The 57,671-nt window shown below is 44.8% G+C and carries 54 protein-coding genes and 4 tRNA genes; 48 read left to right on the forward strand and 10 right to left on the reverse strand.

Features of this window, described 5'->3' with window-relative positions; all coding sequences use genetic code 11:
• Nucleotides 1–43: 43 nt before the first annotated feature.
• The 3 genes from G9F75_RS00315 to G9F75_RS00325 all read right to left on the reverse strand — a co-directional run bounded on the left by G9F75_RS00315 (nucleotide 44) and on the right by G9F75_RS00325 (nucleotide 3,842).
• Entirely contained in the window at nucleotides 44–1,465 is a 1,422-nt protein-coding gene (locus tag G9F75_RS00315) for a glycoside hydrolase family 68 protein (protein WP_014419358.1), read from the reverse strand.
• A 346-nt stretch (nucleotides 1,466–1,811) separates the two neighbouring features.
• Nucleotides 1,812–2,729: a DMT family transporter gene (locus G9F75_RS00320; protein WP_311689431.1), complete on the reverse strand. Its 918-nt coding sequence runs from the start codon at nucleotides 2,727–2,729 to the stop codon at nucleotides 1,812–1,814.
• A 183-nt stretch (nucleotides 2,730–2,912) separates the two neighbouring features.
• Nucleotides 2,913–3,842, reverse strand: coding sequence for a manganese-dependent inorganic pyrophosphatase (locus G9F75_RS00325; RefSeq protein ID WP_095060445.1), 930 nt, complete (start codon nucleotides 3,840–3,842; stop codon nucleotides 2,913–2,915).
• Nucleotides 3,843–4,048: 206 nt separating this feature from the next.
• On the opposite strand from G9F75_RS00325, the gene G9F75_RS00330 reads away from it, so the two are divergent.
• Nucleotides 4,049–4,420, forward strand: coding sequence for a winged helix-turn-helix transcriptional regulator (locus tag G9F75_RS00330; protein ID WP_007615010.1), 372 nt, complete (start codon nucleotides 4,049–4,051; stop codon nucleotides 4,418–4,420).
• Nucleotides 4,421–4,457: 37 nt separating this feature from the next.
• Here the strand turns inward: G9F75_RS00330 and G9F75_RS00335 are convergent, their stop codons facing one another.
• A complete protein-coding gene (locus G9F75_RS00335; RefSeq protein ID WP_029973031.1) occupies nucleotides 4,458–4,943 on the reverse strand; it encodes a spore coat protein in 486 nt (161 codons plus the stop codon).
• 133 nt (nucleotides 4,944–5,076) lie between these two features.
• Here G9F75_RS00335 and G9F75_RS00340 point away from each other — a divergent pair, with 133 nt between their 5' ends.
• The 10 genes from G9F75_RS00340 to G9F75_RS00385 all read left to right on the forward strand — a co-directional run bounded on the left by G9F75_RS00340 (nucleotide 5,077) and on the right by G9F75_RS00385 (nucleotide 15,183).
• The gene (locus G9F75_RS00340; RefSeq protein WP_004393059.1) at nucleotides 5,077–5,229 is read left to right on the forward strand and encodes a hypothetical protein; all 153 of its coding nucleotides are present in this window, start codon (nucleotides 5,077–5,079) and stop codon (nucleotides 5,227–5,229) included.
• 243 nt (nucleotides 5,230–5,472) lie between these two features.
• Nucleotides 5,473–6,408 carry a YybS family protein gene (locus G9F75_RS00345; protein WP_053285276.1) on the forward strand — a complete coding sequence of 312 codons (936 nt, stop codon included), beginning with the start codon at nucleotides 5,473–5,475 and terminating at the stop codon, nucleotides 6,406–6,408.
• Nucleotides 6,409–6,438: 30 nt separating this feature from the next.
• Nucleotides 6,439–8,418 (forward strand): DHH family phosphoesterase, encoded by a 1,980-nt coding sequence (locus tag G9F75_RS00350; protein ID WP_007407911.1) that lies wholly within the window; start codon nucleotides 6,439–6,441, stop codon nucleotides 8,416–8,418.
• Nucleotides 8,415–8,864, forward strand: coding sequence for a 50S ribosomal protein L9 (gene rplI, locus G9F75_RS00355; RefSeq protein WP_004393063.1), 450 nt, complete (start codon nucleotides 8,415–8,417; stop codon nucleotides 8,862–8,864). Before G9F75_RS00350 ends, rplI begins: the two co-directional genes overlap by 4 nt.
• Before the next feature lie 140 nt (nucleotides 8,865–9,004).
• On the forward strand, nucleotides 9,005–9,568 hold the full coding sequence (locus tag G9F75_RS00360) for an RIO2 family protein (RefSeq protein WP_109567347.1): 564 nt from the start codon (nucleotides 9,005–9,007) through the stop codon (nucleotides 9,566–9,568).
• A gap of 87 nt (nucleotides 9,569–9,655) precedes the next feature.
• Nucleotides 9,656–10,312, forward strand: coding sequence for a PIG-L deacetylase family protein (locus G9F75_RS00365; RefSeq protein WP_017418490.1), 657 nt, complete (start codon nucleotides 9,656–9,658; stop codon nucleotides 10,310–10,312).
• On the forward strand, nucleotides 10,309–11,643 hold the full coding sequence (locus G9F75_RS00370; protein WP_110124465.1) for a glycosyltransferase family 4 protein: 1,335 nt from the start codon (nucleotides 10,309–10,311) through the stop codon (nucleotides 11,641–11,643). Before G9F75_RS00365 ends, G9F75_RS00370 begins: the two co-directional genes overlap by 4 nt.
• Nucleotides 11,633–12,820, forward strand: coding sequence for a carboxylate--amine ligase (locus G9F75_RS00375; protein WP_032863864.1), 1,188 nt, complete (start codon nucleotides 11,633–11,635; stop codon nucleotides 12,818–12,820). Before G9F75_RS00370 ends, G9F75_RS00375 begins: the two co-directional genes overlap by 11 nt.
• Nucleotides 12,813–13,868 (forward strand): phosphotransferase, encoded by a 1,056-nt coding sequence (locus tag G9F75_RS00380; protein ID WP_014419349.1) that lies wholly within the window; start codon nucleotides 12,813–12,815, stop codon nucleotides 13,866–13,868. Before G9F75_RS00375 ends, G9F75_RS00380 begins: the two co-directional genes overlap by 8 nt.
• A gap of 22 nt (nucleotides 13,869–13,890) precedes the next feature.
• A complete protein-coding gene (locus G9F75_RS00385) occupies nucleotides 13,891–15,183 on the forward strand; it encodes a glycosyltransferase family 4 protein (RefSeq protein WP_128497031.1) in 1,293 nt (430 codons plus the stop codon).
• A 79-nt stretch (nucleotides 15,184–15,262) separates the two neighbouring features.
• On the opposite strand, the gene G9F75_RS00390 is transcribed toward G9F75_RS00385, so the two are convergent.
• Nucleotides 15,263–17,305 carry an ArnT family glycosyltransferase gene (locus G9F75_RS00390; RefSeq protein ID WP_167408862.1) on the reverse strand — a complete coding sequence of 681 codons (2,043 nt, stop codon included), beginning with the start codon at nucleotides 17,303–17,305 and terminating at the stop codon, nucleotides 15,263–15,265.
• A 162-nt stretch (nucleotides 17,306–17,467) separates the two neighbouring features.
• Nucleotides 17,468–17,611 carry a YycC family protein gene (locus G9F75_RS00395; RefSeq protein ID WP_014306172.1) on the reverse strand — a complete coding sequence of 48 codons (144 nt, stop codon included), beginning with the start codon at nucleotides 17,609–17,611 and terminating at the stop codon, nucleotides 17,468–17,470.
• Between the two features lie 118 nt (nucleotides 17,612–17,729).
• Between G9F75_RS00395 and G9F75_RS00400 the strand changes: the two genes are divergently transcribed.
• Entirely contained in the window at nucleotides 17,730–17,939 is a 210-nt protein-coding gene (locus G9F75_RS00400; protein WP_021494627.1) for a hypothetical protein, read from the forward strand.
• 30 nt (nucleotides 17,940–17,969) lie between these two features.
• Here G9F75_RS00400 and G9F75_RS00405 read toward each other — a convergent pair whose 3' ends face one another.
• Nucleotides 17,970–18,167 (reverse strand): DUF2188 domain-containing protein, encoded by a 198-nt coding sequence (locus G9F75_RS00405; protein WP_007407900.1) that lies wholly within the window; start codon nucleotides 18,165–18,167, stop codon nucleotides 17,970–17,972.
• 170 nt (nucleotides 18,168–18,337) lie between these two features.
• On the opposite strand from G9F75_RS00405, the gene dnaB reads away from it, so the two are divergent.
• The 13 genes from dnaB (at nucleotide 18,338) to G9F75_RS00470 (ending at nucleotide 29,545) form a co-directional block, all read left to right on the forward strand.
• Entirely contained in the window at nucleotides 18,338–19,702 is a 1,365-nt protein-coding gene (gene dnaB / locus G9F75_RS00410) for a replicative DNA helicase (protein ID WP_004393100.1), read from the forward strand.
• A 117-nt stretch (nucleotides 19,703–19,819) separates the two neighbouring features.
• On the forward strand, nucleotides 19,820–20,233 hold the full coding sequence (locus tag G9F75_RS00415) for a VOC family protein (protein ID WP_029973022.1): 414 nt from the start codon (nucleotides 19,820–19,822) through the stop codon (nucleotides 20,231–20,233).
• A gap of 238 nt (nucleotides 20,234–20,471) precedes the next feature.
• Nucleotides 20,472–21,764 carry an adenylosuccinate synthase gene (gene purA, locus G9F75_RS00420; RefSeq protein ID WP_022554035.1) on the forward strand — a complete coding sequence of 431 codons (1,293 nt, stop codon included), beginning with the start codon at nucleotides 20,472–20,474 and terminating at the stop codon, nucleotides 21,762–21,764.
• A gap of 202 nt (nucleotides 21,765–21,966) precedes the next feature.
• A tRNA-Lys gene (locus G9F75_RS00425) sits at nucleotides 21,967–22,042 on the forward strand.
• Nucleotides 22,043–22,050: 8 nt separating this feature from the next.
• Nucleotides 22,051–22,122 (forward strand) — tRNA-Glu (locus G9F75_RS00430).
• A gap of 84 nt (nucleotides 22,123–22,206) precedes the next feature.
• Nucleotides 22,207–22,283 (forward strand) — tRNA-Asp (locus G9F75_RS00435).
• A gap of 36 nt (nucleotides 22,284–22,319) precedes the next feature.
• Nucleotides 22,320–22,392 (forward strand) — tRNA-Phe (locus G9F75_RS00440).
• Between the two features lie 337 nt (nucleotides 22,393–22,729).
• Nucleotides 22,730–23,437: a cell wall metabolism DNA-binding response regulator WalR gene (gene walR, locus G9F75_RS00445; RefSeq protein ID WP_004393104.1), complete on the forward strand. Its 708-nt coding sequence runs from the start codon at nucleotides 22,730–22,732 to the stop codon at nucleotides 23,435–23,437.
• 6 nt (nucleotides 23,438–23,443) lie between these two features.
• Nucleotides 23,444–25,279 carry a cell wall metabolism sensor histidine kinase WalK gene (gene walK, locus G9F75_RS00450; protein WP_004393106.1) on the forward strand — a complete coding sequence of 612 codons (1,836 nt, stop codon included), beginning with the start codon at nucleotides 23,444–23,446 and terminating at the stop codon, nucleotides 25,277–25,279.
• A complete protein-coding gene (yycH, locus tag G9F75_RS00455; RefSeq protein ID WP_014419341.1) occupies nucleotides 25,269–26,627 on the forward strand; it encodes a two-component system activity regulator YycH in 1,359 nt (452 codons plus the stop codon). The genes walK and yycH overlap by 11 nt, the downstream gene beginning before the upstream one ends.
• Complete coding sequence (locus G9F75_RS00460) at nucleotides 26,614–27,453, forward strand: two-component system regulatory protein YycI (protein WP_014419340.1); 840 nt, start codon at nucleotides 26,614–26,616, stop codon at nucleotides 27,451–27,453. Before yycH ends, G9F75_RS00460 begins: the two co-directional genes overlap by 14 nt.
• Before the next feature lie 14 nt (nucleotides 27,454–27,467).
• On the forward strand, nucleotides 27,468–28,262 hold the full coding sequence (locus tag G9F75_RS00465) for an MBL fold metallo-hydrolase (RefSeq protein WP_004393110.1): 795 nt from the start codon (nucleotides 27,468–27,470) through the stop codon (nucleotides 28,260–28,262).
• Nucleotides 28,263–28,348: 86 nt separating this feature from the next.
• Entirely contained in the window at nucleotides 28,349–29,545 is a 1,197-nt protein-coding gene (locus tag G9F75_RS00470) for a S1C family serine protease (RefSeq protein WP_103526422.1), read from the forward strand.
• Nucleotides 29,546–29,932: 387 nt separating this feature from the next.
• On the opposite strand, the gene G9F75_RS00475 is transcribed toward G9F75_RS00470, so the two are convergent.
• The gene (locus G9F75_RS00475; protein ID WP_021494633.1) at nucleotides 29,933–30,844 is read right to left on the reverse strand and encodes a PepSY domain-containing protein; all 912 of its coding nucleotides are present in this window, start codon (nucleotides 30,842–30,844) and stop codon (nucleotides 29,933–29,935) included.
• A gap of 213 nt (nucleotides 30,845–31,057) precedes the next feature.
• On the opposite strand from G9F75_RS00475, the gene G9F75_RS00480 reads away from it, so the two are divergent.
• The 7 genes from G9F75_RS00480 (at nucleotide 31,058) to G9F75_RS00510 (ending at nucleotide 39,309) form a co-directional block, all read left to right on the forward strand.
• Nucleotides 31,058–31,741, forward strand: coding sequence for a response regulator transcription factor (locus G9F75_RS00480; protein WP_095060437.1), 684 nt, complete (start codon nucleotides 31,058–31,060; stop codon nucleotides 31,739–31,741).
• Nucleotides 31,738–33,156, forward strand: coding sequence for a sensor histidine kinase (locus tag G9F75_RS00485; protein WP_021494634.1), 1,419 nt, complete (start codon nucleotides 31,738–31,740; stop codon nucleotides 33,154–33,156). Before G9F75_RS00480 ends, G9F75_RS00485 begins: the two co-directional genes overlap by 4 nt.
• A 231-nt stretch (nucleotides 33,157–33,387) precedes the next feature.
• The gene (locus tag G9F75_RS00490) at nucleotides 33,388–34,395 is read left to right on the forward strand and encodes a ThiF family adenylyltransferase (protein ID WP_021494635.1); all 1,008 of its coding nucleotides are present in this window, start codon (nucleotides 33,388–33,390) and stop codon (nucleotides 34,393–34,395) included.
• Nucleotides 34,392–35,714, forward strand: a complete 1,323-nt coding sequence (locus G9F75_RS00495; RefSeq protein ID WP_031379193.1) for a periplasmic substrate-binding domain-containing protein — start codon at nucleotides 34,392–34,394, stop codon at nucleotides 35,712–35,714. The genes G9F75_RS00490 and G9F75_RS00495 overlap by 4 nt, the downstream gene beginning before the upstream one ends.
• A gap of 18 nt (nucleotides 35,715–35,732) precedes the next feature.
• On the forward strand, nucleotides 35,733–36,923 hold the full coding sequence (locus G9F75_RS00500) for an MFS transporter (protein WP_012118887.1): 1,191 nt from the start codon (nucleotides 35,733–35,735) through the stop codon (nucleotides 36,921–36,923).
• Nucleotides 36,924–36,950: 27 nt separating this feature from the next.
• Complete coding sequence (locus G9F75_RS00505; RefSeq protein ID WP_007614956.1) at nucleotides 36,951–38,576, forward strand: ABC-F family ATP-binding cassette domain-containing protein; 1,626 nt, start codon at nucleotides 36,951–36,953, stop codon at nucleotides 38,574–38,576.
• Between the two features lie 13 nt (nucleotides 38,577–38,589).
• Nucleotides 38,590–39,309: a cupin-like domain-containing protein gene (locus tag G9F75_RS00510; protein WP_007407887.1), complete on the forward strand. Its 720-nt coding sequence runs from the start codon at nucleotides 38,590–38,592 to the stop codon at nucleotides 39,307–39,309.
• A 41-nt stretch (nucleotides 39,310–39,350) separates the two neighbouring features.
• Here G9F75_RS00510 and G9F75_RS00515 read toward each other — a convergent pair whose 3' ends face one another.
• Nucleotides 39,351–40,766: a sigma-54 interaction domain-containing protein gene (locus tag G9F75_RS00515; RefSeq protein WP_374978595.1), complete on the reverse strand. Its 1,416-nt coding sequence runs from the start codon at nucleotides 40,764–40,766 to the stop codon at nucleotides 39,351–39,353.
• A gap of 174 nt (nucleotides 40,767–40,940) precedes the next feature.
• On the opposite strand from G9F75_RS00515, the gene G9F75_RS00520 reads away from it, so the two are divergent.
• The 8 genes from G9F75_RS00520 (at nucleotide 40,941) to G9F75_RS00550 (ending at nucleotide 47,761) form a co-directional block, all read left to right on the forward strand.
• Nucleotides 40,941–41,228 (forward strand): autorepressor SdpR family transcription factor, encoded by a 288-nt coding sequence (locus G9F75_RS00520; protein ID WP_167408863.1) that lies wholly within the window; start codon nucleotides 40,941–40,943, stop codon nucleotides 41,226–41,228.
• Nucleotides 41,225–41,860 carry an SdpI family protein gene (locus tag G9F75_RS00525; RefSeq protein WP_053285282.1) on the forward strand — a complete coding sequence of 212 codons (636 nt, stop codon included), beginning with the start codon at nucleotides 41,225–41,227 and terminating at the stop codon, nucleotides 41,858–41,860. Before G9F75_RS00520 ends, G9F75_RS00525 begins: the two co-directional genes overlap by 4 nt.
• A gap of 229 nt (nucleotides 41,861–42,089) precedes the next feature.
• Nucleotides 42,090–43,295: an ornithine--oxo-acid transaminase gene (locus G9F75_RS00530; RefSeq protein ID WP_004393130.1), complete on the forward strand. Its 1,206-nt coding sequence runs from the start codon at nucleotides 42,090–42,092 to the stop codon at nucleotides 43,293–43,295.
• 223 nt (nucleotides 43,296–43,518) lie between these two features.
• On the forward strand, nucleotides 43,519–44,919 hold the full coding sequence (locus G9F75_RS00535) for an amino acid permease (RefSeq protein WP_021494640.1): 1,401 nt from the start codon (nucleotides 43,519–43,521) through the stop codon (nucleotides 44,917–44,919).
• Between the two features lie 73 nt (nucleotides 44,920–44,992).
• Entirely contained in the window at nucleotides 44,993–45,883 is an 891-nt protein-coding gene (gene rocF, locus G9F75_RS00540; RefSeq protein ID WP_007407883.1) for an arginase, read from the forward strand.
• Between the two features lie 130 nt (nucleotides 45,884–46,013).
• The gene (locus tag G9F75_RS00545; protein WP_137987945.1) at nucleotides 46,014–47,129 is read left to right on the forward strand and encodes a response regulator aspartate phosphatase; all 1,116 of its coding nucleotides are present in this window, start codon (nucleotides 46,014–46,016) and stop codon (nucleotides 47,127–47,129) included.
• Complete coding sequence (locus tag G9F75_RS19990) at nucleotides 47,116–47,250, forward strand: hypothetical protein (RefSeq protein WP_004393139.1); 135 nt, start codon at nucleotides 47,116–47,118, stop codon at nucleotides 47,248–47,250. Before G9F75_RS00545 ends, G9F75_RS19990 begins: the two co-directional genes overlap by 14 nt.
• 37 nt (nucleotides 47,251–47,287) lie before the next feature.
• Complete coding sequence (locus G9F75_RS00550; RefSeq protein WP_167408864.1) at nucleotides 47,288–47,761, forward strand: GNAT family N-acetyltransferase; 474 nt, start codon at nucleotides 47,288–47,290, stop codon at nucleotides 47,759–47,761.
• Nucleotides 47,762–47,790: 29 nt separating this feature from the next.
• Here G9F75_RS00550 and G9F75_RS00555 read toward each other — a convergent pair whose 3' ends face one another.
• On the reverse strand, nucleotides 47,791–48,771 hold the full coding sequence (locus G9F75_RS00555; protein ID WP_088056358.1) for an aldo/keto reductase: 981 nt from the start codon (nucleotides 48,769–48,771) through the stop codon (nucleotides 47,791–47,793).
• 183 nt (nucleotides 48,772–48,954) lie between these two features.
• Between G9F75_RS00555 and G9F75_RS00560 the strand changes: the two genes are divergently transcribed.
• The 8 genes from G9F75_RS00560 (at nucleotide 48,955) to G9F75_RS19995 (ending at nucleotide 57,644) form a co-directional block, all read left to right on the forward strand.
• Nucleotides 48,955–49,704, forward strand: coding sequence for a YiiX/YebB-like N1pC/P60 family cysteine hydrolase (locus tag G9F75_RS00560; RefSeq protein ID WP_072176818.1), 750 nt, complete (start codon nucleotides 48,955–48,957; stop codon nucleotides 49,702–49,704).
• A gap of 10 nt (nucleotides 49,705–49,714) precedes the next feature.
• Entirely contained in the window at nucleotides 49,715–50,878 is a 1,164-nt protein-coding gene (locus tag G9F75_RS00565) for a hypothetical protein (protein WP_128497027.1), read from the forward strand.
• Nucleotides 50,879–51,167: 289 nt separating this feature from the next.
• Nucleotides 51,168–51,338, forward strand: coding sequence for a hypothetical protein (locus G9F75_RS00570; protein ID WP_021494648.1), 171 nt, complete (start codon nucleotides 51,168–51,170; stop codon nucleotides 51,336–51,338).
• A gap of 153 nt (nucleotides 51,339–51,491) precedes the next feature.
• A complete protein-coding gene (locus G9F75_RS00575; RefSeq protein ID WP_004393147.1) occupies nucleotides 51,492–51,662 on the forward strand; it encodes a CxxH/CxxC protein in 171 nt (56 codons plus the stop codon).
• A gap of 80 nt (nucleotides 51,663–51,742) precedes the next feature.
• Nucleotides 51,743–52,222, forward strand: coding sequence for a 23S rRNA (pseudouridine(1915)-N(3))-methyltransferase RlmH (rlmH, locus tag G9F75_RS00580; RefSeq protein ID WP_014419326.1), 480 nt, complete (start codon nucleotides 51,743–51,745; stop codon nucleotides 52,220–52,222).
• Nucleotides 52,223–52,318: 96 nt separating this feature from the next.
• On the forward strand, nucleotides 52,319–53,098 hold the full coding sequence (locus G9F75_RS00585; RefSeq protein ID WP_014722065.1) for an FRG domain-containing protein: 780 nt from the start codon (nucleotides 52,319–52,321) through the stop codon (nucleotides 53,096–53,098).
• 9 nt (nucleotides 53,099–53,107) lie between these two features.
• Entirely contained in the window at nucleotides 53,108–54,211 is a 1,104-nt protein-coding gene (locus tag G9F75_RS00590) for a DUF262 domain-containing protein (protein WP_014419324.1), read from the forward strand.
• Nucleotides 54,212–54,551: 340 nt separating this feature from the next.
• Complete coding sequence (locus tag G9F75_RS19995) at nucleotides 54,552–57,644, forward strand: AAA domain-containing protein (RefSeq protein WP_021494649.1); 3,093 nt, start codon at nucleotides 54,552–54,554, stop codon at nucleotides 57,642–57,644.
• Nucleotides 57,645–57,671 lie beyond the last annotated feature (27 nt).

Genomic DNA, 57,671 nt, shown 5'->3' on the forward strand with positions numbered 1-57,671 from the left:
AAGAAAATGCCAATGAAGTATCGGCATTTTCTTTTTGTTGTTATTAGTTGTTAACCGTAAGCTGTCCTTGTTCAAGGATACTGTTTTTGACAACGGATGTTTTCTTGTTTTTGATGTTCAATAAGAAGCTTGGCGCAAATGTTGCCTTTTTATCCTCAAAGAAGCCTCTGTTTGTCATGTAGCTTGTGATCACGACATTGTTGCCTTTGGCTTGCGGCACTGCGAAGTGAGAGTAAGTGAACGTCACATCGTTAGGATCAAGACCCATTTGCAGTACAAGACCAGTTTTGTTCAGCGGCTTGTAAGGACCTGTTAAAGAGTTTGATACATAACCAAGCATGTAAATATCGTTTGAGTTAATACCGTCGATCGTCATTTTTGAACCGCGTGAATCAGTGAACAGGTACCATTTGCCGTTCATTTTGAAAACATTCGCGCGCTCGATTTCATCAGTTACCGTGTTTGAAGTGATCAGCGGCTTCATGACTTTTTTCAATGTGTAGTCATCGTTTAACTCTACGATACCGAGGGCGCCGTTCGCTAATTCAGCATCGCGTTTTTTAGCACTTTGCTGAAGCTTCTGACTTTCTTTACGGAAGAAGTTTGTGCTGCCGCCGTAGTACGCTTTGTTAAATAAAGATTCTTCGCCTTGGTATCCGTTATCTGTTCCCGTGTTGGCTTCGAATACAAGGTATTTATGGCCTTTGTCTTCAACGTAGTGAGGGTCTCTCAGCGTGTGGTTGTCGCCGGATGTATAGTTCCCTTCATCGATAAACTGCTGAACGTTTTGATATGTTTTTCCGTCACCGTCAAAAATCGTTTTATGATCTTCCACTCCGTTGATCTTGAGCGTGTCATCAGATTTTGACACATTTACCTGCGCCGTTGTCAGGCTTTGTTTACCGTAATGTGTACCGGAAAAGTCAGTGTAGAATAAACGGATTTTTCCGTCAGATGTAAAGGTTGCAGAACCGGACCATTCTTGTGTCTGTTCTTTCAGGATTTCATCGTTGGCGTCGAACTTATCGCTGTCTTTAAAGACACGGCCCGCGTTTTTCCAGCTGTCGATCGAGTTGTCGCCGACTTTTTGATAAAACATGTAGATGGATGTGTCATCAGCGTCTTTCGGGCTTCCCGCTAAAGCAAACACGACGTGATAGCCGTTGTATTCAGCTACTGTTCCGTCAGCGTTTTGGAGCGGCCAGCTGTCCCACACATCCAGTCCTTTCGCGGACTCGATATTTTTAATGGTTGATTGGTCGAATTGAGGCACTTGGTATTTTTCACTTTGCTGCTGTTTAGGGATCTGCAGCATATCATGGCGTGTGATATGAGAGACGCCGTACGTTTCTTTGTAAGGTTTTTGGGTATTTTCTTTCGCGAAGGCTTGAGTCGCTCCCCCTGCCAGAAGTGCAGTCGTAAAAGTTAGAACTGTGGCTTGTTTTGCAAATTTTTTGATGTTCATGTTCATGTCTCCTTTTGTATGTACCTTTTTTTGCGATCTGCCGATTCGATCCTCCTGCATCCATGGATGGCAGGTTTGTTACAGAAAAAAGACCTAAAATATGTAAGGGGTGACGCCAAAGAATACACTTTGCCCTTAACACATTTTAGGTCTTGCCTGCTTTATCAGTAACAATCCTGCATGATTTACTTGTCGACATCATTCTATTAGAGTCTGATTCTATTGACAACTGGTCTATTTTCCTCTTTTGGATGATAGTAAAATGAAAAAAGACCTTTTAATTTATGGGTAATTGAGACTAAGGTGTGCTCTGAGCCTAGGAAAAAACCTCTCTAAAAAAGAGAGGCTATTTTTTCTTGATAGATAATAAAGCGATGGTGGCTAAAATCAGCAAAGTACCCAGCCATTCTGATATTCCGAAGGGAACATGCAGCCAGATAACAGCTAAAAAAGCTGCCGACAGCGGCTCCGCACAGGCGAGCAGGCTGGTTTCAGAGGCACTCAGATATTTCAGGCTTTCCAAGTAGCAATAAAAAGCGATGAGCGTTCCGAAAATGATGATAAACACAATCGCGGCATATGCCGGCAAGGACCACTCGCCTTCAAATTTCCAGGGCGGGCGGATCAAGCTGAGGGCGGCTCCGCCGATCAGCATGCCCCATCCGACAATAATGGCCGATCCCCATTTCTTCAGCAGACGATGCGGCTGAAGGGTGTAAAACGCCAGTGCAAACGCCGAACTGATGCCCCAAAAGACAGCCAGACCGGATATGGACAGGCTTCCGACATTCCCGTGCGTGACCAAAATGAATGTGCCGGCAACCGCCAATAAGACGGCGAGAAGCTCTTTTGCTGAAGGTATTCTCTTTGCGCGAATCGCTAAAAAGCATGTAATGATCGCTGGCCCTAAATACTGAAGAACGGTAGCAGCGGCCGCGTTGCCGTACTCAATTGCCGCGAAGTAGGTGTATTGAACGCCTAACATTCCGAAAACCCCGAATAAAAGAAGGGGAATTCTGTCCCGTCTGTCTTTCCAAACAGCCCATATCCGTCCTTTTTCTTTGCGGTACGCGATGCCGAGCAGAAGCGCCCCTGACACCAGAAGGCGCACTGAAGTCAGCCATTCTGTATTAAAATGGCGGTGCTGGAACAGATACTGGGCAACCGTTCCCGAGACCCCCCATAAGATAGCTCCTGTCAGCACAAGCCAAATGCCTGTTGTTCGTGAATAAGAAAGAGCAGCGTGTTTTTCCAGGATAGACACCCCCGATTCTGATGTTGTGATATTGACTTACAATAATTAGGTAAACGAACGCCTTTCATGTGATATATTATATATTGTATATCAAATTCCGTCAAAATGATTTTCGGAGAAAGCGCTTACGAAACGGCCGTCTGATGAATGAGCAATAAAAAAACACCCCGGCGGGTTTCCGGGGTGTTTTGGTTATTCTGCAATCGCGTCTGTTAAAACAGGAACGACTTGTTTCTTTCTGGATACGACGCCTTTTAAAAGAGCCGTGTTGTTTTCTAAAGTCACGTTGAATGCTTTTTCCACTTTTGACGCTTGATCACCGATGGCAAGCGCAAGGGAATCGTTTTCCAGAATATCCGTAATCACGAGAAGGAACAGGTCAAGGTTCTTCTCAGCAATTACTTTTGAAAGGGCCGCTTCTAATTCCAGCTGCCGCTTTTTCACTTCTTCAATATCAACTGTGTTGACTTGGGCGATTTCGACTTTTTTGCTGCCGAGCGTGAACTCTTTCGCATCAAGAGAAATCAGTTCTTCCACCGTTTTTTTGCTTAAGTCGGCGCCCGCTTTCAGCATGTTTAAGCCGTACTCTTCCGCATCTACGCCGGCAATTTCAGCAAGCTCTTTTGCCGCTGCGATATCTTGCTCCGTGCAAGTCGGAGATTTAAATAACAGAGAGTCGGAAATGATTGCTGACAGCATGAGGCCCGCAATTTCTTTCTCGATTTTCACGTTATTTTCTTTGTACATTTTGTTTAAAATTGTAGCCGTACAGCCGACCGGCTCAGCACGGTAGTAAAGAGGTTCCGCTGTTTCGAAGTTGGCGATACGGTGGTGGTCGATAACTTCAAGAACCTGAACGTCTTCGATATCCTTGATGCTTTGCTGGCGTTCATTGTGGTCAACAAGGATGACGCCGTTTACTTCGTTTGCGGCTGTTTCCACCAAACGCGGGCTTTCCTGCTTGAAATAATCAAGCGCGTATTGTGTTTCGCCGTTGACTTGCCCGAGGCGGACGGGCTCAGCATTGAAGCCGAGTTTATTTTTTAGATCAGCGTAGGCAATGGCAGAGCAAATGGTATCTGTGTCTGGGTTTTGATGTCCGAAAATAAGAATTTTTTCCATAATAACTCCTTGTCCTTTTTTGTAGTGTAAACAATCTTTTTATAGTTTAACACGTCTTGAGGAGGGTGTAATCTTCAAAACCTTAAAAATTGATGTGAAAAAGAAGCATTTTTGTTGAGAGTTGGGGAGGGTTGCGAGTAAAATACTGGGTAAGTCAGATGCTAATCAGCATATAGTATCAAAAAAGGTACTATGGAGGATGAAAAATGAACATATATCCGAATAAAGAAGGTTGTCCGGTTGAACTGACGCTTTCCGTTATCGGCGGAAAGTGGAAGGGTATTTTGTTTTATCATATGATCGGCGGAAAAAAGCGGTTTAATGAGTTTCGGCGCATTTGCCCCAGCATTACGCAGCGTATGCTGACGCTTCAGCTTCGCGAGCTCGAGGCGGACGGCATCGTGCATCGCGAGGTATATCAGCAGGTGCCTCCAAAGGTGGAGTATTCACTCACCGAATTCGGCAGGTCGCTGGAACCGATCGTTTTGCAAATGAAGAAATGGGGAGATGCCAACCGGGAGTTTCTCGAGGCATACCGCGAAAAAACGTCTCCTCAAGATCAATCCGCTCAAAAATAAGAAGCAGCAAAGGATTAAATTCCTTGCTGCTTTTTTTTTATTTCATCGCGATGGCCTTTCTGGCGTTGCGCACGTCATTCTTCAGCAATTCGCTCAGGTTATAAGCCGGATATTGTCCGCGTTCTTCCATATACTCAAAGACCATTTGATGCCACTTGATGGCCGCGTTTAAGTGCTTGACGAAGACGTGTCTTAATTGAGGTGTGGCCGTCTCTGTAATGGCTACGGCGTAATTGCGGACAGACGTTTTGGCCATGATCAGCAGGCCGCCGCTGTAAAAGGAGGAATCAGCGCGCTCTTCTGTTTCATCCTCACGAAAAGCGGGAGCTTCAGGGAAGAAAGGAAGCAGTTCACGCAGATTTTGTTCCAGCGAATGGATGGAAAATCTGTAAAGCTGTTTTAATCTGGCATCGTTTACGTCCCGCTCTGTTCTTTTTAATTTCACAAGTCCGTTTGCCTGGAAAGCTACTAACTCATGCAGTTCTAACGTTTCATGCCATGCTAATGTTCTCCGCTCAGTCATGGTGTAAGAATCTCCTTTATCCTTCATTTTCACTTTCAGCATATGCCCCGGTCCCGATGTTGTTCCTGATGTTTTGAAGTTTCCAGAAAGGGAAACTCAATGTAAAGGAAATACGAAATAGAGGTGAAACTATATGTGGGACATGATAAAGAACTTCTTCCTTTTCAGCAGCGGGGTTTTGCAGGCGACCACTCTCTTACTTATCGTTATCGTCTTGTTATATGTACGAAAAACCAAAAAGAAAAACAGAGATACTTCTGGTTTCATGGATGATCAGGATCACTGATACAACGGGCATTCTTTCACTGGGATGTCCGTTTGTCTGTTTTCATGTTTCACATGGAACATTGCGGCTGTCCGCGCTCATTTTACTTGCGATTTCGACTTATGTTAAAATATATACGTGTATTTTGGAGAGTTTATGGAAAATTCAGGTCTTGAAAGAGACATTGCGGCGTCAAAAGAGCAGTCGTCTAAGCTGCTCTTTTCTATTCGTATGTTCGAATGATACAAGGTTTGAGGTGAGTAAGTGAAAAATACAAGGGCTCTATTAGAAGGCGCCATTTTGATCAGTATTTTTGCAATCATTTCCCTTTTGGTCGTGTACCTCCCTTTACTGGGGGCAATTCTTCTCTTTGCTTTGCCGCTGCCGATCATTCTTTACACCATTCGGCACGGTCTGAAGCCCGGGGTATGGATGGGGCTTGCCAGCCTTCCTGTCAGCTTTATTGTAGGTTCGTTTACCGGGCTTACAGGCGCTTTTACGGCAGCCTATACGGGAATCGCCATGGGATATTATTTTAAAAAGAAACAGCCCGGCTATGCGGTTGCTGCCGGCGCTATGGCGTATGTGCTGTGCGGCGTCGTTTTTTTTGTGGTCAGCATCGTGTTCCTTAACATGAATGTGGTTGATACCACCATGTCCCAGCTTCGGGAGTCGCTGTCTTTAGCAGAAACCATGTCAAAGCAGCTCGGTTATGGAGACCAGTTCGGGAAGCAGATCAAGCTGATGGAAAGTCAGCTGAGCACGGTTCAATATCTTTTTCCGACAGTGCTCGTATTGACCGGCATCGTTTTTTCTTTCCTCAGTTATGCGATGGCAAGGCCGCTTTTACGGCGATTTTCCCCTGATCTTCCGAAGATGAAGCCTTTTAGAGAGCTCAAACTCCCGCAAAGCGTTGTCATTCTGTATTTTATTGTGACGATATTAGGGTTTCTGCCTTTAGAAAAAGGGCATATGCTGTATTCGGTTTCATTGAATGGGGGATTTATTCTCAGCTTGCTGATTTGTATTCAAGGATTAGCGTTTATTTTTTTCTATTGCCGCGAAATGGAGATGCCGAAAGCCGTTCCTGTATTAGCAATTGTGCTGGGGGTGCTTTTTCCGCTCATCTTGTCCGTGTATCTCCTCTTAGGCATCATTGACATAGGCTTTAACATAAGAAATAAGGTGACGCGAAATTGAGTGTGACTTACAGGTGGGGAGTTGATAGAAATGCCTAGTTTTTATGAAAAACCGTTGTTTCGGTATCCCATCTATGCATTGATTGCATTGTCAATCATCATAATCCTCATCAGCATTTACTTTAACTGGCTGATAGGAGCCATCGGCGTTGTGCTGCTCGCCGTGATCTTGTTTTTCATTAAGCGTGCGGATTCTCTGATCAGAAAAGAAATTGACGATTATATCTCCACGTTATCGTATAGATTGAAAAAAGTAGGCGAAGAGGCATTAATGGAAATGCCTATCGGGATTATGCTGTTTAATGACCAATATTACATTGAGTGGGCGAATCCGTTTTTGTCTTCCTGTTTTAATGAAAGCACGCTCGTCGGACGCTCGCTGTATGACACATGCGAGGCCGTCGTGCCGCTGATCAAGCAGGAGGTCGATTCGGAAACGATCACCTTGAATGAGCGGAAGTTTAAAGTAGTGATTAAAAGAGATGAGCGCCTGCTTTATTTCTTTGATGTGACAGAACAGATTCAGATTGAAAAGCAGTACGAAAATGAGAGAACCGTGCTGGCATATATCTTCTTAGATAACTATGATGACGTCACACAGGGGCTGGACGACCAAACGAGAAGCACGATGAACAGCCAGGTTACCTCATTATTAAATGCGTGGGCGCAGGAGTACGGCATTTTCCTGAAACGGACGTCCTCGGAGCGGTTTATCGCGGTGTTAAATGAACACATTTTAACGGAGCTTGAAAACGCGAAATTTTCGATTTTGGATGAAATCCGAGAAAAAACATCCGTTCACACTGTATCTTTGACCCTCAGCATCGGGATCGGCGCATCGGTTTCTTCCTTGAAGGAGCTTGGAGATCTGGCGCAGTCCAGCCTCGATTTGGCTCTCGGCCGCGGAGGCGACCAAGTGGCGATCAAAATGCCGAACGGCAAGGTGAAATTTTACGGCGGCAAAACAAATCCGATGGAGAAGCGCACAAGGGTGCGCGCCCGGGTGATTTCTCACGCGCTCAAGGAGATTGTCTCAGAAAGCAGCAATGTCATTATCATGGGGCACAAATTTCCTGATATGGACGCGGTCGGAGCCGCAATCGGAATATTAAAGGTGGCGCAGGCCAACGGCAAAGAAGGCTACATCGTCATTGATCCGAACCAGATCGGATCAAGCGTTCAGCGCCTGATTGAAGAAATTAAAAAATATGAAGAGCTGTGGTCGCGGTTCATCACGCCGGAAGAGGCGATGGAAATTTCAAATGATGACACGCTGCTTGTCGTCGTTGATACACATAAACCGTCCCTTGTGATGGAAGAGCGCCTCGTGAACAAAATCGAGCACATCGTTGTGATTGACCACCACCGCAGAGGCGAGGAATTTATTAAAGACCCGCTGCTCGTTTATATGGAGCCATACGCTTCATCCACCGCAGAACTCGTGACAGAGCTGCTTGAATACCAGCCGAAGCGGCTCAAAATCAATATGATTGAAGCGACGGCCCTGTTAGCTGGTATAATAGTGGATACGAAGAGCTTTTCCCTTCGCACGGGCTCGCGGACGTTCGACGCCGCTTCTTATTTGAGAGCGAAAGGCGCAGATACGGTTCTGGTGCAGAAAGTTCTCAAAGAATCCGTCGGTTCTTATATCAAGCGGGCGAAACTGATCCAGCATACGTCTCTTTATAAAGAACATATCGCGATTGCTTCTCTTCCTGAGAACGAAGAGGAGTACTTTGACCAGGTGCTGATTGCGCAGGCGGCTGATTCCCTCTTATCAATGAGTGAAGTGGAAGCTTCATTTGCGGTAGCCAGACGGGATGAGCATACGGTGTGCATCAGTGCGAGATCGCTGGGCGAGGTCAATGTGCAGATTATTATGGAGGCGCTGGATGGCGGAGGGCATTTAACCAATGCGGCAACCCAGTTATCGGGCATTTCTGTCTCAGAAGCGCTCGTCCGGCTGAAGGAAGCCATTGATGAATATTTTGAGGGAGGCGTTCAGAGATGAAGGTTATTTTCTTACAAGATGTAAAAGGTAAAGGAAAAAAAGGCGAAATGAAAAACGTAGCAGACGGTTATGCACATAACTTTCTCATTAAAAAAGGCCTCGCTGTCGAAGCAAATGCGACAAACATCAGCGCATTGAAAGGACAGAAAGAAAAAGAGAAAAAAGAAGCGATTGCCGAGCTTGAAAGAGCGAAAGATTTGAAAGAAACGCTTGAACAGCTGACTGTTGAGCTGAGTGCCAAATCCGGTGAAGGCGGCCGTCTATTCGGATCTGTCACAAGTAAACAGATTGCAGAAGCGCTGCAAAAAACGCATAAGATTAAAGTGGATAAACGGAAACTGGAGCTCCAAGACGGTATCCGCACACTGGGATATACAAACGTTCCTGTAAAGCTGCACCCTGAAGTTCAGGCTGTGCTGAAGGTTCACGTAAAAGAAGAAGCGTAATACACAATGAAAAACCCGCCGATCCGGCGGGTTTTTTTCATGTCAGCAGACGGCGCAGCGCAAGAAAATGATGAGATTGTTTCATTTCCGATCGTTACGGATTGAATATTATATTACATCATGACGAAGGATGTGTCGGTATGAAACGATTTTTTTCTGAAACATATTTTAATTATCCGGAGAATAAAAAAGCGCTGAAACACTATCCGCTGATCGGAGACGGAAAAGACGGGGAGGTCTATCGCTTAACACACAACAAATGCGTAAAATATTTTTTTAAAAAAGAGACATGTAAGAAGGAATTGGAAGCTTTAGAGCTCGGATATGGTTCACCGGTGATCCCGAAACTGTATGAATACGGAGATCATTATATTGTGATGGAATACGTCAAAGGCACCTCCCTTGCGCGCCATATCAAAAAAGAAAAATCCCTGTCCGTCAAACTGACAGCTGATATTTTAAACATGCTGGATGAATTAAAAGATATCGGTTTTGCCAGATGGGATGCCGAAATCAGGCATATTCTGATCAACGAACAAGGTGAACTTAAAGTGATCGACCATAAAAGAGCCTTTTCGACCGTTACCCGAGTTCCCGTAAAACTATTAAAAGGACTGGACAAATACGGCTTGACGGATGAGTTTTTGAACACCATAAAAAAATTAAATCCGTCACGCTACCGGGAATGGCGAAGGGAATTGTAAGTTTCTGAAAATCCGCATATGTAAGTTTCCTTTTTTTAGGGTCGTCATATGATATTTGTAACATTTGTTTGGTGGAGTGTGGAAAAAATGGGAGAATATATTATGGTTATCGGCGCTCATCCCGACGATGAACTATTGGGATCAGCGGGCACCATAAAACGGCTGATCAATGAAGGATATAAAGTGATTTCCATTATTACAGCATTAGGAAGAAAAGAAGAAGCTCATCATATTAAACAATTAGGCGAACGCGCGAATCAAGAGCTTGGAATTGAGAAAGTCATCTTTTTGGAGCATACGAATTTAGAGCTGGAATGTATCCCTCTTCATAAGCTTGTCAAAGAATTAGAGCAGCTCATTCGCGTCTATCAGCCTGAAAAAATCTTTACACATCATTACGGCGATGTCAATATGGACCACCAGAGAACATTCCAAGCAGTTTTAACAGCCGCCAGACCGCTTCCGAATCAAAAGCCTATCGAACTGCTTACGTTTGAAACGCTATCTTCAAGCGAGTGGGAGAGGAATACGGCTGATAAACTCTTCAAGCCTAATTACTTCGTTAATATCACAGACACAATGGATGCCAAACTCGCGGCGCTTCACCACTATGACGTAGAAATGAGGGATTACCCTCATCCCCGTTCATATGAAGGCGTTACACATTTAGGAAGAGTCAGAGGGATGACGGCGGGTGTGGAATACGCTGAAGCTTTTGAAGTCGTGCGGAGGATCTGGAAATGATCAAGACATTTTCGGTCCCGTATCCGTATATGGTTCAGACGCTTGACCGCTACTACGGAGTCAAAGCGCGCCCGCAAAAAAAGACGGCAGTAAAGACTCAGATGAAACATGCACATCATATTCCGCGATTATACGGAAAAAAACAGAAGTTATCCATTTTGATTGCCACGTTTTGGGACTACCCGCACACGGGCGGTTTATCAAACTATATTAAAACGCTTAGTGAAGGACTGAAAAAAAGAGGTCATAAGGTGGATGTCATATCCCCCAATCAGTTTCCTTCCGCACAGGTAAAAGAATTGCGGGCGGATGTTGTTCCGAAATTAAAAGATTTCTTTAGTGACAGATACGGGGATTACAGTGATCATATTTTGAAGAATAATCGGCTGATGTTTATATACGAGCAAATGCTTCAAAAGATTCATTTGGAAAAATATGATGTGTTTCATGCTCAAGATTTATTTACAGCCAACATATTAGGCAGGTTCAATCAAATCTATAAGAAACCTTTATTTTTTACACCGCATGGCATGTTTACTTTCAACAGACTTAAATTTCACATCTTTAAAAAAGGATCGGTAGAAGAGTTTTATTATAAAAAACTAGAGATGAAAGCCATTGAATACGCAGATCGCCTGATTATTATCAGCGATACGTTCCGCAGCCCGCTCATGAAGCTCGGAGCCGAACAGGAAGACATGGCAACGGTGATCACAGGAATCGATTACGATGCAAAAACAGGCGGGAAAAGAAAAACCCCGATACCGAAAAATAAGATCATCATCGCGTGTATTGCAAGATTAGGCCCGAGAAAAGGACATAATCATTTGCTTGACGCACTTTCAAGAATTCCGTCTGATCTGCTTGAACATGTTGAAGTGCTGATCGCGGGCGACGGAGAGATGAGGAGCGCCTTAGAGGAACAGGCTCGAAAACTGAATCTATCTATGGTCTCCTTTTTAGGAAAAAGAGATGATGTTCCCGCTATTTTGAATATGACGGACATATTCGTACTGCCGACCATTAATGATAGTCTGCCGATTTCGATTATTGAAGCGATGTTCAGCGGATCGGCTATCATCGCGACCGATTGCGGGGGTATTCCGGATCTGATCCGCCATAACAAAACGGGACTTATTGTCGAGCCGGGAAATGCAAAGGTTCTTGCCCGGGCTTTAGCGTTTTTTATCTCTAACAAATCTGCGCGGGAGAAGGCTGCTTCAAACGCAAAGGCCTACGCGGAGAAATATTTAAGCAGTGAGACGATGATAAAAAATATCGAATCGATTTATCAAAATACCAACAGCTCGGAGGGAGATCATGAAACATGAACATGCAGCCGTTGTACTTGATTTCAGTGCAAACGGGATTGGGATCATTCGCAGTCTTGCCCGAAGAGGAATCGATGTTTACGCGTTTGACACGGAGGGACCTTATCGTATCGGAAAATCAAGATTGGCAGATTGCGGGATATGTCCCAGCCCTTTAACAGAAGAGGAAGAACTGCTGACATTTCTGACTGATTTCGGGAAGCGATTCCAAGCAAAGCCGGTTCTGTACGCAGGTTCTGATGATTATGCGGGATTTATATCTAAATTCCGCGAGACATTAGCCGGTTTTTTTTTATTTTTGCTCCCGAGCCACTCTCTGTTAGAAACGGTCTTAGATAAAAGCAAAGCATATGAATTAGCGGTCAAGCATCACATCCCCTGCCCGAAAACCTTTTTTCCGAACAACCAGGATGAGCTGGAAGAGGCCATCGCCAATATTGATTTCCCGTGTATTTTAAAACCGGTGGCCGGCCATGAATACAGAAAAAAAGTAAACAAAAAAGCAATTGTAATGAAGGATGCAGCACAATTGCGCAAGGAGTTCAGCTCCTACAGAGAAAATGGAGAACTGCTCGTGCAGGAGATCATCCCCGGAGACAACCAGTGTTTTTATAAAGTCGCCACTTTTTATGATGACCAAATGAAATTAATGGGCCTATTCTCTCTGCAAAAGAACCATCAATTCCCTGCTGATTTTGGCGCGGGGGCCCACGTCGTCAGCAAACGGCTTCCTGATTTAATCAAGAAGACCCTGCCGTTTTTTGAAGCGATTCAGCTGAAGGGAGTAGGCATGGCGGAATTTAAAAAGGATCCCCGGGACAATGTTTACAAGTTTATCGAAATTAATCCGCGCTTTTGGCTCAGCCATAGCCTGACAGAACCGGCAGGCGTTCATTTCGTTTACATGTACTATCTGTATTTGACCGGACAGCATGTGAAGCCCCAGCTCGAACAAAAAGACGGAATCAACTGGATTTATGAGGTGCGTTATTTCTTAACGTTTTTGAAGAAACGAAAAAGAGGAGAAATGACGTTCCGGGATTTTTGGAAAGGGTGTAAAGGAAAAAAAGAGTACGCTCTTTTTGCTTGGAATGACCCGATGCCATTTATCAGAAACACTTGGTCTCATCTCAAAAACAGCTGGAAACGGAAGCGGAAGGAAGATCGGCATGTATGAAAAGGAGATTTTGTATGGCGCATTTCAAAAACTGAGAATTGACGAAAAACTGTCGTATTCGTTCGGTGAAAGGGCTGCGGTGAATCCGGATGACATCACTTGTCTGAAATCAACAGACAGAAGCTCCATTTATAAACTGTTTGTAAAGAAAAAATCCGGAACTGTTCCGCTGATATTGAAGGTGTATAAATCTTCCCGTGAAAAAAACAAGATCGAGATTAATATATACGGGAAAGCCCGTTCTGTTTTAGGGGATTTGCTGCCGGATATCTATCTTATAGAAGAAAGTGACCATGAAACGTGGATATTTATGGAGTTTGTCAGCCAGATCAGGGGACAGCTTACATTTCACCCGAAGCATTTCAAGTATATTATTCCGTCTGTCGCAGAACTGCACAGCCGCACCTTTGAAAACAAGAATATTTCTGATGGTAAATGGCGGTCGTGGCTGCCGGTATATGAATCGGAAACCATGAGAAAAGGGCGTAAAAAGCAGATCAAAAAGACAGCGGAATTTTTGGATAGAGCGCTTAAAGATGAGCGCACAAAGGATATCGTGAAGCCTCATTATCGGCAAATCACAAACTTGCTTGAGCAGGAGGAGCCGGATTTTTTCCCTGAATTGATACAAAACGGCTCAGCCATCACGCACGGTGATCTTCATATGCAGAATATCTGCACCCACGATGCGTCCGGACATGAACCGTGGGATATTCAATTCATCGATTGGGAATCCGCAAAATACGCGCCGGTTTGGTTTGATATGACGGTGCTGGTTGAAATTCTGCTTGGCTTCAGAAAAGATTGGAGCCGGCACGCAGAAGATATTCGGACGTATTGCGTAAAAGTGTATACGAAAGAAATGAAAAAGCGGGGCATTCATTTTCAGACCCCTCCTATGACGCTTTATAAAATGGCTTATTTGCAGAGAACACTTGAGAAAGGGCTTCATACCCAATTGCGGAGAATCTTCGACAATCGGGGAGGAGAACTGCTGCCGTATCATGTTGACAAAGTGTCAAAATGGGGACGGGAATTAGGATTATAAGTTTGAGAGAGGGGGAGCGGATGTGAAAGAAGAGATCGGCAAGCCGAACGGTCTGGTGCCTCTAGCCTTATTGCGCGCCATGGATCAATTTTACGGGATCGAATATCAAGGTGAGCCAGAGATGCTGTATTCGTTCTGTGCGGAAGGAAAAAGCTCCCCCAAACGAAAAAAGCCATTGCGTATTCTGTACGCAACCTTTCTCCGTTACCCGAATGTCGGAGGGTTGGCGAGTTATATCACATCAATTAAGACGGGTTTTGAGCGCATCGGTCATCAGGCGGATGTCATCTCGCCGCTCCAAATGCCGCCATCTTTTTTTCAGGAAGATATCCCGCGGGCCGCTGACGAGATCAGAGCGTTTCTTGTTGGCAGATATGGCGCCGCAAACGAAAAGTTTGTGAAGAATCTCAGCTATTTACATGTCTTTCAAAGATTTTTGAAGGAGAAAGACTTAGAACAATATGACCTGTTTCACGCGCAGGATTTATTTGCGGTATTTTTGCTGGGATACCTTAATCAAACGTATCAGCGTCCTCTTTTTTTCACGCCGCACGGACATTTTACGAAAAGCCGGATGAAGTTTCATAAAATCCAAAAGGGTTCAATAGAAGAGGCATATTTCAGTGAAATAGAAAGGCAGGGTATTCGGGCTTCGGATAAAATCATAACAATCAGCGACTCCTTTCACGAGCCCTTGCTGGAGTACGGAGCGAAGGAGGCTCAGCTGACGACTGTTCATACCGGCATTGACATTCAGGATGCCCCTGAGTCAAAACGTGCTGAAAAGCTCGTGATTGCGTGCGTTTCCCGTCTGACCGAGCGAAAAGGACATGATGTGATGCTGGACGCTCTCGCCCGCATCCGGCACCATTTATCCGGAGTTGATATATGGATCATCGGAGACGGAAACATGAGAGGGTTTCTGGAAGAAAAGAAACGGAAACTGGGCCTCTCAAATGTGTTTTTCTTCGGAAAACGACGTGATGTGCCGGCGCTCTTGGCTGAATCATCTATATTTGTCCTGCCGACATTGAATGATAATTTCCCTATAGCGATCATCGAAGCGATGTTCTCAGGTCAAGCCATTGTCGCAACTGACTGCGGAGGAATCCCTGAGATGATCCGGCATGAGGACACAGGGCTTATCTGTCAGCCCGGCAACAGCCGCGAACTTGCTGATGCTCTCGTAATGCTGATTACGGATCAGTCTCTCAGGGAACGGCTTGGAAAAGAAGCGCGCTCCTATGCCGGCCGGCATCTGCGTCAGGAACTGATGGTTTCAAAAATAGAAAGTATTTATCAATCATTTTTCTGAATGATACCGGCGCCGCATGGAAGGTGCTTCAAGAGCAAAATAAAGAGGCCGGTGTTTAACTATCCAGCCTCTTTCCGAACTATTTTTTCATCTCATACAGAGTCTGCTGACTTTGTCCGCCCGGGCCGCCTGTCATTCCTTGCCGGGCTGAGCTTGTTTTTCCGGTGCTGTATTGGTCAGCTGAGATTTTTGTGCCGTTCTTTTTAATCCATGAGACAAGCTTTGTGTTGCCTGAACTGTTTCCGGATAATAAGAAATACTTCACTTTTCCATCATCAACAAGTTTTTTCAGCTGTGAGACGGTTAAAATCGGATCGGTTCCGTTAAAGCCTCCGAGTGCCATGACTGATTCATTCGTATGGATGATATAAGGCGCCGCAGTCACCGTGGTGAGCGTTGCAAACAGATATTCCTCACCTGTCTGATTTTTTTTCAAATAAGACAGCAGGCCTGTATCCACTTCAGAGGTGAACATATTGCCGCCGTTTGAGCTTTTCAGCTGCGGGCCGGATTCAGGTATGACGCTGTTTCCGCCGTAAAGGATCGGCGTGGCTGACCAGTACAGCGGCGTGAGCATCAACACACACATGGTGATCACGGTCAGTTGTCTGCCGAACGGCTTGTGTTTCATCACAATGAGGGCAATGACAGTGCCGAGCCCCAACAGTCCGAGGATGTACATCCAAGCGCTGCCGATCTGGTTTGTATACCCGCTTACGATGAAGACCTGAAAACCGGCGGTGAGAAAGACACCCGCAGGCAGCAGCCAGCCCGTCCAGCCTTTATCATGCTTGTATAAATCATATAAGGCCCGCCAGCCGATTCCGGAAAGGGCTGCGATCGGAGGCGCCAGCATGATTAAGTAGTACGGATGGAAAAAGCTTGCGATGCTGAAGAAACCGGCGGCAGGCACAAGCCATGCTGTCCAAAACATCGTTTCTTTCATTTCCTCCGCTTTTTCCCGGCGGTTTCTGTACCAACTGATGACGGCGCCGAACAAACCGGTGAGCGCAAAAGGCAGCATCCAGCTGATTTGCCCCGATAATTCAGATTGGAAAAGCCTGAGCGCACCCGGGGTTCCGTTGCCGTACATGTTCATACTCATGCTTTTTCCGCCGCCGGGGCCTTGTGAGCCGCCGTTTTGTGCCGGAGGAGTTCCGCTTCCTTGCGGTAAGGCCGCGTTCTGTCCGGATGGCTGCCGGGGCATTTGAACCTGCCCGTTTTTTCCTTGAGGAGCGCTGCCGCCCATTGCCGGGCTGTTCGTTCCCGGAGGCTGCATGCCCATCCCTTCCTGCATCACGCTTTTTCCGCCGGTCATGCTGCCGTGAGAAAGGCCCGTCGTCTGCCCGAGCAGCCGTTCTGTCCCGTTATATCCGAATGCCAGCTCCAGCACGGAGTTTGTCTGGCTGCTGCCGATATAGGGGCGGCTTGATGCGGAAATGGAATCAACGGCTGCCGCCCATGAGACGGAGAGCGCCAGTAGAACGGCTGTAGAAGCGAGAAGTGAGATCAGTTTTTTCTTAATGGATGTGTGTGATGCAATGAGATAAAAAAGCAGAAAAGCCGGAAGCACCATGTAGGCCTGCATCATTTTCATATTAAAGGCAAGACCGACAAGTGCGAATGCGGATAAGAGCCAAATGATTTTGCCGCGTTTCACCGCGCGCATCAAACACCAGGAACCGAGAAGCAGTGTAAAGACGAGCATGCTGTCGAGATTATTCGTCCGGCTGACGGCCGCCGCAATCGGTGTCAGCGCCATGACAAAAGCGGCGATTCTGGCCGCGCCCGTGCCGAACGAAGGCTTTATCATGAAATACAGCAGCAGAACGGAACCGAGCCCCGCCAAAGCCTGAGGAAGAATCACGCTCCATGTATGTACGCCGAAGACCAAAGCGAAAATCGTTTGAATCCATAAAGCGACAGGCGGTTTGTCTACCGTGACAAAGCCGGACGGGTCAAAGGATGCGTAGAAGAAGTTGTGAAAGCTTTGCGTCATGCTTTTGACGGCAGCCAAATAATACTGGTTGGCGGCATCATCCTGCCAAATGCCGTACATATTCAAAGCCGCTGCTGCTGATAAAATACCGATAAGAACGATGTCCAGTCGTTTTGTTTTCAATGGTTTCACCTCTTTTGTGACCCCATTGTAAAAAATAAATATGAAAAAGTTATGAATAAACGATAACGATTCAAAGAATGTTTTACCAAAATTTTCTTCACGAAAAAAGAGGCGGAAAGCCATCGCTTCCGCCTCCCGCACATATATATGAGAGAGCAGCCTTTATTTGTGATCGTTCTCTTTTTGGATTTCAGCTAATTTGGCAAGCAGAATGTGCTGAGGCATGTGCATGATTCTCTCAAGCGGCATATTCAGTGATTCTGCGAGCTTTTGCGCCGTTTCGGCGGAAATTTGCAGCGGTTTCATGTGATCACTCCTTCCGTTTCTTTATTGTACTAAAATCAGAAATCTATCGTAAGAGGATATGACAAAGGAATGGAGGTTTGAAAAGCGGGGCTTTATAACAGAATGGGGGAGGTTTTTTATGCAATCGCCATTGATGTTATTACATCTGAAGCTGGCTGATTATCAGAAAAAAGCCGCAGAACTGCGGACAATTGACGAATTTATCATACTGAAACAGACATTGCAGGACATGATGAAAGTATTCGCCGCCTGTGAAGAATGGGAGCTGTATCAAAAAACGGCCGATCTCATGGCGCAGACGGTGCTGCACATCCGTTTCATCGAATAAGAAAAGCCCTCGCTCGGGCGAAGGCTTTTCTTAAAAGGACCGTTCTTCTTCAATGTTTTTATGCTGATCATAAATGACAAGCTTAGACGGGCTGTTCTCTTTAGCCGTCTGCTCCGCTTTCTCGATCGCCGCGTCCTTCGATGTATAAAGAGCCGTCGGCGCCACATTTTCCACCTTCACAAACCATCCGTCCGCATCAACACTGGGTGTTACTGCATATGTTTTCATCCTTCTTACCTCCTGGTTTCGATTTATTTATCAGTTTCCCGGCATTCAGAATGGCGAAACACGCAGCCGCTGTTTAACAAATACAGGGAAAGCGATATTTTTCTATTCTTTTTCTTGAGAAATGGTAAAATGGAGTTTGGATATTTTTTAAGGAGAGGACGGTGCTTAGCATGACAGACCTTCTGAATGATCGGCTGCCGCCGCAAAACATAGAAGCTGAGCAGGCCGTGTTAGGTGCTGTTTTTTTACAGCCGTCTGCGTTAACACTGGCTTCTGAAGTGTTGATTCCGGATGATTTCTACAGAATGTCACATCAAAAAATTTACAATGCCATGCTCGTGCTCGGAGACCGCGGTGAACCGGTTGATTTGGTCACGGTAACGTCAGAGCTTGCGAATACCGATTTGTTAGAAGAGGTGGGAGGCGTCTCTTACCTGACGGACATCGCGAATTCCGTTCCGACAGCGGCTAATATAGAATATTACGCGAAAATCGTTGAGGAAAAATCCATTCTCCGCCGTTTAATCAGAACGGCGACCTCGATCGCTCAAGACGGGTATACGCGCGAGGATGAAGTTGAAGATTTATTAAGCGATGCGGAAAAAACGATTATGGAGGTCGCGCAGCGAAAAAATTCGGGCGCCTTCCAAAATATTAAAGACGTGCTTGTGCAAACATACGACAACATTGAGCAGCTTCACAACCGGAAAGGCGATATTACCGGGATTCCGACCGGTTTTATCGAGCTTGACCGGATGACAGCGGGGTTTCAGCGGAATGATTTGATTATTGTCGCGGCCCGTCCGTCTGTGGGGAAAACAGCGTTCGCCTTAAATATTGCGCAAAACGTGGCCACCAAAACGGATGAGAGCGTCGCGATATTCAGTCTTGAGATGGGTGCCGAGCAGCTTGTCATGCGTATGCTCTGCGCCGAAGGGAATATTAACGCCCAAAATCTCAGAACGGGAAATCTGACGGAAGAAGATTGGGGCAAGCTGACGATGGCGATGGGAAGCCTGTCAAACAGCGGTATCTTTATAGATGACACCCCCGGCATCCGCGTCAGCGAAATCCGTTCAAAATGCCGCCGGCTGAAGCAGGAAAACGGATTGGGCATGATTTTAATTGACTACTTGCAGCTCATTCAGGGAAGCGGCCGTTCAAGCGACAACCGCCAGCAAGAGGTATCGGAAATTTCACGGGCGCTAAAAGCGCTGGCGCGGGAGCTTGAAGTCCCGGTCATCGCCCTGTCTCAGCTCTCCCGGGGTGTTGAGCAGCGGCAGGATAAACGTCCGATGATGTCAGATATCCGTGAGTCGGGAAGTATTGAGCAGGATGCCGACATCGTCGCCTTCCTGTATCGTGATGATTACTATGATAAAGAATCCGAAAACAAAAACATCATCGAAATCATTATCGCCAAACAGCGTAACGGCCCGGTGGGAACCGTCTCACTGGCTTTTGTGAAAGAATACAATAAGTTCGTAAACCTGGAACGGCGCTTTGATGACGGCGGTGTTCCGGCAGGTGCGTAAAGCCTCAAGCAATGTCTTGAGGCTTTTTTTCATCCGAAAGAATGAGAGAATGCCGTCCGTTCGGCAGACGAAATAAAGAAAGCGCTTTTATATAATGGCATTAAGGGAGGAATGATGATGACAATTGAATTTCCGCAATTTCAAGCGGCGCAAATCCGGATTGCCCGGCCGACCGGACAGCTCAAAGAAATCATCAGGTTTTATGAAGAGGGCCTCGGACTGAAGAGGATCGGCAGCTTTTCCGGACATAGAGGCTACAGCGGTGTCATGTTCGGCCTGCCCCATACGCAATACCACTTAGAATTCACCGAAGAAACCGGTTCGTCTCAGCCGGCACCCGTTCCGCACGGCGACAGCCTGCTTGTCTTTTACATCCAGGATCAGCAGGAGGTCATTCGCATCAGCAAGAAATTAAAGCAGATGGGATATGAGGAGAAAGAACCCGAAAATCCGTACTGGGGAGAAAAAGGCGTGACCATCGAAGATCCTGACGGCTGGCGGGTCGTCCTGATGAATACAAGCGGCATATAAATGGCTGTCCGAAGAACCCTGATTACGGGTTCTTTTTCTTGTTAAAGCATGAAAGTTTCGGGAGTAATAGATAGCAAATGAAATAGAAAACGCTTTTAATCATGTTTAAGGCGAACAAATATAGATTGATAAGATTTAAATGTTCGGATTTACGATTGACTTTCTGTTTCGGCACTGATACACTTAATTTGTTTGAATGAGATATCGTTTTGAAAGGTTAACGGAGGTGCACGGATATATGTCTTCAGTAGTCGTAGTAGGTACGCAGTGGGGCGATGAAGGAAAAGGTAAAATTACAGATTTCCTATCAGAAAATGCAGAAGTGATCGCACGTTATCAAGGCGGAAACAATGCAGGACATACCATCAAGTTTGATGGAGTCACGTACAAGCTTCATTTAATCCCATCAGGAATTTTTTATAAAGATAAAGCGTGTGTCATCGGGAACGGAATGGTTGTTGATCCGAAAGCGCTCGTAACGGAGCTTGCGTATCTTCATGAGCGCAATGTGAGCACGGATAACTTGAGAATCAGCAACAGAGCCCACGTCATTCTTCCATACCATCTGAAACTGGATGAAGTAGAGGAAGAACGCAAAGGGGCCAACAAGATCGGCACAACGAAAAAAGGCATCGGACCTGCTTATATGGACAAAGCGGCGCGGATCGGCATCCGGATCGCAGACCTGCTAGATCGTGACGTGTTTGCAGAAAAGCTTGAACGGAACCTTGAAGAGAAAAACCGTCTGCTTGAAAAAATGTATGAAACGGAAGGCTTCAAAATTGAAGATATTCTGGATGAGTATTATGAATACGGCCAGCAGATTAAAAAGTATGTATGCGATACATCCGTCGTCTTAAATGACGCGCTGGATGAAGGCCGCCGCGTTTTATTTGAAGGCGCTCAAGGGGTTATGCTTGATATCGACCAAGGGACATACCCGTTTGTCACTTCATCCAACCCGGTCGCCGGAGGGGTGACGATCGGTTCAGGCGTAGGCCCGACAAAAATCCAGCACGTCGTCGGTGTATCTAAAGCGTACACAACCCGTGTCGGTGACGGTCCTTTCCCGACTGAGCTGAAAGATGAAATCGGAGATCAAATCCGTGAAGTCGGACGCGAATACGGCACAACGACAGGCCGTCCGCGCCGTGTCGGCTGGTTTGACAGCGTTGTTGTCCGCCATGCCCGCCGCGTCAGCGGAATCACAGATCTTTCTCTGAACTCAATCGATGTGCTGACTGGCATTGAAACATTGAAAATCTGTGTCGCTTACCGCTACAAAGGTGAAGTGATTGAAGAATTCCCGGCAAGTCTGAAAGCTCTCGCAGAGTGTGAACCGGTATATGAAGAAATGCCTGGCTGGACGGAAGATATCACAGGCGCAAAAACATTAAGCGATCTTCCTGAAAATGCGCGCCATTATCTGGAACGCGTGTCTCAGCTGACAGGTATTCCGCTTTCTATTTTCTCTGTCGGTCCCGACCGTTCACAAACGAACGTCATCCGCAGTGTATACCGCGCTAACTAAGAATTTGCAGCAAACAAGCCTCCGGTCACGGAGGCTTGTTTTTTTATGTAGGAAAAAAATAATAGATTTTTTTCAAAAAAGTAGTTGCCACTTTCGAATGTTCTATGATATTATAAATCTCGTTGTTACGGAACAGCTTCAATAGAGTACTGCAAGAAAGCTTTTGTCTGAATGCTCTATGATACATAATCCGACACATCAAGAGCCATTAGCTCAGTTGGTAGAGCATCTGACTTTTAATCAGAGGGTCGAAGGTTCGAGTCCTTCATGGCTCACCACTTTTTATGGCCCGTTGGTCAAGCGGTTAAGACACCGCCCTTTCACGGCGGTAACACGGGTTCGAATCCCGTACGGGTCATTGATTTACTTTAGCGTTATTGCTAACTCCTTATTTGTCCTCGGAGGGCCGCCACGATACGGCTCTCCGGACAAATTACTGTAAGGTCCGGTAGTTCAGTTGGTTAGAATGCCTGCCTGTCACGCAGGAGGTCGCGGGTTCGAGTCCCGTCCGGACCGCCATTTTACTTTACTTTATAGTATAGAAAAGAAACATCTGGCTCGGTAGCTCAGTTGGTAGAGCAACGGACTGAAAATCCGTGTGTCGGCGGTTCGATTCCGTCCCGAGCCACTTACCCAAACGCATCTGCAATAGTAGGTGCGTTTTTTCTTTTGTTATAAAAAAAGGGAGAGCCGGCTTTTCAGCCGGCCCAGAAGAAGACGTCAAACACTAGACGGCGTTTTTTTTCGTGAGGTTTCAAAAAAATATTATTTTTTAAAAGAAAATAAAAAACATGACAAAAGGATGGCAGTTCAATACGTTTTTGCGCTGTTCTCTTTAATTTTTTTATCTTTTGACCTGAAACCGTTATAATAGACGGGGAACGTTTTTCATGATCCGAATTGTGATCATCATGAAACATCAATAGATGAAATGAAGTCATTCTGGCAGGAGGAAAATCAAGATGATGGATAAGAAAATCCTTGTAGTCGATGATGAAAAACCGATTGCAGATATATTAGAGTTTAATTTAAGAAAAGAAGGCTATGACGTGCATTGTGCGTACGACGGAAACGAAGCCGTGGAAATGGTGGAGGAGCTTCAGCCTGATTTAATTCTTTTAGATATTATGCTTCCGAATAAAGACGGAGTTGAAGTGTGCCGGGAAGTCCGGAAAAAATATGATATGCCGATTATTATGCTGACGGCAAAAGACTCGGAGATTGACAAGGTCATCGGGCTTGAAATCGGAGCGGATGACTATGTCACGAAGCCTTTCAGCACGCGTGAGCTTCTGGCCCGCGTCAAAGCGAACCTGCGCCGCCAGCTTACGGTTGCGCCGGCTGAGGAAGAATCAGCTTCTAATGACATTCATATCGGTTCTCTCGTGATCTTCCCTGACGCTTATGTCGTATCAAAAAGAGAAGAAACGATCGAGCTGACTCATCGTGAGTTTGAATTGCTTCATTACTTAGCCAAACATATCGGACAGGTTATGACGCGTGAGCATCTGCTGCAGACTGTGTGGGGCTATGACTATTTCGGTGACGTGAGAACGGTGGATGTAACAGTACGCCGCCTTCGCGAGAAAATCGAGGATAATCCGAGCCATCCGAACTGGATCGTCACAAGACGGGGTGTCGGTTATTACTTGAGAAATCCTGAACAGGACTAACCGGCGATGAATAAGGTTGGTTTTTTTCGGTCGATTCAGTTTAAGATCACGCTGATCTATGTGCTTCTCATTATCATCGCCATGCAGATTATCGGCGTGTACTTTGTGAAACAGGTGGAGAATTCTCTTCTCAAGTCCTATGAATTATCGTTAAATCAGCGGATTGACAATCTTTCCTATTATATTGAGCAGGAATATAAAGGAGACAATGACAGCACCGTCATTAAAGATGACGTCAAACGGATTTTAAATGATTTTACGAAAAATAATGAAATACGGGAGATTACATTTGTTGATAAAAGCTATGAGGTCGTCGGTTCTTCGAGGCCTTATGGCGAGGAAATAGCGGGGAAACAGACGACTGACCCGATTTTTAAACGGATTTTCTCAACAAAACAGGCCTATTCAAAAAAATATTATGATCCTAAAAGCAAAAACAGAGTGCTGATTTCAGCAAAACCTGTCGTCACAGAGAATCAGGAAGTTGTCGGCGCGATTTATGTCGTGGCCAGTATGGAAGATACCTTTAACCAGATGAAAACCGTCAACTCGATTCTTGCTTCAGGAACAGGCTTAGCCCTTGTTCTGACGGCTCTTCTCGGTATTTTTCTCGCCCGCACCATTACCCATCCGCTGTCAGATATGCGTAAGCAGGCGATGGAACTGGCAAAAGGGAATTTCTCCAGAAAGGTGCGGAAATACGGGCATGATGAAATCGGTCAGCTCGCAACGACGTTCAACCATCTGACGAGAGAGCTTGAAGATGCCCAAGCCATGACGGAAGGGGAGAGAAGAAAGCTTTCTTCCGTTATCGCGTATATGACGGACGGTGTCATTGCAACGAATCGCAACGGGGCTATTATTCTTTTAAACAGCCCTGCGCTTGAGCTGCTGAATGTTTCACGTGAAACGGCTTTAGAGATGCCGATTACGTCTTTATTGGGCATAAAAGAGAACTTTACATTTGAGGATTTAGTAGAACAGCAGGATTCAATGCTGCTGGAGATCGAACGTGACGATGAAACGACTGTACTGCGGGTGAATTTTTCCGTTATTCAGAGAGAGCACGGAAAAATCGACGGTTTAATCGCGGTTCTTTATGATGTCACCGAACAGGAAAAACTCGATCGGGAGCGCAGAGAGTTCGTTGCCAACGTGTCTCATGAGCTGCGGACACCGCTGACGACCATGCGAAGCTATTTAGAGGCGCTTGCAGAAGGCGCGTGGGAAAACAAAGATATCGCTCCGCGTTTCTTAATGGTGACCCAAAATGAGACTGAGCGCATGATCAGATTGGTGAACGACCTGCTTCAGCTTTCTAAATTCGACAGCAAAGATTATCAGTTTAATCGGGAGTGGATTCATATGATCCGCTTTATGTCACTGATTATCGATCGTTTTGAAATGACGAAAGAACAGCATGTCGAATTTATCCGCGAGCTTCCGGACAGAAATCTGTACGTGGAGATTGATCAGGATAAAGTGACGCAGGTTCTCGATAATATCATTTCTAACGCACTGAAATACTCACCGGAAGGCGGACATGTCACTTTCTCAGTCGATGTGAATGAGAAAGAAGAGCTGCTTTATATCAGCGTAAAAGATGAAGGTATCGGCATTCCGAAAAAAGATGTGGAAAAAGTTTTTGACCGTTTCTACAGAGTGGATAAAGCGCGCACAAGAAAACTCGGCGGCACCGGCCTCGGCCTTGCGATTGCAAAAGAGATGGTTCAGGCGCACGGCGGAGACATCTGGGCCGACAGTGTAGAAGGCAAAGGAACGAAGATTACATTTACTCTTCCATATAAAGAAGAGCAAGAGGATGATTGGGATGAGGCGTGAAAATATAAAAACAGTCATACTGTCAGTGCTGGTCGTCATTAGTCTTGTTTTAACATGGGGAATTTGGACATTCCAGCCCAATTTTTCAGAAGGCACGGCCTCAACCAAATCGACTGTCCGGGAAAAGCATAAAATTGATAAAACGAGCCAAAAAGTGTCACAAACGGTAAAACCCCGGGATATGTTTATTCATACAAACGGCTCTCATTACAAAGTGAATGATGAGACGCTCTTTAATGACCTGTGGGCGGATTTGCCGCAATGGGAAGTAAAAGGGATGAAGGATATTTCCGATCAATACGACAAGCTCGGTTTTAAAAATTGGCTTTACGGCAGAAACGGCAATTCGGCAAAGCTCGATCTGCAATTTAATGACACCATTCCGATTGATTTCTTCCAAACGATGTTTAAATGGTCGAATCCGTCAATGGAATACAGCTCATTTGACCATATTGTCATTCCGTTTAATGAGAATAAGACAAATAAGAAGATTTACATGGTCTCATACAGCAAGCAGCTGATTTTGGAAGTGACTGTGGAATCGGCGAATTACCGCAATCTGATGAATGAGCTGTACAGCAAAAAGTCGAGTATGCCGTTATACCACCTCTATTCGGTCGGAAAAAGCAAAGAATTTCTCATGCCGAATGCGCGGTTTAATATGAAGGAAAAAGAATTTATCACTGAAACCATTAAGACGAACCTGTTTAAGCAGACGCTTTTTAATGATCCGAGCACGGTCAGAGAAGACCCGAATTACAATCGGAATGTGCTGACTGACGGAATCAGCCGTCTGGAAATCAATTCGACACAGCGGCAGATTCAATTCCAGCATCGGAACCTGGCACAAAGCGCTTCTTATCAAACAGGCGAGCTGATTAAGAAAAGTTATAAATATTTAGAGGATACGGGAAGCTGGACGGATCATTATCAATTTTTCAATGTGAGTGATAACCAGCAGCTGAGTTTCTACATGTTTAAAGATCAAATGCCCGTGATCAACAGCACGTCTAAGCCTTTCGGCTCCGGACCTGTTTTGACCCTGCAATGGGCCAATGACGAGGTTCTCAGCTACAAGCGGCCGAACTATGTTCTCGGACCGAATCCGATTAAAACAAAAGACGTAAAAATGATGAACGGCAATGAGGTTGTGTCTCTGCTGGAGCAGCAGGATAAATACGACGTGAATAAAATCGACCAGATCTTCCTGTCCTATCAAATGGTTTCTTCATCAACGAATGATCTCGTTGAACTGGAACCCGTCTGGAGTATGAAAATCAACGGGAAGATCGTCCCGATTACGAAAGATCTGCTGGGGAAGGAGGAGGACGATAATGGAGTGGAATAAGACAAAAACGATCTTCATCATTGCCTTCCTCATCCTCGATATTTTTCTCGGCTATCAGTTTTTTGAAAAACGCTCGAGCAGTGAATACGAAGTGATTAAAAATTCAAACGTGGAAAAAGACATGGAAATGGATCATATCACATTCGGCAACCTGTCTTCTGATTCCGCGACGGGCTACCGGCTGACGGCGGGCCAAAAGGTATTTACCGCCGAAGATATTGATGCTTTGAAAGATCAAAAGCCTTTAATGGAGATGCCGGCGGATGATCACAAGGTTACGACGCTGAAAATGAAATTTACCGATCCGGTCGGTTTATCGAAGCAAAAAACGCAGGAGGATGCGGAATCGCTCGTCAGCTCTAAAGTAACCGGCGGTGAAAAATATAAACTGTGGAAAGTCGACAAGGATAAAAAACAAATCATTTTTTACCAGATGTATGACGGCCAGTTTATTTATCAGGATTTTGACTCGTCCACGGATGCGATCGGACAGGTGATTCTGCATCTGAACGATAAAAACGAGGTCGTATCTTACGAGCAGACCATGCTGGAGTCATTCAAGCGAATCCAGACGGAGAGCCTGATTCCTGAGCTGGATGCGGTCGAATTATTGTATTCTCAAAATTACTTAAAAGCGAATTGCGCCGTTAAAAGCGTTAAGTTCGGCTATATTGCCCAATATCCGCTGACAAGTACGCAGGTGCTGGCGCCGGTATGGAGAATTACAATTGAAGATAAGTCAAAAGGGACGAAGAAAAAGACACTGCAAACGTACACTGTGAACGCATTGGAAAGCACAGTCATTGATAACAATCAAAATAAATAATGGAGTGAGACACAATGGGCTTGCAATTTAGCGTGCTTGCGAGCGGGAGTACCGGAAACGCGTTTTATCTGGAGACAGAGGAGCACTCTTTTCTGGTGGATGCCGGCCTGAGCGGTAAAGCGATGGACGGGCTGATGGAGAGAATCGGCCGCAAGATAGACGACGTCGACGGCATCTTTGTCACTCACGAGCACAGCGACCATATTAAAGGGCTCGGCGTCATTGCGAGAAAGTACGGTCTTCCCGTCTACGCGAATGAAAAGACGTGGAAAGCGATGGAGAATCAGATCGGCAAGCTGGATACCGGACAAAAGTTTTTGTTCCCGATGGAAAGCGTGAAATCCTTCGGCGGGCTTGATGTTGAGTCATTCGGCGTCTCTCATGACGCGGCTGAGCCGATGTTTTATGTTTTCCACTACCAAGGCAGAAAGCTCGCGCTGATGACGGACACCGGGTATGTGAGCGACAGAATGAAAGGCATTATCCGTTCGGCCAATGTGTTTGTGTTTGAAAGCAACCATGATGTCGGCATGCTGCAAATGGGCAGATACCCTTGGAGCATTAAGCGGCGGATTTTAAGCGATGTCGGCCACGTCTCGAATGAAGACGCGGCCCTCGCCATGACTGATGTCATCGGCGACGGCACATCGCGCATCTATTTGGCGCATCTGAGCCAGGACAATAATATGAAGGAACTGGCGAGAATGTCCGTGCAGCAGACATTGGCTGCGAAAGGATTTGTCGCCGGGGAAACGTTTCAGTTATTTGATACCGATCCGAAAATCCCGACGCCGCTGTGCGCCGTGTAATTTTTCCAAATGAATCATGATTATTAATCCGCGATCTGACCCACACTATAAGCAAATCGAGTACTCTTGAAAGGATTTGAGATAGGGTGGATTATAATCGCGATGATGAACAGTACGCCTCCGAACAGCCCCGCCGCAGCAAGAGAGGGTACTTTCTATCAAGTCTGATCGGCGTCATCGTCGGGGCCGCGCTCATGGCTTTCCTGCTGCCGTACTGGACAGGCGGAGACCATGGAGAAAGCAGCAAAAGCACCAGCCAGCGTCTCGGCAGCGAACAGGTGAAAACAGTCAACGTAAATGTCAACGATGCTGTCACGAATATGGTCAGCCGTGTATCAGATTCGGTAGTCGGTGTTCTCAATATCCAAAAGACCGATATTTGGGGAGAGGGCGGCGAAGCGGGAAGCGGGTCGGGCGTCATTTACAAAAAGAACGGAAACACTTCTTATATCGTAACCAATCACCATGTCATTGCAGGTGCGACTGAAATTGAGATCAGCCTGAAGGATGGCTCACGCGTGCCTGCTGAGCTGATCGGGAGCGACCGTCTGATGGATCTTGCCGTGCTGAAGGTGAAGTCTGATAAAATCAAATCGGCCGCCCAGTTCGGCAATTCTGATCAGGTCAAAGTCGGAGAACCGGTCATTGCGATCGGAAATCCGCTCGGGCTTGAATTTGCGGGATCAGTGACACAGGGGATCATTTCAGGCACGGAAAGGGCAGTGCCCGTTGACTCAAACGGCGACGGACAGCCGGATTGGAATGCGGAAGTGCTGCAGACCGACGCCGCGATTAATCCCGGCAACAGCGGAGGCGCTTTGATGAATATATCGGGCAAGGTGGTCGGCATCAATTCAATGAAGATCGCTGAATCCGCCGTTGAAGGCATCGGCCTGTCCATCCCGTCAAAGCTTGTCATTCCCGTTATTCAGGATTTAGAAAAATACGGAGAAGTCAGACGGCCTTTCCTCGGTATTGAGATGAAATCCTTAACGGATATTGCGAGCTACCATTGGAGCCAGACGCTGAAACTTCCGAAAGGCATTAAAACCGGGGCGGTCATTATGGGTGTCGACGCGTTTTCACCGGCCGGAAAAGCGGGTTTGAAAAAGCTCGACGTGATCACCGGGTTCGACGGACATAAGGTCAATGACGTTGTGGATCTCCGTGAGCGCCTGTATCGCAAAAAGATCGGCGACCGTGTGAACATCACGTTCTACCGTTCGGGAAAGAAAAAAACAGCGGAAGTCAAACTGACAGAAGCGGATCGATTACAGAAATAAAAAAACAGCCCGGACATCCGGGCTGTTTTTTATTGATTTATTTGTTAATATTATACTATTATGAAAACGGGGAGGTGAAACACATGAAAACGGCTGATGTGATCATCGTATTGAATGAAATTGAAGGTGAATGTGAAGGAAGAATTATTTTAGAATGCAGAATTTAAGAACATGAAACATGTCATATCAAACGTCCTTTTTCAGGGCGCTTTTTTTATGCCTTTTTTCAGAAGCCATAAAAAAGAACTGAACGTGGGTCACAACACGTTCAGTTAAAAATGGGTATATTTAGAAAAAGGTAGACATGAACTTAGAACTTTGTGATTGAAACAGACTGGTGCTGCTGAATTGAAGCGGCAGATGAAACTGCCGGCAGCTTATTTTTTGTTATTTACAGATGGCTCCGTTTTGAGCGTTTACTTTCACCGTTTGTTCCGTATGGTTTTGGGCAGTGATTTTCACGATGTACTTGTAGACGCCGTTTTCTTTCTTCATTTCAGACGATTTAACAGCGCCTTTGCAATGGCTGAGCGCGATGGAATGCGCTTTTTTAGAAGCGATCATCACTTGTTTTTTCTGCACTTCTTCTTTCAGGACTTTTCCGCTTTTGCCGTCCATGTGGAGCGTATGAAGCTTGCCGTCCTGGCCGAATATGCTGACAACATAGACTGATACGCCGTTTTCTTTTTTCATTTGAGCGGATTTCACAGCGCCTTTGCAATGGCTGAGTGCGAACGATTCCGCTTTTGCACGGGTCATGTGTTGCTGGTTATTCTTTATATCATGTTTGACGATTTTGCTGTTTTTACAATTGATATGGAATGTGTGAAGCTTCCCGTCTTGTCCTGACACCTGAACCACGTAAACCATAGCGTTATGTTCGGTCTTCAGCTCAGAAGACTTCACTGTTCCTTTGCAATTCTTCACGGCGATTTTTTCAGCGCCGGATTTTGAGATGAATTGCTGTTTCTTTTCAATTTGGTGTTTCACGACTTTTCCGCTGGAGCTGTTGACATTGACGGTGTGCTGCTTTCCTTTTACGTCAAGGACGTTGACAACATATACGTAAGCGCCGTTGACTTTTTTCATTTGCGCTGATTGAACGGCGCCTTTGCAGCTGCAGTTTTTCAATGCGGTCTCTTTCGCTTTAGAGATAGAAACGGAAGCCTGCTGTTTCGTTTCCACTTTCGTCTGCGCTGCGTCATCCTTATGAATGACAGCCGCATGCGCTGAAGTTAAAGAACTGATTGAAAGTATGGTCCCCAGTGCAGCTCCTGATAAAACTTTTGTAATTCCCATCATATATTCCTCCTTAAACATTTCATTGTTGGCTTCCCAACTAAGGCTTATTGTAAAGACCCAAACTGAAAACAACATGAATCTAAGCTGAAAACTTCCTGAATTCAGCGGATTTTCAGCTTAGATTCAGTTTTGTTTCAGATAAAAGCGAATAATAGAAGGGGAAGCGAAAAAAATAAACACAGGCTGATACATCTAAGGAGAGACTGCATCATGGATAAGTTGAAAGGCATCAAGGTGCTGATTGTAGACGACGAGCCCGCCATCATTGATTTTTTAACGATGGGGCTTGTCAATGAAGGGTTTGAAGTGATGTCCGCGGCAGACGGGATGTCGGCGATGAATCTTGTGAAAACATTTCAGCCTCATATTGCCGTTTTGGACGTGATGATGCCGGGAATGGATGGGCTTGAGCTGTCAAGGATGCTTAAGAAAACAAGCAATACCGCCATCATCATGCTGACCGCGAAGGATGAAGTAGAGTTTCGCGTAAAGGCGCTGATTGAAGGCGCTGATGATTACATGATCAAACCGTTCAGCTTTGAGGAGCTGCTTGCCAGAATTTACGCAAGAATCCGCAACCAGTTTCCGCATCTTTTCGATGAGGTGGTGCTCGGCCCCTTCCGAATCGATGACCGGAGCAGAGAGATTTTTTACAATGAACAGCCTTTGAAGCTGTCCGCCACCGAATATGAACTGCTGAAATGTTTAGTGCTCCGCCACGGAACGGTTCTCAGCAAAACGAGGATTCTCGATCAGGTATGGGGCTATGATTTTTACGGGGAAGACAATATCGTCGAGGTGTACATCCGTTCTTTGCGCGAAAAGCTGAAGGACAAAGAACACAAGGTGATTCGCACGGTTCGGGGCGCCGGGTACAGGGTGGATCTGGCATGAAACGGCTGTACAGAACCCTGCGATTCCAGCTCCTGTTCAGGTCACTGGCGATTTTGGCCTTGCTGTTATGTTTCATCGGCGGCACTCAGTACATGTTTATGACACGGACGATGTATGAAAATCAGGCGATCAGCATTCAGAGTTATATCAATTCAATGGATCAAAGCGTATGGAGGTCAATCAAAACCCTTGCCCGTTCCGAAACATCGGCTCATCCGAATTTGATTTACCCAGGGGTGACGGTTGCTTTTATCAATCAATCATACAAGATGTCTGTTTTATCAGAAGACCCGCACGCGGGGGCCGCTCCTTCTTTCCCGAAAAAAGTGTATCAGGATGCGCTGACAGATACAATGGCGCTTCACTATCAGGTGGCTCACAATAAGGCGGGTGAGGAAATCATCGTCGTGTTTCAGGCGATTTCCGTTGACGGCAGGCAGGCGGGAGTTGTGCAGATGAGCACGCTGACCCAGCCTCTGAATGATTCGCTTTTCCGCCAGATCAGCATTTTCGCGGTGCTTTCCTTTGCGGCTTTGGTCATCGGACTGTTTGTTTTCTTGCCGGTGATCCGGCTCACACTCAAGCCGCTGTCCCGCATTGTGCGTATGATGGGTGACATTAATGCCGGCAGTCTCGATAAACGGCTGCCGATCGATAGGAAGCAGGCCGAAATTGAGTCATTGGGCATCTCCATCAATCAGATGCTGGAACGGATTGAAACCTCTTTTCAGGCGGAAAAAGAAGCGAAAGAACGAATCCGGCAGTTTGTATCAGATGCATCACATGAGCTGAGAACGCCGCTTACCTCCATTCACGGCTTTATCGAAATTTTAATGCGCGGAGCGGCGGAGAAGCCGGAGCAGAAAGAAAAAGCGCTTCAAAGCATGTACGCGGAATCCGCCAGGGCAAATAAGCTGATAGAGGATCTTCTGTTTCTCGCGAAGATTGACCGGGTGCCGAGCTTTGAAATGAAAAAAGGCGCATTGGGAGACGTCATTTTGGAAATGGAGGCTCAGCTGAAGCTGCTCGCGAGAAACCGGAAGCTCGAGTTCTTTGTCGATCAAAAGATAGAATCCGTTTTTGACAAAGACAAAATGAAGCAGGTCATTCTCAATCTATTTTACAATGCGGTGCAGCATACGGATGAAGACACGGGTGTCATCACCGTCTCCCTGCAGAAAGACGGAGGAATCATGCTTATGATTGCGGATAACGGAACGGGAATCGCTCCGGAGCATGTGCCTCATTTGTTTGACCGGTTTTACAGGGCGGAAACCTCCCGATCCCGTCAATCCGGCGGCGCGGGGCTGGGTCTTGCCATTACAAAAACCATTATCGACAGCCATAACGGAACAATTGAAGTGAAAAGTGAGCAGGGAAAAGGCTCCGTGTTCATCATCCGGCTGCCGGGATAAACCGGGAAGCAGGAAGAAATATCACAATTTATATATAAATTCTAAATTTTCAAAAAATAACTTGTCCTTTTCCAATATTGATGATAATATCTAGTTATTGGTAAAGGGGGTGTGTACTGATGAAGATTGAAGAACTTGATCTTGATACAGAAACAGCAAGCTTGGTGCATCGCTGCTAGTAAAGCCGTGACTCCCCTCATTGGGGAGTTATTATCTTTCAGGGGGTATGTCATGATGTCAACTGACTGTAAGCGCTGGAAGTTTAAAGACAGCGTGCAGGTGCTGACCTACACGGCGCATATTATCATTCAATATCGAAAGGCGATTAAGCTTGCGCATACGAGTGAGATCAAAGAGGCGGTTGAACGGCTGATCACCGGCTGTGAAAAACAAGAGCTTTCTGATCTTCTGGGAGAGGAAGCGGGAAACCAGTTTTTCGATGCGTTAATGAAATTGGATGCTTTAATAGAGCCATGGCAAAACGGCCGTGAAGGCCGCATCACTGAAAAGCAGCTGTACCATTTTGAGAAATACAACCAAAACCCCAATCTGATCCAAAACAGATTAGACGGCAGCAGGGCAGCGATCGTGGGTCTGGGGGGCGTCGGAACGATCATTCTTCAAAACCTTCTGGCGGCGGGCATGCAGCATTTTATTCTCATTGATTTCGATGCCGTATCAGTACATAACCTGAACAGACAATTCGTCTATAATAAATCTTCTGTAGGCAAATTAAAGATCTCAGAATGCAGAGATTATATTGCGGGTATCAATCCCCATGCGGACGCAGCACTTTACCATCAGGAAATTACACAGCCGCAGGACCTGCGTGTGTTAGATCCGTATGAAATTGATATCGTCATAAATGCCGCTGACAAACCCCATAACATTTCTGAATGGGTTTACCGGTATTGTAAGGAGCGGAATATCGCGTTTATGACCGGGGGTGTCGGCAGCTTCAGCGGCCAATGGGGGCCTCTGCTCACGCCTGAATCCTATCAATCCGGCGTCACTTATGAAAAAAACATGCCGGCCGGACTTCTGAACTGTTACCCCGATGAACCGATCAAAGGTTCCTTAGGAGCGACAAACGGTATTATATCCTCGTTTATGTCTCATGACATTATCACATACCTTGCAGGCGGAAGCCCGAAATCCCTGAATACCCGCATCGGCCTGGACTTTGACGGCCTTCATATTACAGAAACGAAGCTTTCTCAAAAGGAAAGCGCTTTATGAAGACGATGCATCGTACGGCGAGAAAACCGGGCGACCCTCTGAAAATAGAAATCGACACAAGCCCGATACGCTTGAACCCATTAGATACGCAGGATTACACAAGCAAGATGATTTGCAGCATTATGTATGAAAGTCTGCAGGACGGCTATAACTGCCGGATCATCCGCAAAGATCCCCGCACCTGTCAGGTGGACATTCACCCGGACTATTTAGGTGACGCCGAGGGTGTGGTTCAAACGATCATCTATCATCTGACGAAAGAAAATCAAAGCCCCCATCTCGGCAGTTTCCTGAACATAAAACAGGCCGTTCCGTATGTAAAAGGCCTCGTCTCATCCGATCAGCTCGGGGTGAACGTAACGGGCGAAAAACGCTTTGAAGTCACCTTGGACGAGCCGTCTGATGAGATAGAAGCCGTTTTGCAGAGCAGCTTTCTGATTCCGGGGACCGCCGGGGGCGATGTGCCGGAAAACGGCCCGTACCGATTCAAGCGAACGTTTGAAAAGGGGCTGGAATTTGAGCGGAATCCGCAATATAAAATGACGCCCGCGGATCACCGCACGGTTCAGACCATCCAATTTATTTTGAATGATGATCTGGAAAAAAGCATCGGGCTGTACGAAGCGAATCAAACGGACGTGACCTGCCACACCCAGTTTCATCATTCAAACATGAGGTATCGGCAATATGCTGATTTTAAAGAAAATCATTTGCCGATGTTATTTACCTTCAAGGTAAAGGACGACATGCTGAGAACTTTTATTCAGCATTATTTTGATAAACAAAAGCTGGCCGGGGATTTGGGGCATATCATCACACCGACTGATTCACTTATCGGTATATGGGAAAGCGGGAGGACACCGCAGAAAGATCCGCCCCTTTTGACAAGAGAAGAGCCGATCCGAATCGTTTATGCCGATTATTATCCCAACGGAGAGATCATTGAAAGGCTGGCTGATCTGTTTCGGCGGGCCGGAGCGGACGTATCCGTCTCACGCGTCAGTCATTTCAATGATTATTATCATATGGATAAAAGCGGGTTTGATATTGAGCTCCATTTGTTCCTGCCGGCTTACATGCATGAGCTGAGCTATATCAAATATTTCATCCGCGACATCAGCGATCCGGAGAAGAAAAAAACGATCATTGATGCCATAGGATCTGAAAAAAAGAAGGAACTTTTTGGGTTATTCGAGAATACAACTCATTATTGCCCAATTTGTTTTGGGAAAAGTCTGTATCTGCAAGATCCATGTATAGAGGGTTTTAGTGTAAAGACTGACGGGCTCCTTTCTGTTCATGATGTTAAATGCAGATAGCTGGAAAGGGGTATTCATTTGCGGAATCGAAATTTGCTTTACTTCTCCGGTTTTTTCGGAAACTTCTTTTTCGAACGGGGAATTTGGATTTTATATTTAACAAGCATGAATTATTCATTGTTTCTTGTGGGCATCCTGCAATCGGTCCTGAATTTGGCGATGTTTCTGGCGGAAGTGCCGAGCGGCGTCATCTCGGACAGAATCGGGAGAAAAAAATCGCTCTTGCTCGGCCATTTTATGGTCATTATCTATTTGGTGATGTTCCTGAGCTTCCATAACTTCATCGCCCTCTTCATCGCCCATATTATATACGGTATCGGGCTGACGTTTATATCAGGAACGGATCACGCCTTTTTGTTTGATTCACTGAAAGAACAAGGGAAAGAAAAGTGGTACGGCAAATCCATCGGAAATTATAACGGACTTGTCATACTCGGTCTTGCGATTGCCATGGGCATCGGCGGCTACTTGCAGGAAATATCATGGTCGTATGTGTTTATCGCCGGGATTGTCACTCAGCTGATTGCGATGGCGGTCATTACACAGCTGACGGAAATCAAATTTGAAAACAGTGAACACGAAACGCAGACGGTCGGTGACATCTTAAAAGAAGTCAAAGATTTCTTCAGGCTGAACAAAGCCTTTAAATATCTGGTGCTGTCACTCTCCGTTTTCTTTGCGATTACATCGGTTTTTTATATGTACGGACAAGATTTGTTAAGTCAGGAAGGGCTGTCCGTGCGCAATATATCCATTATTTTTGCGGGACTGTCCATCTTGCAGGCGCTGTGCTCCATCTTTTCTTCCAAGCCGGCGGAAAAATTCACGCCGAGGCGCGTGCTTCTGCTGACATTCTGCATCATCGGGGCGGCCTATCTGTTTATACCTTCGGGCAGTCTGTACGTGACGATTGCAGCTTTTGTCGTCATTAACGCGCTCTATGATGTGATAGAACCCGTATCCAGTCAGGTGGTGAATAATGAGATTCCGTCCAGAACGAGAGCAACGCTGCTGTCCATTATCAGTTTGATGACCTCGCTCTTCATGTTCATTGCCTTTCCGTTTATCGGATTCTTAACGGACTATTTTGATTCAGCTTTGCTGCTGACCGCAATCGGGGTATTATCCATCTTGTTGTCGCTGTTTATGATGCTCAGCTTTTACAAACTGAAAGCGAGCGTCGCCATCCAGAATAAAGTCGAGCTTTGAACCAGAATGACAAAGGGATGATGTGAGTTGCTGAATATTCATAATCTTACGGTAAATTTAGCGGGAGATACCATTTTCAAACAAGTTTCTTTTTTCATCAATGAAGGCGAAAAAGTGCTCGTGGCCGGGCCGAACGGTTCCGGCAAAAGCACGCTGTTCAGGGTGCTTTCCGGAGAGCTTGAGGCAGATGAAGGAACGATTGCGATCAACAAAGGGGCGAAGGTCGGTTTGCTGAAGCAGATCGCTGATCCCCATGAGGATCTGACGTTGTATCAATATCTGGAAAAATCGTTTGAAGCTCTCGCGGCGATCCAGAAGGAAATGAAGGCCATTGAGCTGAAGCTTTCGGAACCGATGAGTGATGACGAGCTGACTGCTTTATTGGAAAAGTACAGTCAATACACGGAAACATTTGAGCGGAACAACGGCTACCAGATGCATGCGATGATTGATGAAGTATGCAATGGGCTCAGCCTCAGCGAATTAAAGGATCAGCCGTTTTCAAAGCTGAGCGGCGGCGAAAAGACAAAAGCCGGCCTTGCTGAAATTTTAATCCGCAACGACGACGTTATACTGCTGGACGAGCCGACCAACCATTTGGACGTCCATGCGATTGAGTGGCTTGAAGGGTTTATTAAAAAATCGAACAAAACCATTCTGTTTACGACCCACGATAAAACGTTTGCCGATCAAACGGCGATGAAGGTGCTCGAGATTGACGATACCGAGGTGAAGATTTGGCCTTACGGATTCAGCGAATACTTGAAAAAGCGGGAAGAATTCATCATCGCCCAGTTTGAGAAATATGAAGAACAGCAGAGAAAAATACAGAAGATGAAGGAATCCATCGCCCAGCTGAGAGATTGGGCCAACCGCTCGAATCCGCCGTCTGTCGGCCTGCACAGACGCGCGAATAATATGGAAAAGGCGCTGAAAAGGATTGAGCTGATCAATAAGCCGGTCCGGACGGAGCAAAAATTAAAAAACGCATTTCAGGAAGCGGGCGCCGGTTCAAAAGATATTGTGTTCATTGAAAACGGAAAGGTGACCAACGGATCTTCCCTTTTATATCAAAATGTGAACCTGCGCATAAAGCATAAAGACAGAATCGGCATCGTCGGCAGAAACGGCGTCGGCAAAACAACGCTGATCCGCTGCATCATCGGGGAAAGAGAACTGTCGGACGGCACCATTAAAGTGGGGGAAAATCTTAAGATAGGCTACATTGATCAAAAGAGCCACGTCGGAGATTCGAGTCAGACGATTCTGCAATTCTTTAAAGAAAATCTGCTGACTGAAGAGGGCATGGCCCGGAATATGCTGGCCAAGTACGGATTTTACGGGTCGTCGGTCTTTAAAAAACTTTCCGTCCTGTCGGGCGGTGAAAGAATCAGGCTGAAGCTGTCCATCTTAATGGAAAAAAAGCTGAATGTCCTGATCCTGGATGAGCCGACCAACCACTTGGATATTGAATCTCAGGAAATTCTCGAAAACAGCCTGATGCAGTTTCAAGGCACCATCATCTGCGTTTCTCACGACAGAAACCTGCTGGAGAAGTTCAACAAGATTTTCTGGCTTGAGAATCAAAACGTCACCATCTTTTCAGGTCCATACAGTTACGCCAAACAAAAAAAACGGCAGATTGCCGAATAAAAGGGGAATGGATATGACCATTGACAGACTGACAATCAATGAGTTATCGTACGATCTTTTTGTAAGCGAGTATGCTGATAAGAAACCTTTTATTTTGACGGGGGCAATGGATCACTGGGAATGCAGGCCGTGGACGCTTGAATACATTGATGAACACTATGGAGACAGAATGGTCACCATCCGGAAATCAGATATCGAAGGGGTCAAAACGTTTAAACAAGTAAAGCTTTCCAACTATATCGAGTACATTGATCAGAATGATGACAAATGGTACTGTGACTGGAATTTTACGCAGCTGAACCAAAATGACTTAGACCTTGTCTATTCCGCACCCGAGTATTTTACAAAAGACACATTGAGAGCGGATGAAGAAACGGGACGGGACTGGAAATGGTTCTTTCTCGGTTCTAAGCAGACAGGCACGCCGCTGCATCAGGATTTTAACAACACGCACGCGTGGAACGGCGTCATCTTCGGGGAGAAGGAATGGATCTTCTATCATCCGGACGACTCTCCGTATTTGTACGAAGGAAATATCAATGTCTTTGATGAAAAAGACATTGAGCAAAAACCGCTGGTGCAAAAGGCGTCTCCGATCCGCTTCAGACAAAAGGCGGGAGAAATCATTTACGCGCCGCGCCATTGGTGGCATCAAGTCGAGAATACGGAACATACATTGGCAGTGAGTGAGAACTTTTGGTTTACCGGAGAGCGGCTTGCCAATCAGATATAAACGAAAGGCTGAGGAGCATCTCAGCCTTTTTTTGTATGGATTCATTTCATCCGGTCCAGACCGAATTTTTTCAGGCGGTATTGCAGGCTCTGTCTGCTGATTCCGAGCTCGTTTGCCGTTTTGGATATGTTATTGCCGTGTTTTCTCAGGGTTTTTTCGATCATGTATTTTTCGAAGTTTTCCATTTTGTCTTTTAAATCGGTGCCGGGCTGGGTGCTTGCGGCGGCTTTGCTTTCCGTGTCAGCGGGTTTGATTTTCATCCGGTATTGGTAAGGCAGGTGGGCTGCCGTAATCGTCGTTTCATCCGTCATAAAGTTCATGGCGCCTTCAATCATATGTTCAAGCTCGCGAATGTTGCCCGGCCAGTCATATTCCAGGAAGAATCGCTGCACATCGTCACTGATCGAATCGACATGCATTTGAAACAGGTGGTTGTTTTTCTGGATAAACACTTCGGCCAGAGGCAGAATGTCTTCCTTGCGCTCCCGGAGCGGGGGAATGATCAGCGTGACAACGCTTAAGCGGTAGTATAAATCTTTGCGCAGCCGCTCTTCTGAAATGGCGGTGATCGGGTCTTCATTCATCGTGGCGATGATGCGGACGTCAATCGGTTTGTCCTGAGCTGATCCGATGCGCCTGATTTTCTTTTCCTGAAGGGCGCGGAGCAGTTTTGCCTGCAGGCTGAGATTGAGAGAGTTGATCTCATCGAGGAGCAGGGTGCCTCCCTGTGCCTGCTCAAATAAACCGGGCTGGTCGATGGCTCCGGTAAAGGCGCCTTTTTTCGTGCCGAATAAAATACTTTCGACCAGACTGTCCGGCAGGGCGGCGCAGTTTTGTGAGATGAACGGGGCGCCTGAGCGCTGGCTGCCGTTGTGAATGCTTTGGGCGAACAGTTCCTTGCCCGTTCCCGTCTCGCCGGCCAAAAGCACCGATGATGATGTGCGGGTTGCCCGTTTCGCGTTTTCGATGACTTCCCGAATAACCGGGCTGTTGCCGAGAATACTGTCAAACGTGTAGCTGTTCTGTTCTTTCCTGTGCATGTTCTCCCTGATCAGCCGTTCGAGCTTGGTGACGTCCTTGGCGATTTCTACGGCGCCCTTGATTTCGCCGTTTTGCACAATCGGGAAGGTGTGGTTGATCGTCGTGATTTCCTGGCCTTTGTTATTGAAATAGCTTTGCTTCACGTTTTTAATCGTTTTGCCTTCTTGAAGGGCCTGAACGAGCGTGCTGTCCTGCTGATTGGAAAACATAAATACATCAGTCAGGTTTTTATGCAGGACGTCCCGTTCATCCATATCTTCAATCTGCATCATTTTCTTATTGTAAATGACGGTGCTGCCCTTCTCGTCCACCACATGCAGCCCGACATCAATCTCTTCCAGAATGCTTTGTAACACGAGTGTGTAAAATTCGCTGGTTGTGTGCAGTTCAATTCCCCCTCTCAATCGTCTTAACATTCATTATTTTAAAATAAATCGAACGGAAAACGCAAAAAAATGTTGCGCTTGAACGATATTTAAAAATAAATGGAAATTTAGTTAATAAAACCATTGACTTTTTTAGGAAAATGGTTGATATTTAGATATATACTTAAATATCTAAATCATGTACGTATGAGAGGGGGAAAGTTTTTGAATAAAGCTTTTAAAGCACTGGCCGATCCTACAAGGAGAAGAATTTTGGACTTATTAAAGAAACAAGACATGACAGCTGGTGAAATTGCGGAACACTTCGACATGTCAAAACCCAGTATTTCTCATCACCTTACCATATTGAAAAATACTGATTTGGTTCACGATGAGAGGAAAGGCCAATTTATTATGTATTCATTAAATGCCACTGTATTACAGGATCTTATAGGCTGGTTCTTTTCTCTGACTGATTCAGAACATGATAATAAGAAAGGCGGGGAATCATGAAAAAATATTTCTTTTCAGCAGGAATCATAGTTTTAACTGTTTTCACATGGGCTTTCACATATTCATCTTTACCGGACAATTTGGCGACACACTGGGGATTAAACGGAAGCGCAAATGATTACACTTCTAAATTTAATGCAATGGTGATGCTTATTGGCATCATGATTATTCAATATATTTTAATGGTTATCATCCCTAAGATTGATCCTAAAAATAACTACAAAACATTTATCCGGCCATATATGGCTATATTTAATACATTGTTTGCGGTTCTGTTTGTCATTAATCTGATGACCATCTTGACCGGCCTGGGATATGATCTCCCTATATCTTATTTAGGAAACTTTATAGTGGGAGTCATTTTCATGGTGTTTGGAAACTTTATTCAGAAAGTTAAGCCTAATTACTTTTTAGGGATAAGAACGCCTTGGACGCTGAGCAGTGAAAGAGTTTGGAAGGATACACACAGGGTTAGTTCGAAAATTTTTGTCTTAGCGGGCATACTCATGATGCTTGCAGCTTTTTTGCCGCCGGTGTATAGAGTGTCAGTCATTTTCATTGCGGCAATCGGCTGTATTATATTATCTTTACTATATTCTTACATTGTATATCAGAGACAATTGAATAAATAACTGTTGAGTAGGAGCAATCTAATTGGATTGCTCCTATTTTGTCAGCGGAAAACGCAAAAAAATTTTGCGCTTGGCTGAAGTTTGCACGCAAACTGCCGGAAAATTTTGCGGGAAAAGAAAGAATGCTGGCGAAACATCCCGTTTTTTCGGATTGGCACGGAACTTGCTTTATAAAAAGGGAAAGCAAGATCTAATGTTGAATGATTACAAAACAAGGGGGAATCAGATTATGTCAGCTTTCACAAAATCTCAAGAAATTATCAGCCAAACTTCACATTACGGCGCGAACAACTATCATCCTCTGCCGATTGTTATTTCCGAGGCGCAGGGTGTTTGGGTAAAAGACCCTGAAGGTAATCAATATATGGATATGCTGAGTGCTTATTCTGCGGTGAACCAGGGGCACAGACATCCGAAGATCATTCAGGCGCTGAAGGATCAGGCGGATAAAATCACTCTGACGTCACGCGCATTCCATAATGATCAGCTCGGTCCGTTTTATGAGAAAACAGCCAAGCTGACCGGAAAAGATATGATTCTGCCGATGAATACGGGGGCGGAAGCCGTTGAATCCGCTGTCAAAGCGGCGAGACGCTGGGCATATGAGGTCAAAGGAGTAGCGGATAACCAGGCGGAAATCATTGCGTGTATCGGCAACTTCCACGGCAGAACGATGCTTGCGGTATCCCTTTCTTCAGAAGATGAGTATAAACGCGGTTTCGGACCTATGCTTCCGGGTATAAAATTAATTCCATACGGAGACGCAGAAGCGCTGCGCCGGGCGATCACGCCGAACACAGCCGCTTTCTTATTCGAACCGATTCAGGGAGAAGCGGGCATCGTCATTCCGCCGGAAGGATTTTTACAAGAAGCGGCAGCCATTTGTAAGGAAGAAAATGTACTTCTGATCGCTGATGAAATTCAGACGGGACTCGGCCGCACAGGGAAAACATTCGCGGTTGACTGGGAAAATATCGTACCGGATATGTTCATCTTAGGCAAAGCACTCGGCGGGGGCGTCTTCCCGATTTCGTGCATCGCGGCGAACCGTGACATTCTCGGCGTGTTTAACCCGGGTTCCCACGGCTCGACATTCGGCGGAAACCCGCTCGCTTGCGCGGTATCGCTCGCATCTCTTGAAGTCCTTGAGGAAGAAGGGCTGGCAGAGCGTTCCCTTCAGCTTGGCCGTTATTTTAAAGAAGAGCTTGAGAAAATTGATAACCCGATCATAAAAGACGTGCGCGGACGCGGCCTGTTTATCGGCGTTGAACTAACAGAAGCGGCCCGCCCTTATTGTGAAAAGCTGAAAGGCGAAGGGCTTTTATGCAAAGAAACACATGATACCGTGATCCGTTTTGCACCGCCGTTAATGATTTCCAAGGAAGACTTGGACTGGGCGATCCAAAAGATCACAAACGTGCTTCAAAACGCGTAAAACCTTGATGCGGCAATGCTTTCCCTCGGCTTGTATGGAATTTACAAATAAAAAATTCAGCACACTCTATTTGCGCGGCGACAGTATTTTAGTATAATGTATCTTTATGTACGAAAATGAATTTCATATAACATTCATATACAAATAGAGGCTCTTTGGACAGCAAATCGGTTTCAAAGCACCGGCTTGGTTCCAATACAAGTTGCTGAAGGGGTGCAGAATAGTGAATACAAATCAAAAAGAGAATCAGCTTCAGCGCACAATGAAATCACGCCATTTGTTTATGATTTCTTTGGGCGGAGTGATCGGCACCGGGTTTTTCCTGAGTACCGGATTTACAATTAACCAGGCGGGACCGCTGGGCGCGGTTCTGTCTTATCTGGTCGGCGGCTTTATTATGTTTTTGACCATGCTCTGCTTAGGCGAGCTTGCGGTTGCCCTTCCCGTATCAGGGTCGTTTCAGACGTACGCAACCAAATTCATCAGCCCCGCTTTCGGTTTCGCATTCGGCTGGCTGTACTGGCTCGGCTGGGCGGTGACATGCGCCATTGAGTTTTTATCTGCGGGACAATTGATGCTCCGCTGGTTTCCTCATGTTCCCGTATGGGTGTGGTGCCTCGTGTTTGTCGGACTGATGTTTCTTTTGAACGCCATTACCACAAAAGCGTTCGCTGAGTCGGAATTTTGGTTTTCCGGCATTAAAATTGTAGTCATTCTGCTGTTTATTATTTTGGGCGGCGCCGCCATGTTCGGCCTGATTGACATGAAACACGGCGAGCAGGCTCCTTTCTTCTCTCATTTTTATGAGGATGGATTGTTTCCGAACGGCATTAAGGCTATGCTTATTACGATGATTACCGTAAACTTCGCGTTCCAGGGAACGGAGCTGATCGGGGTTGCCGCGGGAGAAAGTGAAAATCCCGAGAAAACGATTCCGCGCTCTATCCGGCAGACGGTATGGAGAACGCTTGTCTTTTTCGTTCTCTCCATCATCGTCATTGCCGGGATGATTCCGTGGAAGCAGGCGGGAGTGGTCGAAAGCCCGTTTGTCGTGGTGTTTGAACAAATCGGTATTCCATATGCCGCCGATATTATGAACTTTGTTATCTTAATTGCGCTGCTCTCAGTGGCCAACTCAGGCCTGTTTGCATCGACGCGTATCTTATATGCCATGGCGAACGAAGGACAAGCCTTTAAATCGCTCGGCAAAACAAATAAACGCGGGGTGCCGATGAACGCTCTGATCGTGACGCTGGCCGTCGCCTGCCTGTCACTGCTGTCTAAAGTGGCAGCGCCGGAAACCGTTTATATGTTTCTCTTATCATTAGCCGGACTAAGCGCGCAGGTCGGCTGGATCACGATTTCCCTGTCACAGCTGATGTTCAGACGGAAATACATCCGCGAAGGCGGCAAAGTGGAAGACCTGAAGTTTAAAACACCGCTGTACCCGGTGCTGCCTATTATCGGGCTGACGTTAAACACGGTCGTTCTGATCAGCCTCGCATTTGATTCAGAACAGCGGCTCGCCCTTTATTGCGGCATTCCGTTCATGGCGGTGTGCGTTATCGTCTATCATCTGTATGTAAAAAAGCATAAGCAGTCAGAAAAACAGATAGAGCTTTAAATCTTTTCGTGTCCAAGTCATCTTTGAGAAACCCGCACAGGACAACATACAACATGTTGAGGTGGAAAAACGGATGAACAAGAATATCTCAGTTATTGGAATGCCGATGGATTTAGGACAAGCACGACGCGGAGTAGACATGGGCCCGAGTGCCATCCGCTACGCGCATCTCATTGAACGGTTATCTGACATGGGGTATGCGGTGGAAGACTTAGGCGACATCCCCGTCAATCGTGAAAAACTCAAAAATGATGAAGAGCTGAAAAATCTGAACTCTGTGCTCTCGGGGAACGAGCAGCTCGCCCAAAAGGTGGACAGCGTCATTGAGAATGAGCGGTTCCCTCTCGTCTTGGGCGGCGATCACAGCATCGCGATCGGAACGCTGACAGGAACGGCAAAGCACTATAAACAGCTCGGCGTCATCTGGTACGACGCGCACGGCGACTTAAACACCCTGGAAACATCGCCGTCAGGCAATATTCACGGAATGCCGCTGGCCGTCAGCCTCGGCGTCGGGCACGACACATTGGTGAACCTGGGCGGGTATGCCCCGAAAATCAAGCCGGAGAACGTCGTCATCATCGGCGCGAGATCGCTTGATGAAGGCGAGCGTGAATACATTAAGGAAACAGGCATGAAGGTCTATACGATGCATGAGATTGACCGCCTCGGCATGACAAAGGTCATTGAAGAAACCATTGACTACTTGTCAGACTGTGACGGCGTTCACCTCAGCCTTGACCTCGACGGCCTTGATCCGAGCGACGCACCCGGCGTAGGCACGCCTGTCGTCGGCGGCATCAGCTACCGTGAAAGCCACTTGGCAATGGAAATGCTGTATGATGCCGACATCATCACTTCAGCTGAATTTGTCGAAGTCAACCCGATCCTCGATCACAAAAACAAAACCGGCAAAACAGCGGTCGAGCTGGTAGAATCTTTGTTAGGAAAAAAACTACTATAAAATATGCGCCTCCGCACTTGCGGGGGTTTTTTTGTTGCCACGAGGAAACTAGCGGGCTGTCACCCTCTTTTTAGACCTGTAAATATGATATATTTATTACACAAAATGGGAAAGGGAGGTGTCCTGACAGATGGCTGAAGTGATGGCCCACGAAACAGTTGCGAAAAAAATCAGTGACTGGTATGAGGAAATCAAAAAGCACAACACCGAATCGGCTGAGGCGTTAAGAGAACAACTGCTTACGGATCTGCAAAATATGACACAAAATCAAACGGTGCTCCTTTATTTTAATTTAATTGATTCCCGCTATAAGCTTTTGATGGAAGAGTATGAGAAAACAGACGGCATTTTAAAAACGATCCAGCTGAACGCCGATAAAGAAAAAACAGACCAGATGATTCAATACTATTATTATTTCTTTTCCGGAATGCACGAGTTTTACCGTAAACGGTTTATGAACGCAATAAATTTTTACCGGATTGCTGAAAGCAGGCTCCGGCACATACCGAATGAGATTGAAAGAGCCGAGTTTAATTATCAAGTGGCGATTGCCTACTATGAAATCCGCCAAAACTACTTTGCGATGAACCACGCGGAAAAAGCGTTGGAGATCTACAAAGCCAATGAAATGTACGCGGTCAGAGAAGCACAGTGTTTCATGGTGATCGGCTGTAACAGAATGGACTTGTTTCACTACCAGAAAGCCGAAGAGCTCCTGCAGACGGCGGTTCATCAAGCTGCCAAAGCGGGCGATCCGCATATTGAGGCGCTCGCCCACTTTAACGCAGGCATTTGCTATGAAAGACAGGAAAAGCTTGAGGAGGCGCGGGTCGAGTTTGAAACGGCTCTCGATCAAAAGGAGCATTTGCAATCAGCATATTCGGTGCGGAGTCTGTACATGCTGGCCAGAGTGTTATTGAAACAGGAACAGATGGCTGAGGGCCGGTTTTGGCTGCATAAAGCGCTGAATGCCGCTGAAGAAAAAAACGAGCCCGTATACACCCAAAAGCTGCGCATCTTACAGCATGTCTTTATTGACCAGAGTGAAGAATCGCTTGAATCAGCTTTCGCCGAGTTAAGAAGGAAAGAGCTGTGGAGTGACGTTTCCGATTTGTCGTATCAAGCCGCGGCGCATTTTAAAAAACAGGAGAATTACAAACTGGCGGCGAAGTATTTTCAGGAATCAATTGATGCCAATGACCAAATTTTGAGATTAACGGAGGGGATTCGTAATGAAAACATGTAAATTCATTGTACTCTCAGCAGCCTTGGCAAGTCTCATTTCGATTGGATTATTTGCACAAACTGGTTCAACGGCACAAGCCGACCAAATCATAAAACCGGCGGAAAACGGAGCCTTCGGATAATACTGCATGATATCGCTTTCGTGTAAGGAGTGATTCAATGGCTATCACGCTGCAGCCGATGACAGGACAAGAATTTCAGTCCTATCTCGCCCATTCAACCAAGCATTACGCTGAAGAAAAGGTAAAAGCGGGAACATGGCTGCCTGACGAAGCGCCGGAATTAGCGGAGCTGGCGTTTGAAGACCTGCTTCCTGACGGCTTGGAGACGGCCGATCACTATTTATGGACGCTGACATTGGACGGAAAGGAAAATGCCGGCTGGCTGTGGCTGCACGCCGATCCGGAACACCCGCAGCAGGACGCATTTATTTATGATTTCGGCCTTCATCCGCCTTTCCGCGGCAAAGGCTATGCAAAAGAGGCACTCGCAAGGCTGGAGGACAAAGCCAAAGACCTGGGTGTCCGCAAGATTTCTCTCCATGTGTTCGCTCATAACGAAACGGCTCGGAAGCTGTATGAGAAGACGGGATTTCTGGAGACGGATGTCATCATGAGCAAAAAGCTGTCATGAAAAGGGGCCCGCATGCTGGGCCTCTTTTGTTATTCATCTAACAATGTCATCATGTGTTTCGGATAACGCTCGCCGGCCGCCGTGCCGATCGGAAACATCTCATCCAACTGCGCCTTCACATCCTCGGGAAGCCCCATGTCGAGAGCGGCGAGGTTCTCTTCCAAGTAGTGTTTCTTTTTTGTACCCGGAATCGGAATGAGGTCATCGCCGTTTGCGAGAACCCATGCGAGCGCAAGCTGAGGAGCAGTGATATTCATTTCCCGGGCAATGGCGGTAAGTTTTTGGACGAGCCCTATATTCACCGCCAAATTGTCTCCCTGGAATCTCGGCGTTCTTCTTCTGTAATCATCGGCATCCAGCTGCTCGGTCGACGTCATCTTTCCGGAAAGAAAACCTCTGCCGAGCGGACTGTAAGGCACAAATGAGATGCCGAGCTCACGGCAGGCGGGCAGCACATGCTCCTCCGCTTCCCTGCTCCATAAAGAATATTCCGATTGAAGCGCGGCAATCGGATGAATGCGGACGGCGCGCCTGATCGTTTCTGCGGAAGCCTCTGACAATCCGATAAACCTCACCTTTCCTTCGTCTATCAGCTCCTTCATGGCGCCGACAGTTTCTTCAATCGGCACCCGCGGATCAACCCGGTGCAGATAGTAAAGGTCGATATAATCCGTCCCGAGGCGTTTCAGACTGGCGTCACACGCTTTTTTCACATAATCGGGCCGTCCGTTAATTTCGATAAACTCACCCTTTGCGCTTCGGACATAACCGAATTTCGTCGCGAGGCACAGCTCCTTTCTGAATGGGGCGAGCGCTCTGCCGACAAGTTCTTCATTCGCACCCAATCCATATTGATCAGCCGTATCAAACAAATTCACGCCGAGATGAACGGCATGATGCAGTGTGGAAATCGAATCTTCCTCACTCTGGCTGCCATAGTATTCCGACATGCCCATGCACCCTAACCCCATTGCGGAAACCCGCATCGAACCGATCGTTCTGTCCTTCATATGTCCTCCCCCTTTCTTGTATGATAACCGGATTTCCTGATATTTGAAAATGTTTTATGCATAAGATTTACATATTGTTATAAAATTTTTAAAAATCTGTAAATTGTATATTTTTTTATCGCAATTCCGTCATATAATACAAATGTGGAAAAATTATACTCGAAGAAAAGAGGCGAAGTCATGATGTGTAAAAAGCTGTTCAAAGCCGTCCTCCCGTTTGCCCTGTCATTCACCATGGTTCTGTCATTCTCCGGTATGAATGTAAAAGCGAAAGAAACAGAAGCAGCCCGCTACGCAAAAGAAATCGCAGACCTTCAGCAGGGCACGACTCCTCAAGACGTTCTCCAATCCGCCAAAGAGCTTGCCAAACAGAAGCACGTTTCAACAGAAGCAATTCTCAAGCAGTTTCATCAAGAAATCACAGCAGACAAGGTGCAAGGAAATGTAATCGTTTCCAAAGAAGGGCTCTCTGCAATGGGCGGATCATCAGGCACAAAAAAACTTCCGAAAAGCACGAAAGGCAATATTTATTACACGAACTCATACACGGCTTATTACAACCACGGGCATGTCGGCATGTATTCATCCGCTGATAAAATTGTTGAATCCGTGCCGGGAGACGGCGTCCGCCAGATTGCTTATAACGGCAGGGAAGTCGAAGACAATTCAATCGTCCAGACGGTGAAAGTCACTGATGCCCAAAAACAAGCCGCCGCTGACTGGGCCGTATCAAGAGTGGGGGATGAATACTCCTTCAACTTCGTCAATAACAGAAATACGGGCCATGAAGGCGCCAAAAACTGCTCAAAACTGCTGTGGTCGGCATTCCTTTTAAAAGCCGGGATTGATATCGACTCTAACGGCGGCTTAGGCGTATATCCGCGCGACATCACAAGCTCGTCCTACACAACCACGATTCTGACCATTCACTAAGGAGAACAACGTGAAAAAAATCATCTGGATACCCTTAGTAATCATCGCCGCCGCAGCGGTCTTATGCTTCTTCTATTTCCGCACGGAAGATCCTGCGGAGGTTGCGAGAGACACATTAAATGACCCTGATTTTCTGAAAGATAAAGAGACGCTGCTGTATTTCTCCACTGCGGCTGACCAAGACACGTTCGGCGGCGGAAAAAGCTACGCCCTCTTCGCCGATGAAAAAGGACGGCTTTCTTCTTATCACATGAAGGGGCTTGAGCTCGGATCGGCCAAAGTGCATGACGGCAGCGTGCTGCTGGAGGACAAAAAAGGAATCTACACCGTTCAGGGCGGCCTTCACACGTATAAAAGAGCGTACCAGCATACGGGAGACAGCGCGGGATATATCGAACGGGCGAAAGGCTTTTACACGCTGTATAATTCGGGCTACGACAAGAGCGGCGGCAGCTACCGCTCAGAGCTGTACCGCCAGATTGACGGCAAGTGGAAGCAAGACGTCATCCCGCACTATATCCGCGCTTCAGGCTTTTTTAAAGATCATCTTTTCGCGCTCACGCCGACAGATGACGAAAAAGGGTATCACATCCAAGACATTCAGGCCGCTAAAGAAAAGCTCCATACAAAATCAATCGCGACATGGACGTACAAAGAAGGCACGTCTGTCGAATCCCAGCTCGCCGCGGACGACAGCGCCGTCTGCTTTGTCACCAGAGGGGAAAAAGCCGATCACATCTACCAAATGGTGAAAGTCATGAAAAACAGCGGCGCCATCAAAACGTATGACATCGCCGCTTATAAAAATGACGAGCAGACGATCTATGACTCCATGCCGTTCAGCTTCAAAAAAAGCTTTTTCATGGAGCGGCGCAGCTTCTATTTCGTTGACGGCTTCGGAACCGTCTACCGCATCAACCCTAAGACCGGAAAAAGCAAAAAAGCCTTCGCCCTCCCCGCATCCCGAATGAAAGCCGACTTCAAGGAGCTGACCCATCAAAACGGAAAGCTGTATCTGTTCACGTACAGCTACAAAAAGCCCGCCAAAATCGAATCTTTCGACCTGAAAACGGGCAAAAAACTGAACGACCGAACCATCCCAAACTTAAAAAACATCGTCACGCCGAAAAGCCATCTCAAGCTGTATGATGTGCAGGTGATGGATGGGTTTTGAAGAGTATGAACATTTCGGAAGAGCTTGCCGCTTTTGGTAAGCTTTTTATAATGAAACGTTACTGCGGGAAAGAAGGTGTTCATTTGAAATCATTCAGTATCTTCTTATTGTTGTCTGTCATTTGTTTAACCATTGTTTTTGTCATAATGAATATGTTGATTGGATACCCTGATGTGAGTAACGGGGCATTGATTATGATTGTATATATCGTTGTGACCCTCATGATAAGGCTATATAACAAGAGAAAAGCCCACCGAACATAGAGATAGAGGAATTTAGGAGGGAGCCGATGAAGAAAAAGCTTGCCGCGGTGACCGTAACCATTCTCCTGGTTTCCGTAATAACCAACTCTTTTTTAAACGGCGGAAAGCCGGACTGGATTGATGTATGCTATACGCTGCTGGCGTGTCTATTAGGAATTCTGTTCGTCCTTCGCTTAGAAAAAAGAGAAAACACGTAAAGAGCCGGATGATGAAAACACCGGCTCTTTTTGCGCGTGATTTGCCGAATTGTGGATAAAACTCAGCCCGAAGCACTACTAACATGTGTATAAATAGGTTATATTGAAAAGAGAACAATTGCCGCGTGCAAAAGAAAATCGGAGGATGTAACAATGAAAACCGCTTATTATTCTTGTGAAGAACATATCGAAACCGTGCTGGACATGTACATAGATGATCATGAGCTTCCACCCGAAATCAGAAAAATCGAACATACTAACAGTTTATCCACAGCCTGTGAATTATGTGGGGACACTGCAACATATCTAGTAGGGAACGAATGATCCTACACAAAATACAGAAAAGATATCCACAATTGTGGACAATATATATGAATAACTTGTTTCTAAAGTGGGGATGACCTGTGAATATCAATATTGTGACAATCGGAAAACTAAAAGAAAAATACCTCAAGCAAGGCATTGAAGAATACAAAAAACGACTCTCAGCCTACGCAAAAATCGACATCATCGAACTCCCGGACGAAAAAGCACCGGAAAACCTGAGCGACCAAGACATGAAAATTGTCAAAGACAAAGAAGGCGAACGCATCCTGGCCAAAATCAGCCCGGACACCCACGTCATCGCCCTCGCCATCGAAGGAAAAATGAAAACATCCGAAGAACTGGCCGATACAATAGATAAGCTGGCGACATATGGAAAAAGCAAAATCACCTTCATCATCGGCGGCTCACTCGGCCTAAGCGACGCTGTCATGAAACGGGCAGACGACAAACTGTCATTCTCGAAGATGACATTTCCTCATCAGCTCATGCGGCTGATTTTAATGGAGCAGGTTTATCGGGCATTTCGGATTAATCGTGGGGAGCCTTATCATAAGTAAATGAGGTTTTAATTTTTATAGAAAATAGTCTGCCTAAGCTTTTAGTCGGACTATTTTTGCTATAATAGACATACTAGTCTATTGGAGGTTTTGGTAGTGGAAGAAGTTTTTGTAAGTAGTGTTTCTCAATACATAGAAGAAATAAAAAATTTATCATCTAGAGGTTTTTCTTTTTTTAGAGGACAAGGTTCAAATAAACATCAATTGCTTCCTTCACTTTTAAGGAAGAATGAAAGTGGAATTGATGTGTATGGTACAAATTGTGATAAAAATTTTCAAACCAAATTTAAATCAAAAGCGATTCCTTTTTTAAATAATGTTCCTACTGATGAATTTGAATGGTTATTTATAGCACAACATTACGGACTACCTACTAGGCTATTAGACTGGACATCCAATCCGTTAGTTTCTTTATATTTCGCGGTTGAAAAATCACTAGACGAATATACTGTTGAGAATTATCCAGTTATATGGTCTTTAAATCCTATTGATTTAAATAGTAAAGTTGGTTATTTAGGGAATAGAGTTGATGTACCAAATCTTATGGAAAATGATTCAACTCTAAATAATTGTTTACAAACAAATTATAGGGTTGGAATAAGACTTGATGAAGCAATTTATCCTTTGGCTATTAGTGGACCAGTAAACAACTCCCGTATTGAAGCACAGAAAGGTATTTTTACTTTATTTCCATCGAATGCACTACCGTTAGAAGATTATGAGGGAGCTAGTGAATTTCTTTACAAAATTAATATTCATTATGATTATATACACGAAATTAAGAAAGAACTGTTTAGTTTAGGTATTAGTAAATCAAGTATTTACCCAGAATTATCTAGTATTGCAGATGATATTGTTTTCGAATATAAACAATAGGAGGATATTATGGAAAGTAAATGGAAAGTTGATTCTACTCCAAGTACTAAAACAATTTATGATGTTGTTAATGAAATAGATAAAGGAATGGATGGGACTGGAGGAATAAAGTTAGACCCTGAATATCAAAGGGAATATAAATTCACTGTTTCAGATGAAAGTCTGTTAATTGAGTCATTATTGTTAGGAATTCCTATACCTATAATATATTTATCTTCAGACACAACTAAAATTCCTTATATATCTAATGTTATAGATGGACAACATAGATTGAGAGCCATTTATAGGTTTGTTAAAAATGAGTTCGCTTTAAAGGATTTAGAAAAAATAAATGAATTAAATTTTAAGAAATTTTTAGAGTTACCTACAGATATACAAGCTTCAATTTTACATCAATGTAGTTTAACATTTGAAAATATTCATGTACAGAACAACCCGGAATTAGAAATGGAAATCTTCAAAAGATATAATACTGGTTCACATCCTTTAAGTAGACAAGAAATAAGACATGCGGTTTATAGAAGTGAGGTTAATGATTGGTTAAATCAACAGATAGAAACCTATTATAAGTCAGTTTCACCTTTTAAAAACATATATAATATGACTAAGAAAAGGTTTTCAGATAAAACTGCTCACGAAAATATTCAAACCATGCTTTACATACTAGAAGTTGGACTAGAAAGTAAATATGAAACATCCCCAGAGTATGCAGAAGAGTTTATGAAAAAAAATACTATAACTATAAATCAAGAAATTCAAATTGAGAAACTTTCACTTTTACTAGATAAAGTAAATGATTTCTTTGAAAAAATATATTGCGATTATGGTATTAAATATCCTTTTTCAAAGGAAATTTATGGCGTTGAGAGTAGGAATTACAAAGTGCAAATACCTATTTTAATGATTATTACAGATTTCTTGAGAAAATTAATTGAAATAGACGTTGATTTAACTAGTACAGTGAACACAGAAATTATTCTCAAAGTAATATCAAATGTTATGAAGGATTCTTATCTGGAGAATAATTATAAAGGTTCTAGTACAAGACCAGAATTATTAATAGAAACTTCAAATAAACTATTTGAAAAGTTTTCTGAAATTAACCTCATTTAGATACATTGTGGTGAGCCTTATCATAAGTGAGTGAGGTTTTACAATTGATAAAAGAAAAACAAATTTAAGTCGAGCCTTTTGATACAAATTAAGCTAAGAAACATTTTCTTTATCATAGTAAATTTTTTCTTGGATAAAGAATGTTGTGAAAATATTAAAAATGTAAAATATTGATATAAAGTTGATGAACTAGTTCAGCCTCATTAAATCCAAACATTATCATTTGTTAAAAAGCTTCTAGTAAATCTAATTTTGTCTATGAGAAACTCTCGATTATTTAAATACACAAATGCAACTTATAATTCAAGTTTTCTATATATGGATGATGATGGGGGATAGTATGAACGGAAGGAAAGACATTTTAAATGCTTGGATTACGATAGAACAACTATCAGAAGGTTCTATTAATAAAAAAGATAAAGCTCTAAAGCCTTTATATACAGTGGAGAAGGACTGGAATAAGTTTTTTTTAGACTTTTTAACTAAACAAAAAGAACAGCAAAATGTATCAGATAAGTTCTTTAAGAAGTCGGGCTTAGTATTATATTTTGATATATTCAATTTTCAAGAGATTGTTGACATATTGAGGGAGAAATATAAGATCGCCAAGACCTGCGAAGAAGTTAGTAACTCTGACAAATTTACCTTCTCTTTATATTTTGATAACCAATTAAATTTCATAGCAGACAAATTGTTCTATACGATGAGCGGTTATATCCGCCGACATGGCGATTTACCGAAAGATATTTTAAAAGTTGAAAACTCATTTAGAGAAGACTTGAACAGAAAATTTGATGAGGATTTTAATACCGCATTTTCTGAACTCTTACAAAATTATAATGTTACTACAGAAAATTTCCGCTATGCATTTATGAAAAACTTGGATAATGGAGATGTGAATCTACATTCGTTTTTTATTGGAGATCTGAACAAGGCAAAGACAATCACTAATAAAAATTTGGATAGATATTTTAATGGCTTTTCTGGATACAGAAAAAATTTAGATGGTAAAAAAGAATCAACTCATTTTAATTCACATGTTTTCGAGATGATTTTGCAACCTAAATTTTATCCGTTGGGACGTTTCCCCAGTAATCCTAAGTTTGCGCTTTCATTCATGCAACAGGTTGCGGTAAATCTTGCTTTAAATGATGAAAATGATATTCGTAGTGTCAATGGACCGCCAGGAACAGGGAAAACAACACTGTTAAAAGATATTTTCGCTGATTTAGTAGTGCAACAGGCAGCGGAAATTTTACAGCTGTCTGATAAAAATATTCAAGGTAGTCTAGTTTATTGGCAGAGTGCCAAACTTGGTGTTTTACCGGATTCCATTTCAGATAAGAATATTATTGTAGCAAGTTCAAACAATGGGGCAGTCCAAAATATTGTTAAGGAGTTACCAAAGAAAGAAAAGATTGCTGACGATTTTCAAAAGCAACTAGAGGAAGCAAATTATTTTAAAGATGTTTCTAATTCTAAATTAACTGGTGAAGGTTTCGGAAAGAATCGCAAGATAAAAAGTGAGCTTTTAAATGAGGATAATTGGGGTACATTTTCGTTGGAAGGCGGAGCGTCAACAAACATTAACAAGTTACTTTTAACCATTGAAGTAATTGAAAAAGATTTAGAAGAAAATTATCAAGCGAATACAGATGTAAGTGTATATCAAGAATTCGCGTGTCTCTATGATGAATTAAAAACTGAAAGAGAAAAAATTCAGGAATATAGCAAGAAAATGTATTCTCTTCAAAAATTTAAAACCAAGCATAAGGAGCAAACCATTGCTTTTGAACAAGAAGTAACAGAGAAACGAGCAAATTTGATTTCACAGGAGGAAGAAGCGCAGCGTGAACTTGAAAGGCTGAGACAAGAAAGCGTAAATCTCCAAAAAAAGTTATCGGATTGTTCCATTGAAATCAAAAATTTGAATGATTTACAAGCTCAAGCTGAACGGAATTATGATGTAGTTACTTCACAAAAGCCAAGTTTTTTATGGTTCCAGAAAATATTTAATAAATCAAAAGTTGAGCAGTATTTCAAAAATCTCAATAATACGAATGCTCATTTAAATCATCTTTCTCAACAAAAGACTATATTGTTGAATGAGCGCATGAAATTCGAAAATGAACTAAAGGTAAATTCCGTTAAAATTGAATATACTCGGCAACAAATTCAGGACACAAAAGCTGATTTCGAACAATGGATGACTACTCAACAAAATGATTTGCAGAAATTGGAACAAGAAATTGCGTTATTAGAAAAACTCAAATTTCAAAGTGGAATAGAAGAACTAGATTTCTCACTATCATATGATGAACTTCAAAAGTCTAATCCATGGTTTACCAAGCGCTTTCGTATTTTACAATCAGAATTATTCATTTCAGCCTTAAAGGTTAGAAAGCAATTCCTGTATGAAAACAGAAAGAATTTGAGAGCGGCAAGAATTATTTGGAATAAACAGTCCGAATACATTGGAAAAGAGAATGGACATCAGTTAATTTCAGAATCATGGCAATGGTTGAATTTTGCTATCCCTGTTGTCAGTACTACTTTTGCTAGTTTTGGCAGGATGTTTAAAAACCTTAATGAAAATTCAATAGGTAACCTATTCATAGATGAGGCAGGCCAAGCACTACCGCAGGCAAGTGTTGGCGCAATTTTTAGAAGTAAAAAGGTTATGGTGGTTGGGGATCCATCACAAATAAAACCAGTGTTGACGTTAGATTCAAATGTCCTGACATTGATTGGAAGGTATTATAAAGTTGATGAAAAGTTTGTCTCTGCTGATGCTTCTACTCAAACGATTGTGGATGCTGCAAGTCAGTATGGTTTCCAAAAAAATGAGGATGAATGGATTGGCATACCACTTTGGGTGCACAGACGTTCAAACTATCCGATGTTTACGATTTCAAATGAAATCTCGTATGATGGGTTGATGGTACAAGGTAAATCAGAAGATGAGTCACAAGGAAAATCACAATGGTATGATTCAACCGGAAAAGCAAATGACAAATTTGTTAAAGAACAAGCTGACTTACTGAAAAGTCTGATTGATAAGCGTTTGCAGGAAAATCCAGACTTAGCGGAAGAAATCTATGTTATATCTCCATTTAGAAATGTGGCTTATAAACTTGCACAAGTTTTAGATGAAATTAACTTTACGAAACGCGAAAATGGGAAAAAAACAAACATCGGAACTGTCCATACTTTTCAAGGAAAAGAAGCAAAAATTGTCTATTTTGTTCTTGGAGCGGACACTAATAGCAGTGGGGCAGCAAGATGGGCTGTTTCTGATCCAAATATGATGAATGTTGCAGCTACACGAGCTAAAGAAGAATTTTATGTTATTGGCGATAAGAAATTGTATGCCTCACTTGGGAGTGAAGTGGCAAATAAAACGATTTCGATTATTGAAGACTATAACAGGTAATCAGCGTTAGTATTCCCGTGGAATGTA

This window comes from Bacillus sp. EKM208B (genome assembly GCF_011800725.1).
GTDB classification, from domain to species: Bacteria; Bacillota; Bacilli; order Bacillales; family Bacillaceae; genus Bacillus; species Bacillus velezensis.

Excerpts from the sequence above, each read along its gene's own strand:
- G9F75_RS00340 (WP_004393059.1), top strand. The coding sequence starts at position 5,077 with ATGTGGGACATGATAAAGAACTTCTTCCTTTTCAGCAGCGGGGTTTTG.
- walR (WP_004393104.1), top strand. The coding sequence starts at position 22,730 with ATGGATAAGAAAATCCTTGTAGTCGATGATGAAAAACCGATTGCAGAT.
- purA (WP_022554035.1), top strand. The coding sequence starts at position 20,472 with ATGTCTTCAGTAGTCGTAGTAGGTACGCAGTGGGGCGATGAAGGAAAA.
- G9F75_RS00545 (WP_137987945.1), top strand. The coding sequence starts at position 46,014 with ATGGCTGAAGTGATGGCCCACGAAACAGTTGCGAAAAAAATCAGTGAC.
- G9F75_RS00350 (WP_007407911.1), top strand. The coding sequence starts at position 6,439 with ATGCCTAGTTTTTATGAAAAACCGTTGTTTCGGTATCCCATCTATGCA.
- G9F75_RS00490 (WP_021494635.1), top strand. The coding sequence starts at position 33,388 with ATGATGTCAACTGACTGTAAGCGCTGGAAGTTTAAAGACAGCGTGCAG.
- G9F75_RS00485 (WP_021494634.1), top strand. The coding sequence starts at position 31,738 with ATGAAACGGCTGTACAGAACCCTGCGATTCCAGCTCCTGTTCAGGTCA.
- G9F75_RS00530 (WP_004393130.1), top strand. The coding sequence starts at position 42,090 with ATGTCAGCTTTCACAAAATCTCAAGAAATTATCAGCCAAACTTCACAT.
- walK (WP_004393106.1), top strand. The coding sequence starts at position 23,444 with ATGAATAAGGTTGGTTTTTTTCGGTCGATTCAGTTTAAGATCACGCTG.
- G9F75_RS00550 (WP_167408864.1), top strand. The coding sequence starts at position 47,288 with ATGGCTATCACGCTGCAGCCGATGACAGGACAAGAATTTCAGTCCTAT.
- G9F75_RS00475 (WP_021494633.1), bottom strand. The coding sequence starts at position 30,844 with ATGGGAATTACAAAAGTTTTATCAGGAGCTGCACTGGGGACCATACTT.
- G9F75_RS00460 (WP_014419340.1), top strand. The coding sequence starts at position 26,614 with ATGGAGTGGAATAAGACAAAAACGATCTTCATCATTGCCTTCCTCATC.
- G9F75_RS00360 (WP_109567347.1), top strand. The coding sequence starts at position 9,005 with ATGAAACGATTTTTTTCTGAAACATATTTTAATTATCCGGAGAATAAA.
- rplI (WP_004393063.1), top strand. The coding sequence starts at position 8,415 with ATGAAGGTTATTTTCTTACAAGATGTAAAAGGTAAAGGAAAAAAAGGC.
- G9F75_RS00510 (WP_007407887.1), top strand. The coding sequence starts at position 38,590 with ATGACCATTGACAGACTGACAATCAATGAGTTATCGTACGATCTTTTT.
- G9F75_RS00315 (WP_014419358.1), bottom strand. The coding sequence starts at position 1,465 with ATGAACATCAAAAAATTTGCAAAACAAGCCACAGTTCTAACTTTTACG.
- G9F75_RS00370 (WP_110124465.1), top strand. The coding sequence starts at position 10,309 with ATGATCAAGACATTTTCGGTCCCGTATCCGTATATGGTTCAGACGCTT.
- G9F75_RS00415 (WP_029973022.1), top strand. The coding sequence starts at position 19,820 with ATGACAATTGAATTTCCGCAATTTCAAGCGGCGCAAATCCGGATTGCC.
- G9F75_RS00555 (WP_088056358.1), bottom strand. The coding sequence starts at position 48,771 with ATGAAGGACAGAACGATCGGTTCGATGCGGGTTTCCGCAATGGGGTTA.
- G9F75_RS19990 (WP_004393139.1), top strand. The coding sequence starts at position 47,116 with ATGAAAACATGTAAATTCATTGTACTCTCAGCAGCCTTGGCAAGTCTC.
- G9F75_RS00380 (WP_014419349.1), top strand. The coding sequence starts at position 12,813 with ATGTATGAAAAGGAGATTTTGTATGGCGCATTTCAAAAACTGAGAATT.
- G9F75_RS00335 (WP_029973031.1), bottom strand. The coding sequence starts at position 4,943 with ATGACTGAGCGGAGAACATTAGCATGGCATGAAACGTTAGAACTGCAT.
- G9F75_RS00575 (WP_004393147.1), top strand. The coding sequence starts at position 51,492 with ATGAAAACCGCTTATTATTCTTGTGAAGAACATATCGAAACCGTGCTG.
- G9F75_RS00515 (WP_374978595.1), bottom strand. The coding sequence starts at position 40,766 with ATGTTAAGACGATTGAGAGGGGGAATTGAACTGCACACAACCAGCGAA.
- dnaB (WP_004393100.1), top strand. The coding sequence starts at position 18,338 with ATGACAGACCTTCTGAATGATCGGCTGCCGCCGCAAAACATAGAAGCT.
- G9F75_RS00495 (WP_031379193.1), top strand. The coding sequence starts at position 34,392 with ATGAAGACGATGCATCGTACGGCGAGAAAACCGGGCGACCCTCTGAAA.
- G9F75_RS00395 (WP_014306172.1), bottom strand. The coding sequence starts at position 17,611 with ATGAAACCGCTGCAAATTTCCGCCGAAACGGCGCAAAAGCTCGCAGAA.
- yycH (WP_014419341.1), top strand. The coding sequence starts at position 25,269 with ATGAGGCGTGAAAATATAAAAACAGTCATACTGTCAGTGCTGGTCGTC.
- G9F75_RS19995 (WP_021494649.1), top strand. The coding sequence starts at position 54,552 with ATGAACGGAAGGAAAGACATTTTAAATGCTTGGATTACGATAGAACAA.
- G9F75_RS00375 (WP_032863864.1), top strand. The coding sequence starts at position 11,633 with ATGAAACATGAACATGCAGCCGTTGTACTTGATTTCAGTGCAAACGGG.
- G9F75_RS00365 (WP_017418490.1), top strand. The coding sequence starts at position 9,656 with ATGGGAGAATATATTATGGTTATCGGCGCTCATCCCGACGATGAACTA.
- G9F75_RS00325 (WP_095060445.1), bottom strand. The coding sequence starts at position 3,842 with ATGGAAAAAATTCTTATTTTCGGACATCAAAACCCAGACACAGATACC.
- G9F75_RS00480 (WP_095060437.1), top strand. The coding sequence starts at position 31,058 with ATGGATAAGTTGAAAGGCATCAAGGTGCTGATTGTAGACGACGAGCCC.
- G9F75_RS00465 (WP_004393110.1), top strand. The coding sequence starts at position 27,468 with ATGGGCTTGCAATTTAGCGTGCTTGCGAGCGGGAGTACCGGAAACGCG.
- G9F75_RS00570 (WP_021494648.1), top strand. The coding sequence starts at position 51,168 with ATGAAGAAAAAGCTTGCCGCGGTGACCGTAACCATTCTCCTGGTTTCC.
- G9F75_RS00560 (WP_072176818.1), top strand. The coding sequence starts at position 48,955 with ATGTGTAAAAAGCTGTTCAAAGCCGTCCTCCCGTTTGCCCTGTCATTC.
- G9F75_RS00400 (WP_021494627.1), top strand. The coding sequence starts at position 17,730 with ATGCAATCGCCATTGATGTTATTACATCTGAAGCTGGCTGATTATCAG.
- G9F75_RS00525 (WP_053285282.1), top strand. The coding sequence starts at position 41,225 with ATGAAAAAATATTTCTTTTCAGCAGGAATCATAGTTTTAACTGTTTTC.
- G9F75_RS00590 (WP_014419324.1), top strand. The coding sequence starts at position 53,108 with ATGGAAAGTAAATGGAAAGTTGATTCTACTCCAAGTACTAAAACAATT.
- G9F75_RS00405 (WP_007407900.1), bottom strand. The coding sequence starts at position 18,167 with ATGAAAACATATGCAGTAACACCCAGTGTTGATGCGGACGGATGGTTT.
- G9F75_RS00330 (WP_007615010.1), top strand. The coding sequence starts at position 4,049 with ATGAACATATATCCGAATAAAGAAGGTTGTCCGGTTGAACTGACGCTT.
- rocF (WP_007407883.1), top strand. The coding sequence starts at position 44,993 with ATGAACAAGAATATCTCAGTTATTGGAATGCCGATGGATTTAGGACAA.